The 54,355-nt window shown below is 72.9% G+C and carries 55 protein-coding genes, 2 tRNA genes and 2 pseudogenes (2 of these 59 running past the window's edge); 26 read left to right on the top strand and 33 right to left on the bottom strand.

Annotated elements, in window-relative coordinates:
- Positions 1-763: the 5' portion of a methyltransferase gene (locus ACTMS0_RS12290; RefSeq protein WP_441155268.1), read on the bottom strand. 245 nt of this gene lie to the left of the window's left edge; 763 of the gene's 1,008 nt are visible here — the first part of the coding sequence; the start codon lies at positions 761-763; its stop codon lies off the left edge, out of view.
- A gap of 177 nt (positions 764-940) precedes the next feature.
- Here ACTMS0_RS12290 and ACTMS0_RS12285 point away from each other — a divergent pair, with 177 nt between their 5' ends.
- A complete protein-coding gene (locus ACTMS0_RS12285; RefSeq protein WP_441155267.1) occupies positions 941-1,129 on the top strand; it encodes a ferredoxin in 189 nt (62 codons plus the stop codon).
- 127 nt (positions 1,130-1,256) lie between these two features.
- The gene (locus tag ACTMS0_RS12280; protein WP_441155266.1) at positions 1,257-2,837 is read left to right on the top strand and encodes a multicopper oxidase family protein; all 1,581 of its coding nucleotides are present in this window, start codon (positions 1,257-1,259) and stop codon (positions 2,835-2,837) included.
- 61 nt (positions 2,838-2,898) lie between these two features.
- On the opposite strand, the gene ACTMS0_RS12275 is transcribed toward ACTMS0_RS12280, so the two are convergent.
- The 5 genes and pseudogenes from ACTMS0_RS12275 to ACTMS0_RS12255 all read right to left on the bottom strand — a co-directional run bounded on the left by ACTMS0_RS12275 (position 2,899) and on the right by ACTMS0_RS12255 (position 5,516).
- On the bottom strand, positions 2,899-3,072 hold the full coding sequence (locus ACTMS0_RS12275; RefSeq protein WP_441155265.1) for a hypothetical protein: 174 nt from the start codon (positions 3,070-3,072) through the stop codon (positions 2,899-2,901).
- Complete coding sequence (locus ACTMS0_RS12270) at positions 3,069-3,287, bottom strand: hypothetical protein (protein WP_441155264.1); 219 nt, start codon at positions 3,285-3,287, stop codon at positions 3,069-3,071. Before ACTMS0_RS12270 ends, ACTMS0_RS12275 begins: the two co-directional genes overlap by 4 nt.
- A complete protein-coding gene (locus ACTMS0_RS12265) occupies positions 3,284-3,502 on the bottom strand; it encodes a hypothetical protein (RefSeq protein WP_441155263.1) in 219 nt (72 codons plus the stop codon). Before ACTMS0_RS12265 ends, ACTMS0_RS12270 begins: the two co-directional genes overlap by 4 nt.
- Before the next feature lie 128 nt (positions 3,503-3,630).
- Entirely contained in the window at positions 3,631-4,827 is a 1,197-nt protein-coding gene (locus tag ACTMS0_RS12260; protein WP_441155262.1) for a helix-turn-helix domain-containing protein, read from the bottom strand.
- A 121-nt stretch (positions 4,828-4,948) separates the two neighbouring features.
- Positions 4,949-5,516: pseudogene (locus ACTMS0_RS12255) on the bottom strand (NUDIX hydrolase).
- Between the two features lie 154 nt (positions 5,517-5,670).
- Here ACTMS0_RS12255 and ACTMS0_RS12250 point away from each other — a divergent pair.
- Positions 5,671-6,252: an HD domain-containing protein gene (locus ACTMS0_RS12250; protein WP_441155261.1), complete on the top strand. Its 582-nt coding sequence runs from the start codon at positions 5,671-5,673 to the stop codon at positions 6,250-6,252.
- 81 nt (positions 6,253-6,333) lie between these two features.
- Here ACTMS0_RS12250 and ACTMS0_RS12245 read toward each other — a convergent pair whose 3' ends face one another.
- On the bottom strand, positions 6,334-7,170 hold the full coding sequence (locus ACTMS0_RS12245; protein WP_441155260.1) for a hypothetical protein: 837 nt from the start codon (positions 7,168-7,170) through the stop codon (positions 6,334-6,336).
- 41 nt (positions 7,171-7,211) lie between these two features.
- Positions 7,212-7,502 carry a hypothetical protein gene (locus ACTMS0_RS12240; RefSeq protein ID WP_441155259.1) on the bottom strand — a complete coding sequence of 97 codons (291 nt, stop codon included), beginning with the start codon at positions 7,500-7,502 and terminating at the stop codon, positions 7,212-7,214.
- Between the two features lie 135 nt (positions 7,503-7,637).
- Between ACTMS0_RS12240 and asnB the strand changes: the two genes are divergently transcribed.
- From asnB to ACTMS0_RS12225, 3 genes are read left to right on the top strand one after another with little or no spacing between them, the layout of a single operon-like run.
- A complete protein-coding gene (asnB, locus tag ACTMS0_RS12235) occupies positions 7,638-9,497 on the top strand; it encodes an asparagine synthase (glutamine-hydrolyzing) (protein ID WP_441155258.1) in 1,860 nt (619 codons plus the stop codon).
- A 15-nt stretch (positions 9,498-9,512) separates the two neighbouring features.
- Positions 9,513-10,109 (top strand): nitroreductase family protein, encoded by a 597-nt coding sequence (locus ACTMS0_RS12230; RefSeq protein ID WP_441155257.1) that lies wholly within the window; start codon positions 9,513-9,515, stop codon positions 10,107-10,109.
- A gap of 28 nt (positions 10,110-10,137) precedes the next feature.
- Positions 10,138-11,496 (top strand): NAD(P)/FAD-dependent oxidoreductase, encoded by a 1,359-nt coding sequence (locus ACTMS0_RS12225; RefSeq protein ID WP_441155256.1) that lies wholly within the window; start codon positions 10,138-10,140, stop codon positions 11,494-11,496.
- A 102-nt stretch (positions 11,497-11,598) separates the two neighbouring features.
- Here ACTMS0_RS12225 and ACTMS0_RS12220 read toward each other — a convergent pair whose 3' ends face one another.
- From ACTMS0_RS12220 to ACTMS0_RS12205, 4 genes are read right to left on the bottom strand one after another with little or no spacing between them, the layout of a single operon-like run.
- Positions 11,599-12,381, bottom strand: a complete 783-nt coding sequence (locus tag ACTMS0_RS12220) for an SDR family NAD(P)-dependent oxidoreductase (RefSeq protein ID WP_441155255.1) — start codon at positions 12,379-12,381, stop codon at positions 11,599-11,601.
- Between the two features lie 51 nt (positions 12,382-12,432).
- On the bottom strand, positions 12,433-13,110 hold the full coding sequence (locus ACTMS0_RS12215) for an SDR family NAD(P)-dependent oxidoreductase (RefSeq protein ID WP_441155254.1): 678 nt from the start codon (positions 13,108-13,110) through the stop codon (positions 12,433-12,435).
- Complete coding sequence (locus ACTMS0_RS12210) at positions 13,107-14,309, bottom strand: cytochrome P450 (RefSeq protein WP_441155253.1); 1,203 nt, start codon at positions 14,307-14,309, stop codon at positions 13,107-13,109. Before ACTMS0_RS12210 ends, ACTMS0_RS12215 begins: the two co-directional genes overlap by 4 nt.
- Entirely contained in the window at positions 14,306-15,022 is a 717-nt protein-coding gene (locus tag ACTMS0_RS12205; protein ID WP_441155252.1) for a TenA family protein, read from the bottom strand. Before ACTMS0_RS12205 ends, ACTMS0_RS12210 begins: the two co-directional genes overlap by 4 nt.
- Positions 15,023-15,201: 179 nt before the next feature.
- Between ACTMS0_RS12205 and ACTMS0_RS12200 the strand changes: the two genes are divergently transcribed.
- Positions 15,202-15,954, top strand: coding sequence for an SDR family NAD(P)-dependent oxidoreductase (locus ACTMS0_RS12200; RefSeq protein WP_366597737.1), 753 nt, complete (start codon positions 15,202-15,204; stop codon positions 15,952-15,954).
- 304 nt (positions 15,955-16,258) lie between these two features.
- Here ACTMS0_RS12200 and ACTMS0_RS12195 read toward each other — a convergent pair whose 3' ends face one another.
- Entirely contained in the window at positions 16,259-18,094 is a 1,836-nt protein-coding gene (locus ACTMS0_RS12195) for a BTAD domain-containing putative transcriptional regulator (RefSeq protein ID WP_441155251.1), read from the bottom strand.
- Positions 18,095-18,653: 559 nt separating this feature from the next.
- On the opposite strand from ACTMS0_RS12195, the gene ACTMS0_RS12190 reads away from it, so the two are divergent.
- Positions 18,654-19,025 (top strand): antibiotic biosynthesis monooxygenase family protein, encoded by a 372-nt coding sequence (locus ACTMS0_RS12190; RefSeq protein ID WP_441155250.1) that lies wholly within the window; start codon positions 18,654-18,656, stop codon positions 19,023-19,025.
- A gap of 75 nt (positions 19,026-19,100) precedes the next feature.
- Here the strand turns inward: ACTMS0_RS12190 and ACTMS0_RS12185 are convergent, their stop codons facing one another.
- Entirely contained in the window at positions 19,101-20,723 is a 1,623-nt protein-coding gene (locus ACTMS0_RS12185; RefSeq protein WP_441155249.1) for an FAD-dependent monooxygenase, read from the bottom strand.
- A 180-nt stretch (positions 20,724-20,903) separates the two neighbouring features.
- Here ACTMS0_RS12185 and ACTMS0_RS12180 point away from each other — a divergent pair, with 180 nt between their 5' ends.
- From ACTMS0_RS12180 to ACTMS0_RS12170, 3 genes are read left to right on the top strand one after another with little or no spacing between them, the layout of a single operon-like run.
- A complete protein-coding gene (locus tag ACTMS0_RS12180) occupies positions 20,904-22,577 on the top strand; it encodes an acetyl-CoA carboxylase carboxyltransferase subunit alpha (RefSeq protein ID WP_441155248.1) in 1,674 nt (557 codons plus the stop codon).
- Positions 22,574-23,068 carry an acetyl-CoA carboxylase biotin carboxyl carrier protein gene (locus ACTMS0_RS12175; protein ID WP_441155575.1) on the top strand — a complete coding sequence of 165 codons (495 nt, stop codon included), beginning with the start codon at positions 22,574-22,576 and terminating at the stop codon, positions 23,066-23,068. The genes ACTMS0_RS12180 and ACTMS0_RS12175 overlap by 4 nt, the downstream gene beginning before the upstream one ends.
- Positions 23,069-23,090: 22 nt before the next feature.
- Entirely contained in the window at positions 23,091-24,467 is a 1,377-nt protein-coding gene (locus ACTMS0_RS12170; protein ID WP_441155247.1) for an acetyl-CoA carboxylase biotin carboxylase subunit, read from the top strand.
- Between the two features lie 94 nt (positions 24,468-24,561).
- Here the strand turns inward: ACTMS0_RS12170 and ACTMS0_RS12165 are convergent, their stop codons facing one another.
- From ACTMS0_RS12165 to ACTMS0_RS12135, 7 genes are all read right to left on the bottom strand, one after another.
- Positions 24,562-24,948 carry a SchA/CurD-like domain-containing protein gene (locus ACTMS0_RS12165; RefSeq protein ID WP_441155246.1) on the bottom strand — a complete coding sequence of 129 codons (387 nt, stop codon included), beginning with the start codon at positions 24,946-24,948 and terminating at the stop codon, positions 24,562-24,564.
- Complete coding sequence (locus tag ACTMS0_RS12160) at positions 24,948-25,682, bottom strand: SDR family NAD(P)-dependent oxidoreductase (protein WP_441155245.1); 735 nt, start codon at positions 25,680-25,682, stop codon at positions 24,948-24,950. The genes ACTMS0_RS12165 and ACTMS0_RS12160 overlap by 1 nt, the downstream gene beginning before the upstream one ends.
- Before the next feature lie 43 nt (positions 25,683-25,725).
- Positions 25,726-26,061 (bottom strand): antibiotic biosynthesis monooxygenase family protein, encoded by a 336-nt coding sequence (locus ACTMS0_RS12155; protein WP_441155244.1) that lies wholly within the window; start codon positions 26,059-26,061, stop codon positions 25,726-25,728.
- A complete protein-coding gene (locus ACTMS0_RS12150) occupies positions 26,061-26,786 on the bottom strand; it encodes an SDR family NAD(P)-dependent oxidoreductase (RefSeq protein WP_441155243.1) in 726 nt (241 codons plus the stop codon). The genes ACTMS0_RS12155 and ACTMS0_RS12150 overlap by 1 nt, the downstream gene beginning before the upstream one ends.
- A 20-nt stretch (positions 26,787-26,806) precedes the next feature.
- On the bottom strand, positions 26,807-27,286 hold the full coding sequence (locus ACTMS0_RS12145; RefSeq protein WP_441155242.1) for an anthrone oxygenase family protein: 480 nt from the start codon (positions 27,284-27,286) through the stop codon (positions 26,807-26,809).
- Between the two features lie 43 nt (positions 27,287-27,329).
- Entirely contained in the window at positions 27,330-27,584 is a 255-nt protein-coding gene (locus ACTMS0_RS12140; RefSeq protein ID WP_441155241.1) for an acyl carrier protein, read from the bottom strand.
- Positions 27,585-27,679: 95 nt separating this feature from the next.
- Positions 27,680-29,233 (bottom strand): peptide MFS transporter, encoded by a 1,554-nt coding sequence (locus ACTMS0_RS12135; protein ID WP_441155240.1) that lies wholly within the window; start codon positions 29,231-29,233, stop codon positions 27,680-27,682.
- 296 nt (positions 29,234-29,529) lie between these two features.
- Between ACTMS0_RS12135 and ACTMS0_RS12130 the strand changes: the two genes are divergently transcribed.
- The 4 genes from ACTMS0_RS12130 (at position 29,530) to ACTMS0_RS12115 (ending at position 32,993) form a co-directional block, all read left to right on the top strand.
- Positions 29,530-30,126, top strand: a complete 597-nt coding sequence (locus ACTMS0_RS12130) for a PadR family transcriptional regulator (protein ID WP_441155239.1) — start codon at positions 29,530-29,532, stop codon at positions 30,124-30,126.
- 162 nt (positions 30,127-30,288) lie between these two features.
- Positions 30,289-31,512, top strand: a complete 1,224-nt coding sequence (locus ACTMS0_RS12125) for an FAD-dependent monooxygenase (protein ID WP_441155238.1) — start codon at positions 30,289-30,291, stop codon at positions 31,510-31,512.
- Between the two features lie 124 nt (positions 31,513-31,636).
- A complete protein-coding gene (locus ACTMS0_RS12120) occupies positions 31,637-32,110 on the top strand; it encodes a toxin-antitoxin system HicB family antitoxin (RefSeq protein WP_441155237.1) in 474 nt (157 codons plus the stop codon).
- 67 nt (positions 32,111-32,177) lie between these two features.
- Positions 32,178-32,993, top strand: coding sequence for a DUF4097 family beta strand repeat-containing protein (locus ACTMS0_RS12115; RefSeq protein ID WP_441155236.1), 816 nt, complete (start codon positions 32,178-32,180; stop codon positions 32,991-32,993).
- A gap of 83 nt (positions 32,994-33,076) precedes the next feature.
- Here ACTMS0_RS12115 and ACTMS0_RS12110 read toward each other — a convergent pair whose 3' ends face one another.
- On the bottom strand, positions 33,077-33,319 hold the full coding sequence (locus ACTMS0_RS12110; protein WP_441155235.1) for a DUF6458 family protein: 243 nt from the start codon (positions 33,317-33,319) through the stop codon (positions 33,077-33,079).
- 150 nt (positions 33,320-33,469) lie between these two features.
- Here ACTMS0_RS12110 and ACTMS0_RS12105 point away from each other — a divergent pair.
- Positions 33,470-33,542 (top strand) — tRNA-Gly (locus tag ACTMS0_RS12105).
- 44 nt (positions 33,543-33,586) lie between these two features.
- Positions 33,587-33,661, top strand: a tRNA-Val gene (locus ACTMS0_RS12100).
- Positions 33,662-33,696: 35 nt separating this feature from the next.
- Here ACTMS0_RS12100 and ACTMS0_RS12095 read toward each other — a convergent pair.
- Positions 33,697-36,381 carry a helix-turn-helix transcriptional regulator gene (locus ACTMS0_RS12095; RefSeq protein ID WP_441155234.1) on the bottom strand — a complete coding sequence of 895 codons (2,685 nt, stop codon included), beginning with the start codon at positions 36,379-36,381 and terminating at the stop codon, positions 33,697-33,699.
- A gap of 98 nt (positions 36,382-36,479) precedes the next feature.
- Between ACTMS0_RS12095 and ACTMS0_RS12090 the strand changes: the two genes are divergently transcribed.
- The gene (locus tag ACTMS0_RS12090) at positions 36,480-36,887 is read left to right on the top strand and encodes a hypothetical protein (RefSeq protein WP_441155233.1); all 408 of its coding nucleotides are present in this window, start codon (positions 36,480-36,482) and stop codon (positions 36,885-36,887) included.
- A 90-nt stretch (positions 36,888-36,977) separates the two neighbouring features.
- Here ACTMS0_RS12090 and ACTMS0_RS12085 read toward each other — a convergent pair whose 3' ends face one another.
- Complete coding sequence (locus tag ACTMS0_RS12085) at positions 36,978-38,387, bottom strand: hypothetical protein (protein ID WP_441155232.1); 1,410 nt, start codon at positions 38,385-38,387, stop codon at positions 36,978-36,980.
- Between the two features lie 208 nt (positions 38,388-38,595).
- On the opposite strand from ACTMS0_RS12085, the gene ACTMS0_RS12080 reads away from it, so the two are divergent.
- On the top strand, positions 38,596-39,588 hold the full coding sequence (locus ACTMS0_RS12080) for an NAD-dependent epimerase/dehydratase family protein (RefSeq protein ID WP_441155231.1): 993 nt from the start codon (positions 38,596-38,598) through the stop codon (positions 39,586-39,588).
- Between the two features lie 41 nt (positions 39,589-39,629).
- Here the strand turns inward: ACTMS0_RS12080 and ACTMS0_RS12075 are convergent.
- From ACTMS0_RS12075 to ACTMS0_RS12050, 6 genes and pseudogenes are all read right to left on the bottom strand, one after another.
- Positions 39,630-39,820 (bottom strand): annotated as a pseudogene (locus ACTMS0_RS12075) (Acg family FMN-binding oxidoreductase); the annotation flags it as partial.
- Positions 39,821-39,882: 62 nt separating this feature from the next.
- On the bottom strand, positions 39,883-40,788 hold the full coding sequence (locus tag ACTMS0_RS12070; protein WP_441155230.1) for a universal stress protein: 906 nt from the start codon (positions 40,786-40,788) through the stop codon (positions 39,883-39,885).
- Entirely contained in the window at positions 40,740-43,142 is a 2,403-nt protein-coding gene (locus ACTMS0_RS12065) for a phosphoketolase family protein (RefSeq protein ID WP_441155229.1), read from the bottom strand. Before ACTMS0_RS12065 ends, ACTMS0_RS12070 begins: the two co-directional genes overlap by 49 nt.
- Before the next feature lie 86 nt (positions 43,143-43,228).
- Entirely contained in the window at positions 43,229-44,071 is an 843-nt protein-coding gene (locus tag ACTMS0_RS12060; protein ID WP_441155228.1) for a universal stress protein, read from the bottom strand.
- A 207-nt stretch (positions 44,072-44,278) separates the two neighbouring features.
- A complete protein-coding gene (locus ACTMS0_RS12055; RefSeq protein ID WP_441155227.1) occupies positions 44,279-45,103 on the bottom strand; it encodes an oxidoreductase in 825 nt (274 codons plus the stop codon).
- On the bottom strand, positions 45,100-45,663 hold the full coding sequence (locus ACTMS0_RS12050; RefSeq protein WP_441155226.1) for a TetR/AcrR family transcriptional regulator: 564 nt from the start codon (positions 45,661-45,663) through the stop codon (positions 45,100-45,102). Before ACTMS0_RS12050 ends, ACTMS0_RS12055 begins: the two co-directional genes overlap by 4 nt.
- Positions 45,664-46,231: 568 nt before the next feature.
- Here ACTMS0_RS12050 and ACTMS0_RS12045 point away from each other — a divergent pair.
- Positions 46,232-46,825: a hypothetical protein gene (locus ACTMS0_RS12045; RefSeq protein ID WP_441155225.1), complete on the top strand. Its 594-nt coding sequence runs from the start codon at positions 46,232-46,234 to the stop codon at positions 46,823-46,825.
- Positions 46,826-46,979: 154 nt separating this feature from the next.
- Here the strand turns inward: ACTMS0_RS12045 and ACTMS0_RS12040 are convergent, their stop codons facing one another.
- Complete coding sequence (locus tag ACTMS0_RS12040; protein WP_441155224.1) at positions 46,980-47,741, bottom strand: PP2C family protein-serine/threonine phosphatase; 762 nt, start codon at positions 47,739-47,741, stop codon at positions 46,980-46,982.
- Between the two features lie 67 nt (positions 47,742-47,808).
- Here ACTMS0_RS12040 and ACTMS0_RS12035 point away from each other — a divergent pair, with 67 nt between their 5' ends.
- The 6 genes from ACTMS0_RS12035 (at position 47,809) to ACTMS0_RS12010 (ending at position 53,179) form a co-directional block, all read left to right on the top strand.
- Entirely contained in the window at positions 47,809-48,045 is a 237-nt protein-coding gene (locus ACTMS0_RS12035; protein ID WP_155333268.1) for an HTH domain-containing protein, read from the top strand.
- On the top strand, positions 48,045-48,623 hold the full coding sequence (locus ACTMS0_RS12030) for a Clp protease N-terminal domain-containing protein (protein WP_441155223.1): 579 nt from the start codon (positions 48,045-48,047) through the stop codon (positions 48,621-48,623). The genes ACTMS0_RS12035 and ACTMS0_RS12030 overlap by 1 nt, the downstream gene beginning before the upstream one ends.
- Before the next feature lie 209 nt (positions 48,624-48,832).
- A complete protein-coding gene (locus ACTMS0_RS12025) occupies positions 48,833-49,819 on the top strand; it encodes a diacylglycerol/lipid kinase family protein (protein WP_441155222.1) in 987 nt (328 codons plus the stop codon).
- Positions 49,812-50,813, top strand: coding sequence for a YihY/virulence factor BrkB family protein (locus tag ACTMS0_RS12020; protein ID WP_441155221.1), 1,002 nt, complete (start codon positions 49,812-49,814; stop codon positions 50,811-50,813). The genes ACTMS0_RS12025 and ACTMS0_RS12020 overlap by 8 nt, the downstream gene beginning before the upstream one ends.
- Before the next feature lie 70 nt (positions 50,814-50,883).
- Positions 50,884-52,374 (top strand): phosphatase PAP2 family protein, encoded by a 1,491-nt coding sequence (locus tag ACTMS0_RS12015; protein ID WP_441155220.1) that lies wholly within the window; start codon positions 50,884-50,886, stop codon positions 52,372-52,374.
- Between the two features lie 7 nt (positions 52,375-52,381).
- A complete protein-coding gene (locus ACTMS0_RS12010) occupies positions 52,382-53,179 on the top strand; it encodes an endonuclease/exonuclease/phosphatase family protein (protein ID WP_441155219.1) in 798 nt (265 codons plus the stop codon).
- Between the two features lie 306 nt (positions 53,180-53,485).
- Here the strand turns inward: ACTMS0_RS12010 and ACTMS0_RS12005 are convergent, their stop codons facing one another.
- Together ACTMS0_RS12005 and ACTMS0_RS12000 are read right to left on the bottom strand one after the other, a co-directional pair.
- Entirely contained in the window at positions 53,486-54,343 is an 858-nt protein-coding gene (locus ACTMS0_RS12005) for an alpha/beta fold hydrolase (RefSeq protein ID WP_441155218.1), read from the bottom strand.
- Positions 54,340-54,355, bottom strand: the final stretch of a protein-coding gene (locus ACTMS0_RS12000) for a TIGR03557 family F420-dependent LLM class oxidoreductase (RefSeq protein WP_441155217.1). It continues 947 nt past the right edge of the window; only the last 16 of its 963 coding nucleotides appear in the window; its start codon lies beyond the right edge, outside the window; the stop codon is at positions 54,340-54,342. Before ACTMS0_RS12000 ends, ACTMS0_RS12005 begins: the two co-directional genes overlap by 4 nt.

Raw genomic sequence — 54,355 nt, 5'->3', positions numbered from 1 at the left:
AGACCAGCTCCTCGCGCTGCCAGGGCCGCCAGTTGTGCAGGATGTGGCCGAACACGACCACGTCGGCGGGCGGCAGCGGGTCGGCGAAGAAGTCGCCGGCGTGGAAGGTCACCCGGTCGGCGGTGCCCAGCTCGGCCATGTGCTCGGCGAGGACCGGGCCGAGCTGCGGCAGGTCGAACACGTGCCCGGCCAGGTGCGGGTGGGCCAGGACGAGCTGACCGACCAGGCTGCCCCGGCAGCCGCCCACGTCCAGCACCGAGCCGTACGCCGTCCAGTCGATCGCGGCCAGGAGCCGCGGGATCAGCGGGCGCAGCACGCCGTCCATCATGTGCGCGTACCGCCGGACCCCGGCCGGGTCGGCGAGCATGCCGGCGAAGTCCTCCGCCGGGGTGCGCGGCCGGCCGGTGCGCAGCGTCTCGGTCAGCCCGTTCCACACCGGATAGAGGTTGGCCTTCGCGCCGCGAAGGAACCCGGTCACGTCCTCCGGCCCCCGGCCGGTCAGGAAGCGGTCGACGTCGTCGGCGTTGCGGTAACGGCCGTCCTCGACGTACAGCAGGTCGAGCGCCACCAGCAGGTTCAGGAAGTCGTCCAGCCCGCGCCCGTGCAGCCCCAGGCGGTCGCGGATCTCCCCGCCGGTGGCGGGCGCGTCCCGCAGCGTACGAAACAGGTCCAGCTCGACCGCCGTCAGCAGCGCCTGCGACTCGCAGAAGGCGTTGCCGAGGCGGAGCAGGCGAGCGGGGGACGCGGTGACCGTACCCGTCATCGGGCGGCTCCCTTCGGGGCGCGGACGGAGGACGTCCCCGATCGTGCCGGCCCGCCTTGGAACGCCGCTCGACGCGCGGCTGTACCGGCTCTCGAGTCTCCTGTCCGACGATCGGGCGCGCGCGGCGGCGGATGCCCGCCGCCGACGGACCGGACGACACGGCGATCGGTGGTCATCATGCGTGTGATTGCGACCAAGGAGACCTGCGCGGTGAGCAGCCTCTGCGTCTACCAGGCGCCGGAGGTCTTCGACCAGGACGAGGAGGGCCAGGTCGAGGTGCTCGACCCCGAGCCGCCGGCCGAACTTCACGAGGACGTACGGATCGCGGTACGTGGATGCCCCACCCGATCCATTCGCGTCGAGTAATCTGAGCCGCACGTAGCGTACGGGCCGCGGCATGCCCGGGCCGGCTGGTAGCCGGCGGGGTGTGCCGCGGTCCGCGCCCGTCCGGCCCTGTCACCGGCCCCTCGGCCGCTTCACGATGGAGACACCGTTGCTGGCGAGTTCCCCGCAGGACACCCCCGCCCAGGCGACCCCACCGGCCGAGACCGCCGGCCGCCGCCGGTCCACCCGGCGCCGCATCCTGAAGGCGGGCCTGATCGGCGTGCCGGCGGTGCTGGCCGTCGCCGGTGGCGGCTTCGGCATCTGGTACGCGGTCAGCGACGTCGACACCGTCGGCGACGTCGACTTCCTCAACGAGCTGGCCATCCCACCGCTGCTCACCGGCCGCCAGGAGGGCGGGCGGCGCGTGTTCGACCTGACCGCCGGCGCCGGTGAGCGCCAGTTCCTATCCGGCCGGGCGACCAGCACGTGGGGCTTCGACAACGGGCACCTCGGCCCGACCCTGCGGGCGACCCGAGGCGAGACGGTGCTCGTCAACGTCCGCAACGACCTGCCCGAGACGACCACCGTCCACTGGCACGGCATGCACCTGCCGGCCGCGATGGACGGCGGCCCGCACCAGCCCATCCGCGCGGGCGCCACCTGGTCGCCGACCTGGAAGATCGACCAGCCGGCCGCGACGCTCTGGTACCACCCGCACCCGCACGGCCGCACCGCCCACCACGTCTACCGGGGCATGGCCGGCCTGTTCATCGTGGACGAGCCGGCGGCGTCGGCGGCCCGGCTGCCCACCCGGTACGGCGTCGACGACGTCCCGGTCATCGTGCAGGACGTCAACCTCGGCGACTTCAACCAGCTCGACGAGGGATACTCGCGGATCGCCGACGTCGGCATCCTCGGCGACACGCTGCTGGTCAACGGCACCGTCGGGCCGTACCACAAGGTCACCACCGAGCGGGTCCGGCTGCGCCTGGTCAACGCCTCACCGGCCCGCGTCTACAACTTCGGGCTCTCCGGCGACCGGCCGTTCACGCTGGTCGGCACCGACGGCGGCCTGCTGCCCGCCCCGCACACCACCGAGCGCGTCCAGCTCTCCCCGGGCGAGCGCGCCGAGATCGTCGTCACCGTACGCCCGGGGGAGCGGATCGTGCTGCGCAGCTACCCGCCGGAGCTCGGCCTCGACCCGATCAACAGCCGGATCACCGGCGGCGACGACCGGTTCGACGTCCTCGAACTCCGCGCGGCCGACCAGCTCACCCCGTCACCCGAGCCGGCCGCCACCCTCGCCGACCCGCCCCGCCTCGGCGTGGACGCCGCCGCGCCGGCCGCCCGCCGCTTCGAGCTGGCCGGTACGAGCCAGATCAACGGCCTGGGGATGGACATGAACCGCATCGACTTCGGGGTCACGAAGGGCACGACCGAGGTGTGGGAGGTCATCAGCCCCTTCCCGAAGCCGCACAACTTCCACGTGCACGGCACGCAGTTCCAGGTGCTCTCGGTCAACGGCGCGGCGCCGCCGCCGGAGCTGGCGGGCTGGAAGGACACCGTCTACACGACGCCTGAGGTGCCGATGCGGCTGGCGGTGCGGTTCAGCGAGTACGCCGACCGCGACGTCCCCTTCATGTACCACTGCCACCTGCTGCTGCACGAGGACAAGGGCATGATGGGCCAGTTCGTCGTCACCGAGCCCGGCCAGGCCCCCGGCACCCCGCCGCACATCGACCACGACTGACGGCACGACCAGCGGGCCCGACACCGGTGCGATCCGGTAACGGGCCTGCTGTCTGCTGGCGTCAGAGGGGACGCTGGATGCGTACCTTCGGACGCTCGTTCCTCAGGTGACCCTGCTTGTGCTGGCGGACCTGCTCGTTCCAGACCTCCTGGTCGTAGTCCGGGTCGGGCGGGATCCACCGGTGAGACCCGTCGCTGTAGTGGAACTTCTCGTCCCCCGGTCGCAGGATGCTCACCGCAGCCAGCCGAGGAACCGCCGGTGCAGCGTGCCGGCAGGCGCCCAGGTCAGGTCCTCGGTGGCGCGGACGAGTTGCGCGCCCATGTACAGGGCCAGGGACACCGGAGCGTCCGCGTACTCGGCACGCAGCTCCCGCCGTCGAGTCGGGCACGGCCACGGGGCGCCGCAGCCGCCGCAGCTCCAGACCGGCAACACCGGTCCGTGGGTGGTCACTCGCCCCGCTCCACCGACCGTGCCGTTGGCATGCGATCAGCCGGCTCGCCATCAGCCCCGGACTGTCGCGCCGCAGCGCGTGCCTGTCCCAGCAGCCGCTGTCGGGCTGCCTCCTGCTCACCTGCCTGGATGCGCTGTCCGGTGCCGGATGCAACTGGTGCCAACGGAGAGAGCCGCCTGGCGAGCCGGCGCAGCAGTCCGATGATCGCCTTCACGGTTCCGCTCCCTCCGTTCGGAAGGCGCGGATCCGCTGCCGACGGATTGCATCCTGCGTCCCGCACCCTCGTCCAAGGAGGACAGCGTCACCCCGCAGCGGGGCGTCGATCCAGAGGGTGACTGTCCGCTAACTGGCTGTCCCGTCCGCTGTTGGCTGACGGCGTGGCGCGTACTCGGTGCACAGCTCGCGTAGGGCCGCTGCCTCCGGCACCCCCGCCTGTTCCACCTTCGCCAACAGCTCGGCCGCCCGCCACCAGTTCGAGGGCACGACCCGCCCGGACGCGACAGCCTCCGCGCCCAGAGCGGTCGCCTCGTCGAGCTGCCCCGCGGCGACCAGGGCAAGGCCCAGGTCCAGGCGCGCCGACGCGGACCGGCGGGGTCGTGCCCCACCGTCGCCATCCGGGTCCAGATCGGCGAGTACGGCCCGAGCGACCTGCTCGGCGCCGGGATCGCCCGCCCACGCCAACGTCGTCGCCGTGTAGGCGGCGGCCTTTGCCGGGTCGTAGCGATAGTGGTGTTCGGCCCGCTCGGGGACCGGCAGGTTCGCGGTCAGCCGCTCCACCCGCTCGAGGGCGTGCCGGGTCGAACGAACGTCACCCATCCGCGCCCACGCGCGCGCCTCCTGGGCGGTGGCCTGGACATGGGCGGAGCTGCCCTTCGGGGCGACCTGTTGGGCCTGAAGGGAGAGGTCGAGCGCCTTGCGATAGTCGCCCTGGGTGAGCACGTCCCAAGCCCGCGTCTCCAGGCACCATCCCCGGATCTCAGCGTGTTCGGCGTGATTGGCGAGGTCAAGAGCAGCCTTCAGATGTGCCTTCGCCGCTGATCGTTGCTGGAGGTCGATGTGAACGGTGGCCCGTAGCACCGCCAGCCAGCCGCCGGCGACCAGGAGGCGGCGCTGCTGGGCGAGTGTGACGCGCCCGTCGAGCAGACGCACCACGTAGGCGAGCTGCCGTCGTACCAGCGGCAGCAGGTCGGCCGGTGCCACAGTCGGGTAGGCGCTGGCGAGGTCGTCAACGCCCTGCTCGATGCGGTCGAGCACGTCCCTGCTGACATCACTTGCGGCGACTCTCAAACTCAGCTCGGCGGCCTCGGCGGCGTGGTCGACCGGCACCTCAACAAGGCGAGCGAGCGAACCGCCCGCGTCGAGCACCTGGTCCAGGTGGCGAGCGGTGTCGAGGGTCGGAGCCTTGAGTCCCGTCTCCAACTCATGCAGGTGGCTCTTGCTCCGGTGAGCAAGCTGGCCCAGGGAGCGCAGAGACAATCCGTGTCGTTCACGAAGCTCGCGTAGCGCTACGCCGAAGCGGGGATCCACCGATGGGGCCATCGCACTGCTCCCAGGTAGGTGTCTGGGCCGCGGCCTCCGCCGACGTCTGTGCGGCGGTCACCGCAATTGACCGTACCGCTCCTTAGCCCTGGATCGATGCCGACTGCGCGACGGACGTGGCCTACAGGTCGCCGAGCGCCCGCCGGGTGACCAGTTCCAGTACGGCGATCACAGTCCCCGCACCGACGATCTCGCCGGTCGTGATCAGTTGCCGCGCCTCGTTCAGTGGGATCCAGGCGACCTGCTCGGCCTCATTCACATCCACTGGAGCGCCGGTGTGGTCCGCGGACCTCGCCAGGAATACCATGTTCTCGGCGTCGGCGGTACCCACCCACGGCTGGAACGTCAGCAACGGCTCCACCGCGCCTGGCCGCCAGCCTGTCTCCTCCTCGACCTCGCGGACCGCGCACACCGCCGGCTCCTCGACGTCATCGACGTAGCCGCCGGGCAGCTCCCACACCCATCGGTCGAAGACGAAGCGGTGACGCCGCATCAGCAGCAGCCGGTGCTGGCCATCCAGGACGGCGACCATCGCCGAGCGAGGCGCGCGGATCACGTACTGCTCGAAGCGCACCCCCGTCAGGCAACTCCACCTCGGCGATGCTCAACCGCGCCCGCCGCGTGTCGTCCACGATCCGCTCGCCGTGGATCGTCCAGCGGGTCAATTCCGTCGAAGGCTGCTCCACCACCCGGCAAGTATCGACCGTCGCCGGTAGTGGGAGCGGGACTCGTCCTCGCTATCCGACGTCGCCTTCCTGGGGCGACCGCGTCTCGTCGCAGTCCGGGAGCAACTAACGTCTAGCGTCTACAGCCTTCGCGTAGATGGATCACCAGGACGGGCAGATGAGTGACGACCAGGACGCCGCCGGCGCGATGAGCTTCATCTTCGAGGCGGGAGTCCTCAAACGCGCGGCCCGCACCGGCTGGTGGTTCGCCGGCGTCAAGCAGCCCGAGTCGATCGCCGAGCACTCCTTCCGCACCGCGCTCATCGGGATGATGCTCGCCGCCATGGAGGGCGCCGACCCCGCCCGCGTCTCCATGCTCTGCGTCCTGCACGACACCCAGGAAACCCGGATCACCGACATACCCCACGTCGCCAAGCGCTACCTCACCGCCGTACCCAACACGGCCGTCACCGCCGACCAGGTCGCTGCCTGCCCACCGGCCGTCGCCGACGTCATCACGGCCGCCGTCGCCGAGTACGAGGCCGGCGAGACCCGGGAAGCCGTCGTCGCCCGCGACGCCGACAAGCTGGAGTGCCTGGTCCAAGCCGTCGAGTACCGTCACCAGGGCGTCGACAACGTTCAGCGCTGGATCGACAGCTCCTGCGCCGCGCTCAAGACCACATCCGCCCGGCGCCTGGCAGACGCCGCTCTCAACGGCCAACCCCTCGCCTGGCTGATCCCACCTGCTCAGGGCGGGTAGCCCTACGATCTCCGGGAAGACGGTCCTTACCTCGGCGTTCCGACCCTCGCTCGCTGGCATGCGCGTCCCGCTTGAAGCACGTCAGGGGCAAGCTGGTTCGGGCTCGGCGACGAGCTTGCCCATCTGCGCGCGGTAGGTCTCCGAGGTGAGTTGTTCGGTGAGACGCTTCGCGTTCTCGAAATGTTGGTGCGCCTCGGTGCAGGCGCGGGCCTTCCGTTCCCAGTCCGCCCAGAAGACCTCGTTGTACGCGCGGTTGTACACGCGCTCTTCTTCCGGAGCGGATGGCGACGAGTCGATGGCCCCCCGCATCGCCCGGCGGCCCTCTTCCAGGTAGCCGTCGGCGAAGGAGGACCCGGCTTCCACCCTGTAGAGCGCGGGGTGGGTGATCCCGTCGACCCTCTTCGACGTTCCGATCCTGGCGATCTCCCGGCTTTCGGCGAATCTCTTCGACTCGTAGAAGGCCTGCGCGACGAGATAGCACTCGTGCGCCGACACCTCATCCGGCATCCGTCGGATGATGTCCGCGGCCTGCTGGGCCAGCGCCACCCTCTCGTTGTCGACCCGGGCCGGAGGCTGCCGGACGACGGCCTGCCCCTCCTCGTCCTCCGCCTTGGCCACGCTGTCCCGTGAAAGGTCTGATATCCGCTGGATGAGCTGCCCGAGTTCCGCCCTCGACTCCTGTGACTTCTGCTCGACGCCCTGCCGGTACGTGAGGTAGACCGAGACGAGGGACAGGACGAGCGCCAGGATCGCGACCAGGACGCTGGGCTCCCGGTACCAGGAGGCCCGTCGCCGTGTATCGCGCTGGAGCTCGGCGATCCTCGACTCCAGCAGGGACAGCCGCTCATCCGTCGCCGCTGCTGCCGGCCCTGGCTCTACCGCTGGCCCGGATGCTCTCCGACGTCGACTCCTGCCCACCTGTCACCTCCCCGTCGGCGACCTCTTGCACGGCCGAGGTGCTATCCGATGGCCCCGATGTCGCTATCGTCGGCCGGTACGAGGCCCAGGCCACGGGGCTGGAGTCGGATGAACTCGCGCCACCCGGCGTCCGTCTCCTCGGTGGCCATCTGCTCGAACATCGTGACGAGCGACGCCCGGTCGGCGTCAGACAGGTTCAGCAGCGGATACGCCGCGTTCTCCAAGGCACGCATCGCAGAGTCAGGATCGACGGTGTCACTGTCGCTGTGCTCCAGGAAGGCCAGGCATCCCAGCAAGCTCTCGAGCAACGCCTTGTGGATCTCGTCCGGCACAGGGTGAGGCTACCTACGTCCCGTGGTGCTGGCCATCGATCACCGGTGCGCCTCCCGTCGAGTCGCCTTCGAGGTCGCCTGGAACGGTGCCCGGCAGGCTGCGCGTAGTCGGACGCGAGGCGAGGGGTGATGCGCATGTGCGGCATCGTCGGCTGGGTGGACTTCGGGCGTGACCTGGCGGGGGAGCGCGCGACACTGCGGGCGATGACGGACACCCTGACCAACCGCGGGGTGGACGACTCCGGGGTGTGGATCCGGGGGCACGCCGCCCTCGGGCACACCCGTACGGCCATCATCGACGTGGCCGGCGGCGCGCAGCCGCTGACCGTCGAGCAGGACGGCCGCCAGGTCGCCACGATCGTCTACAACGGCGAGGTCTACAACTTCAAGCAGCTCCGTACCGAACTGCGGGCCCGCGGGCACGAGTTCCGTACGCGCAGCGACACCGAGGTGGTGCTGCGGGCGTACCTGGAGTGGGGCGTGGAGTGCGCCTCCCGGCTGGAGGGGATCTTCGCGTTCGCGATCTGGGACCTGCGCCGCCAGGAGCTGGTGCTGGTCCGCGACCGGCTCGGCGTGAAGCCGCTCTTCTACGCCCGCCGTCCGGAGGGCGTGCTGTTCGGCTCCGAACCGAAGGCGCTGCTGGCCAACCCGCTCGTGAAGCCGGTGGTGGGGCTCGACAACCTCCAGGAGCTGTTCGCCACCGCCAAGCGGCCCGGCATGTCGGTCTTCCGGGACCTGCGCGCGGTGCTGCCCGGCACCACGCTGACGATCGGCCGCGCCGGGATGGCGCAGCGGCGGTACTGGGCCCTGGAGGCCCGGCCGCACACCGACGACCTGGACGGCACCGTCGGCCACATCCGGGAGCTGCTGCACGACATCGTGCTCCGGGAGCTGGAGTCGGAGGTGCCGCTCTGCACGGCGCTCTCCGGCGGGGTCGACTCCAGTGCCGTGTCGGCGATCGCCGCGTACTGGCGCTGGAAGCTCGACGGGGAGCGCATCCGTACCTTCGTGACCACGTTCGACGACTACGCCAAGGCCTTCCAGCCGGATGACGTCCGGTTCGCGCCGGACGAGGTGTACGCCGACGAGGTCGCCCGGCACCTCAAGGCCGACCACGTCCGCATCCAGCTCAGCACCCGCGACCTGATGGACCGGGCCGCCCGCGACGCCGTTCTCTACGCGCAGGACATGCCCACCACGCTGGGCGACATGGACACGTCGAACTACCTGACCGCCCGCCGCATCAAGGAACACTCGACGGTCGCGCTGAGCGGTGAGGTCGCCGACGAGATCTTCGGCGGCTACAGCTGGATGTACCACCAGCAGCTCCTCGCCGCCGACATGTTCCCCTGGGTCGCCAAGGAGTACCTCATGCCCGGGTCGCCGCGCGGTCAGGGCCGCGGCCTGTTCGACCCGGGCTTCATGGCCAAGCTGGACCTGGGCTCGTACTACCGGGACCAGTACCGGACGGCCCTCGCGGCGGCGCCGCTGGCCGGCGACGAGGACGACACCGAGCGGCTCATGCGCGGCATCACCCACGTCACCCTCACCTGGTGGCTGCCGATGCTGCTGGACCGTGACGACCGGCTCGCCATGGCCAACGCGCTCGAACTGCGGGTGCCCTACGGCGACCACCGCCTGGTCGAGTACCTCTACAACACCCCGTGGCGGCTCAAGACCTTCGACGGCCGCGAGAAGAGCCTGCTCCGCGCGGCCGTCCGCGACCTGGTGCCCCACTCGGTGCTCGACCGCGCCAAGAGCCCGTGGCCGGTCACCCAGGATCCGGCGTACGCGGAAATGCTCCGCGACGAACTGTCGGCGCTGGTGAACGACCGGTCCTCGCCGTCGCTGCCGCTGCTCGACCTCCCCGCGGTCCGGGCCACGCTGGACCGGCCCTCGGAGATCGCCCACCAGTGGGTGAGCCGGATGAACATCGAGATGGTGCTGCAGTTCGACGCGTGGCTGCGGCGGTACGACGTGCAGCTCGCGATCTGACCCGAGGGAGTTTCCATGGACTTTCCCGACGTGCTGCGCCGCCGCCAGATGGTGCGCAGCTACACCGACCAGCCCGTCGCCGACGAGGCCCTCGACCGGATCGTGGCGGCCGTACGGCGGGCCCCGAGCGCCGGCTTCAGCCAGGGGTACCGCCTCGTCGTGGTCACCGACCCGGGGCTGCGGCAGAAGGCCGCCGACATCGCCGAGGCCCGCTACGTCGAGCTGGGCTTCCCCCGCTGGATCGCGTCGGCCCCGGTGCACATCTACGTCGCCACCCGGGAGGCGTCCTACCACGAGCGGTACGGCGGCGAGGACGTCCGGCCGGGTTGGTCGGAGATCCCCTGGCCGGTGCCGTTCTGGTGGTTCGACTGCGGAGCGCTGTTCATGCTGCTCCAGCTCGCGGCCATCAACGAGGGCCTCGGCACCGGGTTCGTCAGCTCCGTCTACACCGACGAGCTGAGCGCGCTCGCCAACGTGGTGGACCTGCCGGCCGACGTGTCCCTGACCGGCATCATCACCCTCGGCCACGAGGACCGCAGCAAGCGGATGCCGGTGCCGCCGAACGCGGCGCGCCGCAAGCCGCTCGACGACGTCGTGCAGTGGCGCCGGTGACCGCGCGTACGGGAAGGCGGGAGGGCTGATGAGCCAGCGCGTCCTCGTCCTCGGCGGCGGCATCGCCGGCACGTCCGCCGCGATCGCGCTCGCCCGGCGCGGCCACCCGGTGACCGTGGTGGAACGCGACCCGCCGCCGGCCGACCCCACCGCGGACCCGTTCCTGCACTGGCCGCGCCGCGGGGTGCCGCAGTTCCGGCTGCCGCACGGCTTCTCCGCCCGCGCCCGCAACCTGCTGCTGCGGCACGCGCCCGACGTCCTGGCCCGGCTGCGGGCGAGCGGCGTCGAGGAGATGAACCTGTTCAAGCGGCTCATCCCGGAGGACCAGTGGGTCCCCGCCGACGACACGTTCACCAACGTGTGGGCCCGACGGGCGGTCTTCGAGCTGGCGCTGCGGCTCACCGCCGAGGAGGAGCCGGGCGTCGAGTTCCGCTGCCCGGCGGTCGCGAACGGCCTGTGCTTCGACTGGACGAGCGCCGGCCCCCGGGTGACCTCGGTACGCCTCGCCGACGGCGACCAGCTCACCGCCGACGTCGTGCTGGACTGCCTGGGCCAGCGGTCTCCGGTGTCCCGCTGGCTTGCGGCCGAGGGGATCCGCGTGCCCACCGAGGTGCAGGACTGCGAGACCGTCTACTACAGCCGCTACTTCCGCTTCACCGACACCTGCGAGCTGCCCCGGACCTCGGTGTCCACGCTGCGTGGCGAGTTCGCCGACGGCTGGTTCATCGGCTTCCCCGGCGACCACGACACGTACGCGTTCTCCTTCGAGTGCCATCCGGACAACCGCAACGCCCGCGCGCTGCGGCACACCTCCATCTGGGAGGCGGTGGCGCGAGGCATCCCGGCGCTGGCGCCCTGGGTGGACCCGGCCAACGGCACTCCCCTCGAAGGCGTCCAGGTGATGGCGGGCAACCGCAGCCTGCGCCGGCGGTACGTGGTCGACGGCCAGCCCGTCGTCCTCGGCCTGCTCTCGGCCGGCGACTCCCTCTGCGCGAGCAATCCGGCGTACGGCTGGGGTTCGGCGATGGCGCTCACGTACGCGTTCGCCGCCGCCGAGGCGGTGGACGTCGGCGGCGGTGACCCGGTCGCGACGGCCCTGGCGTACGACGCGGCGACCGCCCGGGAGGCTGACGCGGTCTACCGGGAGTCGGCGGCGATGGACCGCGCCCGCATCTACCGGATCACCGGCCAGCCGGTGCCGGACGAGGACAAGGCGGAGATGGCCCGCCAGGACCTGATCGCGGAGGCCCTCTCCGGCGGCGTGCTGCACGACCTCGAACTGGGCCGGGCGTTCTGCCGGCGGGTCAACCTGGTCGGCCCGGCCGAGACGGTACTCGACGGCACCGACCTGGTCCGCCACGCCGAACGCCTCCGCGCGCCGGCCTGACGTGTAAGGAAGGGGCCCTTCTTAACGCCTGCGGTAGAAGAAGGGCCCCCTACTAACGGCCCCCGGCGCGAGCGGCGCCGGGGGCCGGGTCGTGAGCGAAGGTCAGTTGGGGCGCTGGTAGCGCGACGGGGGTGCCATGCCGGCGTCGATCGGCAGGTCGACCCCGGTGACGCTGCGGATCCGCCCGGAGGCGAACAGGACGACCAGCGCGGCGATCTCCTCCGGCTCGATCATCTCGCCGGTGGCGAGGCCGGCCATCTTCGGCACCATCGCCACGAACTCGTCCGGCGTCATCCCGGCCTTCTCCGCGATGTGCGGGTTGGTCCACAGCCGGGTCTTCACCGGACCGGGGGAGATGGTGTTGACCCGTACGCCCTGGGCGGCGAACTCCGCCGACAGCGCCTTGCCGATGTTGGCGACGGCGGCCTTGGCGGCCGAGTAGTGCGCGAGCCGGGGGTCGGCCATCGTGCCGTTCATCGATCCGATGTTGACGATCGTGCCCTTGCGCTCGACGAGGCTCGGCAGCGCGGCCCGGGTCGCCCGGATCGTCGTCATGACGTTCAGCTCGAAGGTCTGCCGCCACACGTCGTCGGTGATGTCCCGGAAGCCGGGGGCGAGCATGACGCCGCCGCCGACGTTGTTGACCAGGATGTCGATGCCGCCGAACTCGGTGAGCGCCCGCTCCACCAGCAGCTGCGGCCCCTCCTCGGTGACCAGGTCCACGGTGAGGGTGTGCGGCGTGGCCTCCTTCAGCTCGGGGCTGACGGTCCGGGCGCCGCCGTAGACGTCGGCGCCCGCGGCGGCGAGCGCCCGCACCACGGCGAGCCCGATGCCGGCGCCGGCCCCGGTGACCACCGCCTTCTTGCCGGACAGGTCGATCTGCATGGTCGGTCTCCTGTTGGTCGAAGGGTCCCGCTCGGTGGAAGGCGTCCCGCCCTACCGCGGGACGTGTCGCTCGGTGAGGAACTGTCCGGTCGGCCCGTCGTCGGGGAGGGTGGCCGCGTCGGCGATGAACCGGGCCGGCACCTCCGGCGGGGTCGTCATGCGCGGCATCATCCGGGTCCGGACCCGCCCGGGGTTGACCGCGTTGACCAGCACCCCGGTGCCGGCGGTCTGCCCGGCGACCAGGGTGGTGAGCCCGTTCAGGGCGCTCTTGGACAGCGAGTAGCCGGGGGCGCCGCCGAAGAGGGCTCCGCCGAACTCGGCGGTGGTGCCGCTGGAGACCACCACCACCCGCCCCCAGCCCCGCTCGACCATGGCCGGCACGAACGCCTGGAGCATCCGCCAGGTGCCCAGGAGGTTGACCCGCAGCGTCTCCTCGACCAGGTCGACGGGGGCGGTGAGCGGGTCGGTGCCGGCGTCGAGCAGCACGCCGGCGTTGCAGACCAGGATGTCGACCGGCCCGACCGCGGCGGCCGCCTTGCCGACGCTGCCGGGGTCGGTCACGTCGAGCTGCTGCCCGCGTACGCCGGAACCCAGCTCGGCCGCCGTGCCGGCGGCGGCCGACGCGTCGCGGGCGGTCACCGTGAGCGCCAGCCCGCGGGCGTGCAGCTCGGCGGCGACCGCCCGGCCGATGCCCCGGTTGGCGCCGGTGACCAGCGCGTGGCGGTTCACCAGGTCACCGGGACCTCGCTGAAGCCCTCCATGAAGCCGCCGAGGGCGCGGGGGAGCCGGGCAGCCGGCACGGCCAGCCGGATGTCCGGGAACCGGCGCAGCAGCGTCTCCGTGGCGACCTGGAGCTCCATCCGGGCCAGCGCCGCGCCGACGCAGTAGTGGATGCCCGCTCCGAAGGTCATGTGGTGGTTCTCCGGGCGGCGGATGTCCAGCGTGAACGGGTCGGTGAAGACCTCCTCGTCCATGTTGGCCGACTCCTCGGAGAGCAGCACGCTGGACCCCTTCTTGAGGATCGTGCCGTCGGACAGCTCGATGTCCTCCAGCGCGTACCGCAGGGTGCCGATCGAGGAGCCCATGATCTGCGTACGCAGCAGCTCCTCCACCGCCGACGGGACCAACGAGTAGTCCGCCCGGATCTCCTTGACCAGGTCCTGCCGGTGCAGCAGCACGGCGGTGCCGGTGCCGATCTGGCTGGCCGTGGTGACGTACCCGGCGATGAGCAGGCTCCGCGTCCAGTGGTGCAGCTCGTACTCGGACAGCCGGTTGTCGTCCTCGTCGCGGACCTTGATCAGGCTGGTGATGAGGTCGTCCTCGCCGGGGTTGGCCCGCTTGTACTCGATCAGCTCGACCAGGTACTGCCACAGCTCGCTGCGGCACCGCTCCACCTCGTCCGGCGGCAGCTTGGTGACCGACAGGAAGCCGTCGACCAGCGAGCGGAACCGGTTGCGGTCCTCGGGCGGGATGCCGAGCAGCTTGCAGATCACCAGGATCGGCAGCGGGAAGGCGAGCGCCTCGTTCAGGTCGGTCGGCTTCGGGCCGGCCGCCAACGCGTCCAGCAGCTCGTCGGTGACCTCCTGGGCGTACGGGCGGAGCAGCTCGATCCGGCGGGCGGTGAACGCCCGGGTGACCAGCCCCCGCATCCGGGTGTGGTGGGGCGGGTCGCCGTCGATCTTCGGGTCGACGAACAGCTCGTTGTCGGCGGCGATGCGGGCGACGTCCGGGCGGGCGACGTTCTTGCTCAGCCGGGGGTCGGCGAAGAGGCTGCGGACGTCGGCGTAGCGGGTCACCATCACGGCGGTGTCGCCGCTGGGCAGGCGCACCTCGACGAGGGCCTGCTCCCGCAGGCCGCGCAGCGCCTCCGGGACCTCCATCGGCGGGGTCCACGGGAAGGGGTAGGGGATCGGGGCCTGGGCAGTCATCTCGTGCCCTCTCTCGTTGACTCCTCGAACGGCAGCCGCCGGTCCCCGTCGTCGGAGAGGGACGCGGTGCAGGACTCGGCGAATGCCCATTCGTAACGGATGCTGATGGAGAACCGCTCGATGAGTTCGGCCCGCTGCCGGGCCGTACCGTTCTTGCCGACGTCGTCGGCCATGTCCAGGAAGGCCTGCACCGCGTACCGGTAGGACTCCCCGGGGTGGTAGGCCTCCACCCACGGCCGGTAGCGCGATCCGGGCACGGTGTCGCGCAGCAGCCGGTCGGAGACCTCGGCGTTGAACCACACCATCGGCAGCAGGGCGCCCACCCCGCCGGCGAAGGAGTCGGCCGTCGCGGCGGTGAGGAACGCGGTGTGCGCCCGGGTGACCGGGTCGATCGGTGGCTCGCCGAGGGTCTCCGGCAGGCCGGTCGTCGCGGCCAGGGCGGAGCTGTTGGCGCGCAGCCGGTCGCGCGCGTCCAGGGTCCCGGCCACCGACTGGCCGAGCAGCAGGGTGTGCGCGTCGTCGTCGGCCGCCGCCGCGCAGCGGGCCAACGCCCGGGCGTACGTCGGGAGCAGGTACCCGGTGTCCTGCGCGAGGAAGTGGGCCAGCGCCGCCGGTGGCAGTGACCCGTCCCGGATCCCCGACCAGAAGGGGTGGTCCTGCACCTTGCGCAGCACCGGATCGCGGATCTCCCGCAGTTCGTCGTGCAGCGGCATCGGCCGTCCTTAAGTCCAGGCGGGATGGTCGCGGCGGACGCTATCGGGGGCGGCTTGACCCCGGCTGGAGCAGACGCCGGCCCTGGTGGCGCCGTCCCGAGCCGGCGTCGAGCCCGGCGGCGGAGATTGACCCCCTGGCACGGCCGTGCCGGTCAGCGACATCGTGTGAGGGGTACGCCATGGATCTCGGCCTGACGGACAAGCGGGTGCTGGTGACCGGGGCGACCCGGGGCATCGGCCGGGCCACCGCACGGGCCTTCGCCGACGAGGGCGCCCGGGTCGCCGTCACGTACCACACCTCGGAGGCGGCCGCCGAGCAGGTGGTCAAGGAGCTCGGCGGGGAGGAGCGGGCGCTCGCGGTGCCGTACGACCTCGCCGATCCCGCCTCGGTACGGGCGGCGGTGCGCCGGGTGGAGGAGCGCTGGGGCGGGGTCGACGTCCTGGTGGCCAACGCCCAGACCTGGGTGTGGATCAACCCGGAGGACCTCCCGGCGTACGAGGACCTGCCGCTGGAGGAGTGGCTGGGGCGGTTCCGGGAGAACGTCGAGGGCCACCTGTGGACGGTGCGCGAGGTGCTCGGCGGGATGCGCCGGCGCGGGTGGGGCCGCGTGGTCCTGCTCTCCTCGGTCACCGCCCTGCACGGCAACCCGGGATCGGAGGTCTACGGGGCCGCCAAGGCGGCGCTGCACGGCTTCGTCCGGGGGCTGATGTGGACGCGGGACGGCGTGCTGGCCAACGTGGTCGCCCCCGGCGGGACGCTGACCGAGAGCCTCGACAACGTCGACCCGGAGCTGGTCGCGCAGGCCGCCCGGGACACCCCCAGCGGCCGCCTCAGCACGGCGGAGGACGTGGCCCGGCTGGTGGTCTTCCTCGGGTCGGCCGCGAACGGCAACGTCAACGGCGAGATCGTCCGGACCGCCGGCGGGCGGTGACCGCCCGGCGGTCACCGCCCGTGGCCCCGCGCCAGTGTGCGACCCGGCGGCACCCTGACCGTCGTCCTGTCGAGCTGCCCTCATGGATGGGGCGGTCCTATGCGTGGGGCAGCTCGACAGCGGCTGAGACGGCAGCCCACGCCGCACGGGTTGACGGGCGGTGACCCGGTCCGGCGGTCCGGTGGCGGGCGGTGGCCGCCGCAGCGGGACGGCCGGGCGGCGGGACGGGACGGGCGGGTGACGGTGCCACACCGGCGGGACGGCCGGTCGGTGGTGCGTCTGACTCCGGCACCCGTCCGCGGTCTCAGGCGTTCGAACCGAGCCGTGGCTCGATGAACTCGTGGTTGAGGCGTTCCCGCGCGTACAGGCGGGTCAGCCGGTGCAGCTGGTAGCGGACCACACCCTCGTCCGCCCGCGCCTCCAGGAGGTTGCAGGCGACCAGGCGGCCGAGCTGCGTCTCCACGGCGTCGGCGGCGCTGCCGAGCAGGTTGGCCGCGGTGGCGGCGGTGAAGTGCGGTGGCGGCAGCAGACTGAGCAGGCGCAGGGCGCTGCGGTCGTGCGGCTCCAGCCCGTAGTAGGTCTCGTCGTAGTTGTTGCGGACGTCGAATTCGGCGAACCGCAGCTGGTCCAACGCGGCCGGCCCGGACTCGATCAGGCTGGCCATCTTCCGCAGCGACCACGTCGGTGCCGCGGCGAGCCGGGCGCCGACGCAGCGCAGCGCCAGCGGCAGGTGGCCGCACCGGTCGGCGATCCGCTCGGCCTCCTCGAGCTCGGCGTTCACCCGAGACGTGCCCACCATGGCCCGCAGCAGGGCCACGGCCTCGCCGGTGGTCATCACGTCGAGCTTGGTGACCTTGACGCCGGGCAGGACCTGCAAGCCCCACCGGCTGGTCACCACGACCGCGCTCTCCGGCGTCGCCGGCACGAGCGGGGCGATCTGGGAGGCGGAGGCCGCGTCGTCGAGGACCACCAGGAGTCGCCGGCCGTTGCTCCAGGTGCGGTAGAGGCTGCTGCGCTCCTCCACGGTCGGCGGGATCTGCTGCTCCGGCACGCCGAGCGCCCGCAGGAACGCGGCGAGGACGTCCAGCTGTGAGGTCGGGTTGCGGGACGATCCCCGCAGGTCGGCGAAGAGCTGCCCGTGCGGGTACCGGGCCTTCTCCAGGTGCCCGACGTGCAGCGCCAGGGTCGTCTTGCCGACACCGGTCAACCCGCAGATGGAGACGGCGGCGGGCGCGGTGCGGTGTTCCTGCGCGGCGGCGAGGACGGCACGGACCTGCCGCACCACGGCCTCCCGGCCGGTGAAGTCGGGTACGTCCGGTGGCAGCTGCGCGGGCACCGCCGTACGGGCCGGGGCACGCTCGGCGGACGCCGCCGGGCGGGGTGTCGGCCGGTTCTCGGTCGGCTCGGCGTTGAGCAGGGACCGGTGCAGCCGCTGGACGGCCGGGGACGGTTCCAGCCCGAGTTCGTCGATGAGCAGTTCCCGCAGCCGCCGGTAGACCTCGAAGGCCTCGTACCGCCGGCCCGACCGGTCCAGCGCGGTCATCAGGTTGGCGTGGAACCGCTCGTGCAGCGGATAGCTGCGGACCAGTTCCTTCAGTTCGCTGATCAGTTCCTCGTACCGGCCGAGCTGCATGTCCGCTTCGATGCGCATGCCGAGCACCCGGAGCTTGTTCTCCTCCAGGCGGGTCATGTGGGCGGAGAGGATCTCGCCGGCGTTGACCCCGAGCAGAGCGGGGGCCCGCCAGAGGGCCAGCGCTTCGGTGAGCAGGTCGCTGGCGCGTTGCGCGTCACCGCGCTCCCGTTCGAGTCGGCCCTGCTGGGCGAGCCGCTCGAAGTGACATACGTCGATGTCATCGTCGTTGACGTCCAGCAGGTAGCCGCAGGACTGGGTGTGTAGCCGCGCCAGCCCGGACGGGTCCAGCACGTCCTTGCGCAGCTTGTAGATGTACGTCTGGAGAGTTGTCATCGCGCTGTCCGGGGGATTGTCCCCCCATAATTCGTCAACGAATTCGCTGACCTGCACGACTTGGTTACGGCGCACCAGAAGAAAAGCCAAGACCTGGCGAACCTTCGGTGCGGTCGGGGTGATATCCCGGTCCTCGTGAGTAACGGACAGTGGGCCAAGAATGCGGAACACCATTCAGCTCCCCCAGGAAATGGTGCGCGTTAACGCTGGTCCGAAAAGCGGGACATCGACGGGCAATTGTGGTGGTGGAACAACCCCCAGACACTTTGTCCCGCCTTTCGGCGGCATGATCGACATGCTCCGTGGCGCAACTGCTACAGACTGTAAGTTGCGACCCCAGCACGGTCAAGGTTTCGTGGGTCAACTGTCCGACGTTTCCTGCGGGTAGGTTCCGTGCTAATCGCGCGCGGCGCGGAGGGGTCGACAAAATGTCGCTTAGCGTCCAGTGGGATCGGGTGAGTGGCAACTAATCCGTAGTTCCAGCGGCACTCTGGACAAAAACCGTCATCTATGTTGTCCTTTTTGCGCCGCTCGGCGGGAATGATGCTGACGCCTCCTATTTCCGCCCGTGCCGGCGTCCGGCGGATGTCGAGTCCGCCTCGAGAACCGGCCGGCCGGGGCCCGGAGACCCAGCCCGGCTTCAGCCGCGCCCCAGCGGGTCGGGGTGTGCTGTGGACGCGATCCCGGGCGGGACCGCCGCCACGTCGTGGCGCGCGAGGGAGGGGTGGCCCGCATGTCCGACCAGGTGGCACGGCCGACGTCCGACGAGGCCGGACCGGATGAGGCCGCACCGGCCGGACCGCACCGGGTCCGGGTCCTGGTCTACGCCGCCGCGCCCTCCGGCGAGCCGGACGCGGTGGCGACCGCGTACCACCGCATCAGCCGCGACCTGGCCGGCACGCCCGGCCTGCTGCGCAACGAGCTGCTCCGCGCGGCCGACGACGACCGCGCGTTCGTCGTGATGAGCGAGTGGGTCAGCCTGGACGCCTTCCGCGCCTGGGAGGCCGGCGCGGCGCATCGGGACACCACCGCGCCCCTGCGCGACTACCAGCGCGTGCCCGGCCCCCGCCCGTTCGGCATCTACGAGGTCACCGCCACGTACTGATCCGGTGGGCGCTCGGGATCGCCCACCGGATCGAACGCACCGCGCGCGGTCCACACCGGACCGCGCGCTTCCGCGTCAGCCGCTCCGGCCGAGCACCGTACGCAGGGCCTCGCGCAGCGCGGCGGCGGGATCGACCACCGCGTCGCCGCAACACCAGGCCACGTGGCCGTCCGGGCGCAGCAGCGTCGCCCCGCCGGCGTCGTACCGGGCCGCGAAGACGCCCTCGACGTCGACCAGGTCCGCGCCGGCCGCCGCCGACCCGATCCGGTACGCCCGCAGCGGCACCGAAAGCTCCCGCGCCACGAGCGACCCGACCCCGTCCCAGCGGACCGCCGCGCTCCCGGTCAGCAGCACGAACGCGTCGTGGCAGAGGTCGTGCACCGAGATGCGCCGCCCGCCGCGGTCCAGCCACAGGTGCGGCGCCCGCTGGCCGGGCTCGGCGCGCGCGGTCAGCTCCCGCCCGTACACCGTGTCGTGCGCCGCGCCGACCGTCGCGGTCGACCGGTACCGCTGCCCGAGGGTGCAGAGCACGTCGTCGACGTCCTCGGTCCCCGGGTCCTCGCCGAAGCGGGCCCGCTGCCGCGCGACGGTGATGTCGGCCAGGGCGAGCGCGACCGGCCGGCGCTCCGCCTCGTACGTGTCGAGCAGGCCCTCGCCCGCCCACCCGCCGAGCACGCCGGCGAGCTTCCAGGCCAGGTTGTGGGCGTCCTGGACGGCCGCGTTGGCGCCCATCGCACCGGCCGGCGGCCAGACGTGCGCGCTGTCGCCGACGAGGAACACCCGCCCGGCCCGGAACCGGTCGGCGACCCCGACCGCCTCCTCCCAGGCGGCGACGTCGAGCACCTCCACCGGCCGGTCGGTCCCGAGGAACGACCGGGCCAGCTCCCGGCAGCGGTCGGGGGTGAACGACGCCGCCGGGGTCTGCGCCGGGTCGAAGCTCACGCTCATCGCCCACTGGTCCGGGACCGAGGTGGTCAGGAACGACCCCAGCCCGAGCTCGTCGTTCACCACGATCCAGAACATCGCCCGCTGGCGGACGATCCCGGTGAGGTCGGCCCGTACCAGGAACGTCACCCAGTGCTGCGTGACGCCCGGACCGGCGCGGTCGATCCCGACCGCCTCCCGGACCCGGCCCCGGAAGCCGTCCGCGGCGACCAGGTAGCGGGACCGGACCGTCCGGCGGTCGCCGCTCGCGACGTCCTCGATCACCGCGGTCACGCCGTCGTCGTCGGCCTCCACCGACACGCAGCGGGTGCCGAAGCGGATGTCCGCCCCGCGCTCGCGGGCCGCGTCGACCAGGATCGGCTCCACACTGCGCTGGTCCGCCATCACGAACTCGGCCGGCGTCAGCTCGGGCAGCGGCTTGCGCGTGTCGTCGGCCAGCAGCCAGGTCCACTCCCCGCTGAGCGTCTCGCAGCGGACCACGCCCGCCTCGTCGTCGAACGGCCGGCCGGCCCGCCGGATCCGGTCCTCGACACCGAGCGGCCGGTAGAGCTCCATCGTCCGCTGGTTGATCCCCCGCGCCCGGCCCTGCACCGAGATGCCCGGGTGCCGGTCCACCAGCACCGACGCCACCCCGTGATGGGCGAGGAACAGCGCCGACGCGAGGCCGGCGTAGCCACCACCGACCACCAGGACGGAGGTCGTCTCGTCGTACGTGTCGGTGGGCTCCCGGCCCACCGCCCGGTCGCTCGGCATCCGCGTCCTCCCTCTCCGGCGGCGGCGTGCCGCCCGTGCGCCGGACCGGCCGGACCGGCCGCGCCCGCACAGCAGGATCACGGCCGGCCCTCGAGAGCCGGTGGACGTCGGCGCCGGTGGCGGGGCCCCGGTTCAGCCCGCGTCCAACACGCCTTGAGGTGGCGGGGTCAGGCTGCCGGTGTGACCGTCTCCACACTGCCCCCACCCGCGCCGGAGTGGGTCAGCTGCGGCACCTGCCGGGGCCTGACCTACGGCCCGCGCTTCGACCGGGACCTGCGGGTGTGTCCCGGCTGTGGCCACCACAGCCGACTCACCGCCGGTCAACGCATCGAGCAACTGCTGGACCCGGGATCCGTCCAGCCGCTGGAACCGCCGGCGGTGAGCGAGGATCCGCTCGGCTTCGTGGACTCCCACCCCTACCCCGACCGGCTCCGCGCCGCGCGCGGCACCACCGGCCTGGCCGAGGCGGTCACGTGCGTGACCGGGACCCTGATGGGCCACCCGCTGGTCGCCGCCGTGATGGACTTCCGGTTCCTCGGCGGCAGCCTCGGCGTCGGAGTCGGCGCGGCCATCACGGCCGCCGCCGAGACCGCGCGCGACACCCGCCGCCCGCTGCTGCTGGTCACCGCCTCCGGCGGGGCGCGCATGCAGGAGGGCGCGCTCGCCCTGATGCAGATGGCGAAGACCAGCCAGGCGATGGCCGAGCTGGACGAGGCGGGCATCCTGACGATCTGCCTGGTCACCGACCCGACGTACGGCGGGGTGGCGGCCTCCTTCGCGACGCTCGGCGACGTCGTCATCGCCGAGCCCGGCGCCCGCATCGGCTTCGCCGGGCGGCGGGTGATCGAGCAGACGATCGGCCACGAACTCCCGGAGGGCTTCCAGACCGCCGAGTTCCTGCTGGCCCGTGGCCTGCTCGACGCGGTGGTCGCGCGCTCGGCGCTGCGCCCGACCCTCGCCCGGCTGCTGGCCGCCGCCGCGCCGGGCACCCCGGCGGCCACGGCGCCGTCCCGGGTACGCCTCGTCCGCGACCCCGCCGAGTTGCCCGTCCGCGAGGCCGCCGACGTGGTGGCGGCCGCGCGGCACCCCCAGCGCCCCACCACCCTCGACCACGTCGCCCAGGTCTTCGACGACTTCCTGGAACTGCGCGGCGATCGCTGCTCGGGCGACTGCCCGGCGATCGTCGGCGGGATCGGGCGGCTCGACGGCCGGCCGGTGATCGTGATCGGCACCCAGAAGGGCCGGGACACGGCCGAGCGCATCCAGCGCAACTTCGGCATGGCGCTGCCGGAGGGCTACCGCAAGGCGGCCCGGCTCATGCGGCTCGCCGCCAAGCTGGGCCTGCCGGTTGTCACCCTGGTGGACACCCCGGGAGCCCATCCCGGCGTGGACGCCGAGGAGCGTGGGCAGGCGTGGGCGATCGCCGAGACGATCCGCCTGATGTCCGGGCTGCCGGTGCCGGTCGTCGCGGTGGTGACCGGCGAGGGCGGCAGTGGCGGCGCGCTGGCGCTGGCCGTCGCCGACCGCGTGCTCGCCTGCGCCGGGGCCATGTACTCCGTGATCAGCCCGGAGGGGTGCGCCGCGATCCTCTGGAAGGATCCGGCCGCCGCGCCCCGGGCCGCGGCGGCGTTGCAGATCGGTTCCCGGGACCTGCTGCGTCACGGCATCGTCGACGCGGTGGTGCCCGAACCGCCCGACGGCGCGCACGAGGACCCGGTCACCGCGGCGGACCTGCTGCGGGCCGCGCTGATCGAGTCCCTTCAGGAGATCGCCGCCGTCGCGGCGACGGATCTGGTGGCCCGCCGCCGGCGACGGTTCCGGCGGTTCGGCACCGAGGAGTCGAGGTGGAGATGACCAACGAGGTGACCGACACGACCTCACACGGCATCGACGAGCTGTGCCGGCACGCGACGCAGCTCGCGCGTACCGCCCCGGCGCCGTTGCGCAGCGTCCGGGTGCAGGCCGGTGAGCTGCTGGTGGCGCTGGAGTGGCCGGATACGCCGGCCGGCGGGCCGGTCGTGGTGGCGGCGCCCGCCGCGCCGCCGGCCGCCGCCGGCGGCCCGGGGGAGGCGCCCCCGGCGGACGGCACGTTCACCATCTCGGCGCCGCTGGTGGGCACCTTCTACCGGGCCCCCGGGCCCGGGGCACCCCCGTTCGTCGAGGTGGGCCAGGACGTGGCGGCGGGCCAGCAGGTCGCGATCGTCGAGGCCATGAAGCTCATGAACCCGGTGGACGCCGACCGGCCCGGCCGCGTGGTCGAGGTGTGCGTGGCCGACGGCACCCCGGTCGAGTACGGCGAGGTGCTTTTCGTACTTGCGCCGCCCCCGGAGGCGGACGCGCCGTGACGCGGACCAGGAGGTAAGACACGTGTTCTCCACCGTGCTGATCGCGAACCGGGGCGAGATCGCGCTCCGGGTCGCGCGGACCTGCCGGGAGATGGGCATCCGGACCGTCGCGGTCTGCTCCGACAGCGACCGCGACTCGGCCATCACCCGGTACGCGGACAAGACCGTCCGGATCGGACCGTCGGCGGCCCGGCTCAGCTACCTGAACCCTGCCGCCATCGTCACCGCGGCCCTGCAGAGCGGCGCCGAGGCGGTGCACCCCGGCTACGGGTTCCTCTCCGAGGACCCGGACTTCGCGGAGATCTGCGAGGCCAACGGGCTCACCTTCGTCGGCCCGCCGGCCGCGCTGCTGCGCCGCCTCGGCGACAAGGCGCAGGCCCGCGAGATCGCCCGCGCGGCCGGCCTGCCGGTGCTGCCCGGCAGCTCCCGCTCGCCCGCCTCGCTTGAGGAGGCCCGGGAGGTCGCCGCGCTCATCGGCTACCCGGTCATCATCAAGGCGACGGCGGGCGGCGGTGGCCGGGGGATGACCGTCGTACGGGACCCGCGCGAGTTCGGCCGCTCCTGGGCCCGGCTGCGGGCGGTGGCCCAGGCCACCTTCAACGACCCGCGCCTCTACCTGGAGAAGTTCCTGGAGAACGCCCGCCACGTCGAGGTGCAGGTGCTCGGGGACGGCAACGGTGATGTCATCCACCTGGGGGAGCGCGACTGTTCGGTGCAGCGGCGCCGCCAGAAGCTCGTCGAGGAGACACCCGCGCCGGGCCTGCCCGGCGAGCTGGCCGAGCGGATCCGCGCGGCGGCGGTGCACGCGGCCCGGGAGGTGCGCTACGCCGGCGCCGGCACGTACGAGTTCCTGGTCGGCGACGACGGCGACTTCGTCTTCATGGAGGTCAACTGCCGGATCCAGGTCGAGCATCCGGTCACCGAGCAGGTGACCGGCATCGACCTGGTCCGCGAGCAGCTGCGGGTCGCCGCCGGGTACGGGCTGTCGGTCACCCAGGAGGACGTGCAGCCGCGGGGCGTGGCCATCGAGGTGCGGGTCAACGCCGAGGACCCGGAGCGGGGCTTCCTGCCCACGCCCGGGGTGCTCGACGAGTTCCTGCCGCCGAGCGGGCCGTTCGTCCGGGTGGACACCCACGGCTTCCCGGGCTTCCGGGTCACCGCCGACTACGACCCGCTGCTCGCCAAGGTCACCGTCTGGGCGCCGGACCGGCGCCAGGCCATCGAACGGGTCGACCGGGCCCTGGCCGAGTTCCGGGTGACCGGTCGTGGGGTGCACACCACCCGCGACTTCCTCCGCCGGGTGGTGGCGAACCCGGTCTTCCGGGCCGCGAAGCACACCACCGGCCTGGTCGACGAGATGGCCGTCGAGGACGCCGAGCGGCTGCGGCTGGCCGGCTGACGACGAGAACGAAGGCCCCGTCCGCGGCGGACGGGGCCTTCGTCGTACATAGGGGAAGCGGCGGACCGGGATCGGTCCGCCGCTTCCGCCGTGGTCAGTTCGGCTGCGGGGGCACGTACTCCTCGCGCGACAGCTGCGAGATGCACCGCATGGTGGCGTTGCGGAAGTACGTCTGGAAGCCCTCGGTCGACTTCGTGTCCCGCTGCTCGGCGAGGTACGGGGCGAGCTTGCTCTCCAGCGTGTGCACGCCCTGCTGCTTCGCCATGTGCCGGCCGATGGCGGCGAAGTCCCCCTGGTAGTGGATGACCCGCACCATCAGGTCGTCCCGGATGAACACCGCGGTGCCGAGCAGTTCGCCGACCTCGGTGCCGTCCTCGTCGCGCAGCACCGGCGAGTCCACCCGCCGGAAGTTCGCGAAGATCTCCGCGATCTCGTCCTCGTGACCGGGCTTCACCTGGTAGGTGATGGCGGCGTACGGCATCAGATTCCTCCGTCCACGTGCAGGATGCTCCCGCTGACGTAGCGGGACTCGTCACCGACGAGGAAGAGCACGGGGCCCGCCACCTCGTCGGGTTCGCCCAGCCGGCGCAGCGCGGTCATCCCCTTGATGAGTTCCGCGACCGGTGGCGGTGGTCCGCCGCCGGGTTCGGTGACGATGACCCCCGGGGCCACCGTGTTGACCCGGACGCCCCGGTCGCCGACCTCCCGGGCCACCGAGCGGGTAAGTCCGACCAGCGCCGACTTCGACGCCGCGTAGTGCGCGCTGTGCGGCCGCCCGCGCAGCGCGGCCGACGCGCCGACGAGGACGACCGAGCCACCGTCGACGATCAGCGGCAGCGCCGCCTTCGTCACCAGGAACGCGGCGGTCAGGTTGATGTCGACGACCCGCGTCCACTCCTCGGGCGTCAGCTCCTCCAGGGAGGCCCGCCCGTCGACGCCGGCGTTGTTCACCACGGCGTCCAGGCCGCCGAGCGTCTCCCGGCAGACCTCCAGCAGGCGCGTCACGTCCTGCTCGTCGGTGACGTCGGCCTGGACGACCCGGTGGCCCGCGCCCTCCTTCTCCAGCTCCCGGGCGAACTCCTCGGCGTGCTCGCGGTCGTGGCCGTAGCAGACCACCAGGCGGGCGCCGGCCCGTGCGGCGGCGAGCGCGGTGGTCCGGCCGATGCCGCGCGTACCGCCGGTGATCAGGATCCGTTTCGCGGCGAGCGAACCCACGTCGGTGCCTCCCTTCGTCGTGCCGTGGTGGGGACGGCCCGGGTCACCGGGCCGCCGCGCCGGTCATCCCGTACACGACGCGCATGGTCGTCATCGACCCGCCGGACCGGTACGGGTGCAGCTTGGTGCGGTGCTCCACGTGCGCGTCGCTGTGCTCGAACTCGCGGAAGCGCGGCTCGTCGACCCAGTCGCTGACCACGTAGTAGACGGACTCCTCCTCGGTGCTGCGGGACAGCCAGTGACCGAGGTTCGCGGGGTGCTGGACGATCGTGCTGCCGACCTTGTGCCAGGTCTGCTCGAACTCCCGCTCCATGCCGGGGTGGATGTTCATCCGCAGCATGACGCGGAAGGCCACCGACCGGTCCTCGTCGGCGGCCATCAGATGCCCCCGTCGACGTTGATGGTCTCGCCGTTGACGAAGCTCGCGCTGTCGCTGGCCAGGAAGCGGACCACCGAGGCGATCTCGTCGGCCTCGCCGAGGCGGCCCAGTGGGATCAGGTTCTTGTAGCGCTCCAGCACCGCCGGCGGCGTCTCGGCCTCGGTCTGCACCGGGCCGGGGGCCACCACGTTGACCCGGATGCCCTGCGGGCCCAGCTCCTTGGCGAGCGAGCGGGTGAGCCCGATCAGGCCGGACTTCGCGGCGGTGTAGTGGGCGCGCAGCGGGATGCCGACGGTGGCCACCCGGGAGCCGACGTTGACCACCGATGAGCCCGCGCCGAGCAGCGGCAGCGCCGCCTGGATCACCCGGGCGGCGGCGGTCAGGTTGCTGTCGACGACCGACCGGAACTCCTCCAGCGGGAGCTTGGCGAACGGTACGTGGCTGATCACGCCCGCGTTGTTGACCACCGCGTCGAGGCGCCCGAACCGCAGCCGGGCCTCCTCGATCAGCGCGGCGACGTCCTCGGCGTTGGTGACGTCGGCCCGGACCACCTGGTGGGTGCCGGGGGTGGCCTTGAGTTCCTCGACGAGGCTGCCGACCGCCTCGCTCTCCGTCCGGTAGCAGGTCACGACGTCGGCTCCGGCGCGGGCGAAGGACAGCACGATCGCCCGCCCGATGCCCCGGCTGCCGCCGGTCACCAGTACTTTCTTCCCGGCAACGTCCACGGTGTCTCCTTTCCGAAGGTTCAAGGACTCGCCGTGGCGCCGAGCAGCACCGCCACGGCGCTCACGTTCACGACGAACGCCAGCACGGCCAGCGCCGTGCGCAGCAGGTTCCAGTTCCGCCAGCGGACCCGCGGGTCCGCCCGCGCCCAGTCGGCGGGCGGGCGCTGCGGGTCCAGCGACATGACGTACCGGTTGATCGGCACGTTCTTGACCACCGAGATCACCATCACCACCACCAGCAGGGCGCCGGCGGTGCCGAACAGCGCCCGGGCGGTGGCGTCGTCGAAGGTGGCGACGAGCACCAGGTCCAGGACGCAGGCCGTCGCGTTCAGCGCCGGCATGAGCGGGTCGTACCGCTTCCAGAGGAACTGCACGGTCCCGACGTACGTCTGGTACGGCACGGCCAGCGTCATCGGCGCCAGGCCGATGACCGTGGAGACCATGACCCCCACCGCCACGCCGTTGGCCACCAGGGCCACCGCCACCAGCAGGGGTGTCATGTCGACCCGCCCGGTCCAGGGCCGACCGGCCGTACGGTCACCGTCACGGCACCACCGCGTGCCGGTTGACGTAGTCGACGAGGCGGGCCGGGGTGGTCAGGTCCGTCACGTCGTCCTCGCGGACCTTCACCCCGTACTCCTGCTCGATGCGGGCGGTCAGCTCCAGCACCGCGAGCGAGTCGTACCCCAGGTCCTGGAACTCCAGGTCCCCGACGTCGCCGTCGAGGTCGACCGACTCGTCCACGCCGGCGCTCTCGCGCAGCAGACGCCGTACGTCATCGAGGTTGATCTTCGTCACCACTGACCCCTTCCGTGCCCGGCCGGCCCGGTCCGGGCCGGCTCCAAGGTTTTCGGCTGGACGTCGAGACTCCGTGGAGGCCCGCTGGGGCGCCGTCACTGCTGGCCCGCGGGGCGGGCGGCGCGGGGCGCGGGCGCCGGCGTGGCGGGGCGGGTTGCGTCGTCGACGAACGGCGCGCCCAGGCGGCGGCGGAACGCCACGAACAGGGCGCCGACCGCGAGCGACACCACGGCGAGCGAGAGGTAGTACACCGGCCCGGAGAGCACGTCGATCAGCGCGGCCACCTGGCTGCTCAGGCCGCCGCCCAGCGCGGCGAACAGCCAGTAGACCCCGATCGCCTGCCCCAGGAAGGCCCGCGGGACGAGGTCGGCGATGGCGCTGATGCTCACCGCGGCCACCACGATCTCGCCCAGCGCGTGCAGCAGGTAGACGGTGAGCAGCCAGAGCGGCGACACGCGGTCGCCGTCGGCCGCGAGCGCCGCCGCCGCGGTCATCACCAGGAAGCTGACGCCGGCGAGCAGGAGACCGAAGGCGAACTTGTCCGGTACGGCGGCCCGCGCGCCGAGCCGGGTGAGCTGCCAGGCGATCAGCGGGGCGAGCAGCAGCATGAACAGCGGGGTGGCGCCCTGCAGCCAGCTCGCCGGGACGGTGAAGCCGAAGACGGTGCGGTCGGTGGAGTCCTTGGCGAACAGCGTCAGCACCGAGCCGTCCTGCCCGGCCAGCAGCCAGAAGATGGTGGCGGCCAGCATCAGCCGCAGCATCACCGACAGCCGCCAGCGGTCGTCCGCGGTCAGCTCCGGGTTGCGGCGCAGCCGCCGGTACGCGCCCCACGGCGCGGCGATGAGCAGCAGCCCGACGATGCCGAGCGCGGCCTGCGGCGGGACCACCCCGGCGCTCAGGCCGATGACCAGCAGCAGCACGAGCACGCCGACGACCGGGAGCAGGCGGTGCAGCAGGGTTCGGCGTTCGGCCGGCGCCAGCGGGCGGGCCCGCTGCGCCCCGGCGGTGCCGAGGGCGCGCCGCCCCGCGGCCGTGGTCAGTACGCCGACCGCGACGACGGCGCCGATCGTGGCGAAGGCGAGCCGCCAGCTCACCCGCTCGCCGATCGCGCCGATCACCAGCGGCGCCAGCAGGCCGATCGCCTGGATGCCGACGAAGAACGCGGCCAGGGTGGCCTCGCGCCGTCCCGGGGTGCCGGCGAGCATGTTGACCAGCGCCTGGTGGTTCGGCTTGAACAGCCCGAAGCCGGCGGAGATGAAGAGCAGTCCGAACAGGGTCAGCGGGGACGGCGGCAGCGCGAGGGTGAAGCAGCCGAGGGAGATCAGGGCGAGCCCGGCCACCATCGCGCGCTGCTGGCCGAGCACCCGGTCGGCGAGCCAGCCGCCGGGCAGCGCGAACATGAACGTGATGCCGATGAAGGCGCCGAACAGGGCGGCGCCGCTTCCCGCGCTCAGGCCGAGCCCGCCCTGGTCGGTGGGGGCGACGGCGTACAGCACCAGGATGGCCTGCATGCCGTAGAAGCCGAACCGTTCCCAGAGCTCCGCCACGAACAGGCTGCGGAACCACCCGCTGGTGAACAGCCGGTCGGTCGGATCGATGCGGGGCGGCGCGACGGCCGCCGCGGCGGGGGACCTGGTCGTGTCCACCATGGGGAGGTCACCTCCGGCTGGGGGGGCGAATGGGGCCAAGGGCCGGTGTCGAGGGCCCGGCGCGGCCGGGCTGTGACTTCGATACCGGCGCCAGCGTCGAGCAGCGGTGTCGTGCCCCGATCGAGTGCCGCTGGACCCGGGCTCGCGGGTCGTCGCCGCTTCCCGGAGGCGCGTCGAGCCGCCGTCGGCCGGCGCGCTCCACACTCTTGATCACTGTCCGCATCCTGGCGACCGCAAATGGTTGACATCGAATGGTCGATCCTGGATAGTCGATGTCGACCTATGAGGAGTGTCGAGTGGAGCGACGTCGTCGAGTGCCGAACCCGTTGGCGCTGGCCGTGCTCGCCTGGCTGCTCATGGAGCCGCTGCACCCCTACGAGCTGGGGCGCCGGCTCCAGCAGAGTGGCAAGGACCGCCACATCAAGTACACGCGGAGTTCGCTCTACATGGTGGTCGAGCAGCTCACGAGGGCGGGCTTCATCGTCGAGCGGGAGACCGTGCGTGACGGCCAGCGGCCGGAACGCACGGTCTACGGGATCACCGACGAGGGGCGTCGCGAGTTCCACGACTGGCTGCGCGCACTGCTGGCGCAGCCGCGGGAGGAGTACCCGCACTTCGCGGTCGCGCTGTCGCTTCTGAGCCTGCTCCCGCCCGACGATGCGGTCGAGGTGTTGCGGAAGCGGCTGACGGCGCTGGCCGTCAAGATCGACGAGGGTCGCGCCGCCACCAGCGAGGCCCTTGCCCGGGGCGTCGACTGGTACTTCCTCATCGAGGAGCGGTACGCGCTCGCGGTGATGGAGGCGGAGAGCGCGTTCGTCACGGAACTGATCCAGTCGCTCGCAGAGCCCGGCTACGTGAAGTCCTGGCAGGAAGCCATGGGAAGCCGTACGTGACAGCCGCAACGACGCTGGGGTCGTCACTCTGACATCACTTTGACGTCAAAATCTGCTTGACTGACGTCACAAATGACGTCAATATGGAGTCACGGAACTTGATCCAGTCGCTCACAGCCCGGGCTACGTGAAGTCCTGGCAGGAGACCATGGGGAGTCGCACATGACAGCCGCAAAGAGGGCGCTGGTCATCGGGGGCGGCGTCGCCGGCCCGGTGGCCGCGATGGCGCTGCGCAAGGCCGGCATCGAGGCAACGGTCTACGAGGCGTACCCCTCGGTGGCCGACGGCATCGGTGTCACCCTGACGCTCGCCCCCAACGGGGTGGAGGCGATGCGCCTGGTGGACGCCGACGACGCCGTCCGGTCCATCGGCCTGCCGATGAACCGCACCGTGGTCAGCGACGGCTACGGGGTGCGCATCGGCGAGTTTCCGCACGTCTCGGTCCAGCCGACGACGCTCGGTCTCTGGCGTGACGAGCTGTCCCGGGTGCTGCACGAGCGGGCGGAGGCGCAGGGCGTGCGCGTCGAGTACGGCAAGCGCCTGGTCGACGCCGAGGAGACCGCGGACGGGGTCATCGCCCGATTCGAGGACGGCACCACCGCCACCGGCGACGTCCTGGTCGGCTGCGACGGCGTGCGCTCGCGGGTGCGGACGCTGATCGACCCGAACGCGCCGCGCCCCCAGGTGATGCCGCTGCTCAACTTCGGTGCCGCCGCCGACTACGCGGTGCCGGACGCCGACCCGGACTCGATGTACTTCGTCTTCGGCAAGAAGGCCTTCTTCGGCTACTGGGCGCAGCCCGACGGCCGCACGGCCTGGTTCGCCAACGTGCCGGACAAGCGCCCGATGTCGTACGCCAAGGCCAACGAGATCGCGGCGTCGCAGTGGCTGCGCGAGCTGCGCGCCACCTTCGCCGACGACGTGCCGGCCCGCCAGGTGGTCGAGCACACCAACCCGGAGGCCCTGGTCTCGATCGGGTCGATCGAGAGCATGCCGTCGGTCCCGCACTGGTACCGGGGCCGCATGGTGCTGGTCGGCGACGCGGTCCACGCGCCGTCGCCCAGCTCCGGTCAGGGCGCGTCGATGGCCACCGAGAGTGCCATCCAGGTGGCCCGCTGCCTGCGGGACTTCGACGACCTGCCGAGCGCCTTCGCCGCGTACGAGAAGCTGCGCCGGGAGCGGGTCGAGAAGATCATCCTGCGGGGCAAGCGCACCACGAACAGCAAGACGGTCGGCTCGTTCGCCAAGACCATGATGCGGATCATGATGCCGCTGGCGCTGAAGACCTTCCTCAACCCGGAGAAGACCCTCGGCCCCGAGCAGCGCTACCGCATCGACTGGGACGCCCCGGTGACGTCGGAGGTGCAGGTGCCCGTACGGGCCTGAGCACGGCGGGGAAGCGGGGCGGTCGGACCGGCGGCGGTCCGACCGCCCCGTCCGTCTCGCATCTGACGTCATTTTGACGTCAGATGCGCTTGACTGACGTCACTTATGACGTCATGATGGTGTCATGAACCTGGCACCGTACCTCGCCGACCTCGACGCCGCCCTCGCCCGCACGGCGGCCGCCGGGGACGACGAGACCCGCCGCACCGCCGCCCTGCTGGCCGCCGCGCTCGAACCCGCGGCCCGGCTGGCGCTGCTCACCGCCCTGTCCGACCTCGCCGCCGAGGTCACCGACCGGCTGGCGGGACCGGTCGTGGAGGTCCGGCTCGACGGCCGCGACGTCGCGGTCGTCGTCAGCGACCTGCCCGAGGCGGAGGAGGCCGCCCCCGAGCCGCCGGCGCTCGAGGCGTCGGGGGAGACCAGCCGCGTCACCCTCCGGCTGCCGGAGGAACTGAAGGTGCGGGCGGAGGAGACCGCCGGCGCGCAGGGCGTCTCACTCAACACCTGGCTCGTGCGGTCCGTGCAGGAGTCGCTGGAGCGGCGCGGCCGTCGATCCGGCCTCGTCCGCAGCCGGATCAGCGGCTGGGTCGTCGGCTGACGCAGATCACCGTTCCACCCGACCACGCGGTGCACCGGCGCCGTACCGACCGAAGGAAGGGTCCGCCATGGCTGACATCGACTCCACCGTCCGCATCGAATCGTTCAACTGCCCCGAGCCGGCCGACATCCAGGTCCACCTGAGCACCGGCGAGGTTCTGGTCGAGCTGGTGGAGACCGACGCCGTCACCGTCGCGGTGTCGCCGGCGTCCGGTGACACCCCGGCCGACGCGATCGCCGACGTGCTGCGTGGCACGACGGTCCACTTCACCCGCGGCCGGCTGGTCGTGCAGCCACCCCGCCGGCGCCTGCGGCCGGTGCCGGTGCGGGTGGTCGTCCGGGCCCGCCCGGGCTCGAAGATCCAGCTGACCGGCAGCGACGCCCAGTTCACCGTCAGCGGGCGGGCCGGCTCGCTCGAGCTCCAGTCGAGCGCCGGCGGCCTCACCGCCGACCGGGTCGACGGCAAGTGCAAGATCCGGAACGGGGACGGGTCGCTGCGGCTCGCCGAGAGCGGCGGCCAGCTCGACGCCCGCATCGGGCAGGGGCACGTCGAGATCGGCCGCGTCAGCGGTGGCGGCGCCCGGCTCACCACCGGCAGCGGCACGGTGAGCATCGGCACCGTCGAGGCCGACCTGTCCCTCACCACCGGCGCCAACCGCATCGCCATCGCCGAGGCGGTCACCGGCCGGATTCAGGTCCGCACCGGGCCGGGCTCCATCCGGGTCGGTGTCCGCTCGGGCGTCACCGCCCGCGTCGAGCTGTCCAGCCGCAGCGGTACGGCCCGCAGCGACCTGCCGGTCAGCCAGACCGCGAGCGGTAACGCTGCCCTGCGGATCGAGGCGGCCAGCACCAGCGGCGACGTCCTCGTGACCACCGCATCCTGACGGCCCCACCGTTCCCGTCCCGGGCCACGGACGTGCCGGCCACCGTCGCAGGTGGCCGGCACGTCGCGCGTGGCGGGGGCGGATCAGAGCGGCGGGGTGACGTCGCGACGCTCCTCCACCCGGCGGTACTCGACCGGCTGGTCGGTGGTGCTGACGACCGTCCGCCGCCGGCCCCAGACCAGAGTCGTCATGATCAGGCCGAGCACGCCGGCGGCCATCAGGATCCAGCCGACCACGTCGAGGTCGATGCCGCCGAGCGTGGCGTCCAGGGCGAAGGTCAGGATCGCGCCGAGCGCGAGCAGGAAGATGCTGGTGCCGATACCCACGACAGCCTCCTTCTTCGGGATGTGGTGTGCTGTCGATGTGCTCTGTACCCAGCGCCCGACCTGCGCAACCATGCGGGAACGGGGTGGCCGTCGCGCGATCTTGGCGGTCGGGTAGACTGAAGCCCGTCGCCGGGGCGATCCCGGCGGCACGCGGACGTAGCGCAGCTGGTAGCGCATCACCTTGCCAAGGTGAGGGTCGCGGGTTCGAATCCCGTCGTCCGCTCGCGAACCGCCCGCCCCGGGAACCGGGTCGAAGCGGGTCACCACGGGCGATTGGCGCAGTGGGAGCGCGCTTCCTTGACACGGAAGAGGTCACTGGTTCAAACCCAGTATCGCCCACCAGGATCACGTCGTGGCCGGGTCGCACGCGGCCGTCATCATTCGACGCAGGCGGCCCGGGCGATGGCTGCCAGCTGGGATCGGGACGTGATGCCCAGCTTGGGGAACGCCTTGTAGAGGTGGTAGCCGACCGTCCGCGGGCTGAGGAAGAGCTGCGCGGCGATGTCGCGGTTGGAGGCGCCACCCGCCGCCAGCCGTACGACCTCGCGTTCCTGAGGCGTGAGCACACTGAGCGGGTCACCGGCCCGGCGGGGCGCGGCCGGCACATCCCCGGTCGCGCGCAGCTCGGCACGCGCCCGTCGGGCCCACAACTCCGCACCGAGTCGATCGAACGTCTCCAGCGCGCCGCGGAGCTGCGTGCGGGCGTCCGCCCGCCGCCGGGCCCGGCGCAACCACTCGCCGTAGGCGAGCCGCGTCCTCGCCTGTTCGTACGGATTGTCGGCGCTCTCGTGCAGACGGACGGACTCCGCGAAGTGCGCCTCGTCCTGGTCGACGAGGGCCCGGCAGCGCAGGGCGATCGCGTCCACGGCCGGTTGACGGACGTGGCGCGCCCAGGTCACATAGCGCTCGAGTGGCTGCCGGGCCCGGTCCGGTCGGCCACTGCGGACGGCCGCCTCGACCTCGTCGGCGGCGCAGAGAACGCCGAACCCGGTCGGCGGGACGGCCGCCAACTGCTCCAGGGCGGCGTCGGCGTCACCCAGGCTGAGTTCGAGCCGGCCGAGCGCCCAACGCCCGATGGTCGCGGCGAGAACCAGCCCCCGGTCGTCGGCCCGCCGGACACCGTCCTCGGCCCGCTCGCGACTTCCCGCCACGTCGCCCTGGTGGGCGAGCACCCAGGCGAGGCAGCAGGTGAGGTGGGTGACCCGGTGCTCGTGACCCAGGTCCGTCGCCAGCCGCAGCCCCGCGTCGAGCGTCGCCGTCGCCTCGCCGTACCGGCCCAGCAGCCCCTGTGCGAACCCCTGGTCCTGCAACGCGAACGCCAACCAGCCGATCATGCCGCTGGCCCGGCAGTCCGCCACGATCCGTCGGGTGATCTCCTCGCAGAGCGCCGCGCGGCCCGCCGGGAGGCAGGCACCGGCGGTGAAGGTCAGCCCCGGTACGCCCAGCCCGGCGAGCGCCGGTACGTCGAGTACCGGGCTGATGCGTTCCATTCCACCGGCGGTGTCACCGCTCAACAACCGGGTCAGCCCGACCGCCTGGCTGACCAACGGCGAATCGATCCCGGGCAGCTCCCGAAGCGTCTCGGCCGCCTGCTCCGCCAGCGGCGCGTCACCGGCGAACCAGGCACAGCGGACGGCCTCCACCAGTAGCCAGGTGGCCTGCTCGGCGGCGTGTGCCGTCACGCGGGGGACGGCGTCCAGGATGATCCGGCCCGCCGCCAGCGGGGTGCCCGACTCGACCTCGCGGTGGGCACGGACCTGCGTCAGCGCCACGATCATCGCCGGGTCGTCCAGGTCGGGAGTGGCCCGGTCGGCGAGTGCGGCGGCGCGGCCCATCAGGCCGGCGTCGCTCGCGGCCAGTGCGGCGGCGGCCAGCCGCGCAGACCGGCGTACCGGATCGGCGGTGAGCTCGGCGGCCCGCTCATAGGCGGCCGCCATGGCGGCGTGGCCGCCGCGGGTACGGGCTCGGCCGGCCGCCTCCTCCAACCGATGGGCGACGTCCTCGTCCGGACCGAGTGCGGCGGCGGCCAGATGCCACGTCCGCCGGTCGGTGGCATCCAGCGAGGCCGAGTTGGTCAGCGCGTCGGCGAGAGCCCGGTGCACGGCGAGGCGTCGGGTGACGGGGGCACTCTGGTAGGCGGCAGCCCTGATCAGGGGATGACGGAAGCCGACGGCTGACCCTCTGATCTCGATGAGCCGGCTCCGCTCGGCTGCGTCGAGCCCGTCGAGGGAGGCGCCGGCGGCGACCAGCGTCGCGAGCTCACCGGAGCCGTCCGCCGCCGCGATCAGGAGCGCGGTGCGCGCGGGCTCGGGAAGCGCGGCCACCTGCGCGTGGAACGCCTCCTGGACCCGGTCGGCCACCGGCATCGCGCCCACCGGCGACAGTCGCCCCGCCCGCTGTTCCGGACTGAGCGCGGCAGGCAACTCGATGAGCGCCAGCGGGTTGCCGTCCGACTCCTGGACGAGCCGATCCCGGACCTGAGGTGGAAGATCGGCGGGAAGCAGGGCGGCGGCTGCGGTGCCGTCCAGGCCGCCCAGCCGGCGCTCCGGCAGGCCGCTGACCGGAAAGTCCGGGCGGGCGGCGAAGACCATGACGACGCCGTCCGCTTCGAGTCGGCGCGCGGCGAACACCAGGGCGTCGACGGACGCCTGGTCGAACCACTGCGCGTCGTCGACGAGACAGAGCAGCCCGCCGTCCCCAGCGAGCTCGGACAGGAGGCTCAGCGTGGCCAGTCCGACCAGGAACCGGCTGTCCGGCGGGGCGCCACGCAGCCCCAGCGCACCGTTGAGCGCGGTCGCCTGCGGGCCGGGCAGCGCCTGGATCCGGTCGAGCCCGGTGCGCAGGAGCAGGTGCAGTGCGGCGAACGGCAGTGCCGCCTCCGACTCGATTCCGACACCGCGCAACACCCGCATGCCGGCCGCCCGCTCGGCGGCGTACGCCAGGAGCGCCGACTTGCCGATCCCCGCCGGGCCGCGCAGGACCAGGGCGCCGCTCCGGCCGTCCCGGGCGCCCTCCAACAGCCGGTCGATCTCCGCCTGTTCCTCGGCCCGTCCGTGCAGCACGACTGGCAACCTACCGTCACGATGACTGATTCGGCATGGCCGCGATCTCCGTAGCTTCGTGACCAGACGCACGTCAGCACCACGAAGGGACCTCCGAGATGGCCACCATCGCCAGCACCGTCCAGACCGCCGACGACGCCAGGCTGCTTCGCTTCGCCCTCAAGCAGGACGCGATCGGCTCGGGCGCCAACGGGGTCGTCTACCTCGCCGCCGCGGCGATCTTCGGCGAGATGTTCGGCCTGCCCGCCGCCTTCCTCTACCCGATCGGTGCGTTTCTGATCGCCTTCGCTGCCGGTCTGCTCTTCCTCGCGTCGCGGCCGGGTGTGAGCCGGCCCGCGGTGGCTGTCGTGATCGCCGTCAACGTCGCGTGGGTGGTCGCGAGCGTCGAGCTGCTCGCCGCCGGCTGGTTCCCGTTGACCGGTCTCGGCACCGCGCTCGTGATCGCACAGGCGGTCGTGGTTGCCGGGTTCGCCGCTCTCCAGGTCGCCGGCCTCCGCAAGGCCTGAACCCGCTGCGCCTCCGGTGCCCGCTCCATCCGGAGCGGGCACCGAGCGTCGGCGACCGCGGGGCGCGTCCGCAGTCCCGGCCTCGTCGGGTCAGCGCGCGGCGGACCGCAGGTGCTCGGCCCAGCCGGCCTCGAAGTCCGCGTACGAGACGCCGAGCACGTCGCGCGTCACGTCGCCGATCGGCGTACCCCGGTAGTGCTCGGTGACGAGCTGGAACACCTTCTGCTCCCCGTGGCGCTCCGCGATGTAGCTCATCGCCGAGTGGCCGAGCCAGTAGTGGTAGCTCAACCGTCCCTCCATCTTCCAGGCCGCGTTGCCCGGCAGGTCCTGGCGGTAGTCGTACGAGCGGAGGATCTTCGTCGACTCGGCGGTGCGGTCGCTGGTGGTGAACGGCTTCCGGCCGTGGGCCAGGTACTCGGCGAACCCCTCGACGACCCAGTTCTCCGGCCCGTCCAGCGCCGTCGCGCCCGGACCACGCTTCAGGAGGACGTTCACGATCGCGTGGGCCAGCTCGTGCCGGAAGATCTCCAGCTCCCGGTCGCCCTTGGTGAAGTGGTACTCGTCGGCCACGTCGATCACCACGCGGCTGGTGCCCACCTCCGGCGCGGACGCGTCCTCACCGTCGATCGCCCCGGCCGGTGGCACCGGGATCGCCACACCGGACTCGGCGGGCGTCTCCTTCGTCGTCCGGTACAGCGAGCCCAGTTCCTTCTTGCCCTTCACCAGGGAGATGACGAAGCCCTGCGGCACCGTCGCGTCGACACCGCCGGCCCGCCAGGCGGCCAGGTCCTCCGTGGCGGCGCGCTCGGCGAGCGGCGCGTACCGCTGCGCCTCGGCCCTCAGCGACTCGTCGGCGATGACCACGGTGTGCGGGGTCTTCTCCACGTGGAGGGGGCGGCCGGTGTCCCACGGGGCCGGGTAGTAGGTGGTCATGTCGCGGGCGGGACCGTCGACCAGGGCACCACCGACGGCGGTGACCTTGAACGGGGCGTCCGCGCCGGCGCGGCTGACCGTCCACTTGTACAGTTCCTCGACCGGGGTCGGGTCCATGCCCTCGAACCGGTGCACGAACGACACCCGGACGTCGAAGGTGGCCTCGGTGTCCGTGGTCGCGCCGAACTCCTCGTACCGGGCCTCGGCCAGCGGCAGCTTGGTGAGGTTGTGGAACAGGGTGGTCTGCCGGGCGACCAGTTCCTTGTCGGCCGGGTCGAACGGCGCCAGGTACGCCGCGAGGTCCCGCTCCTTCAGCGCGCGGGTGTGCTCAGCCAGCAGGGCGTCGATCTCGTCGGACCCGGCGGCGGTGCTGGAGGAGGAGCGGTCCAGGTAGACCGAGACGGCGACCACCGAGCCGACGAGCAGCACCAGCAGGGCCACTCCGACGGCGCCCAACGCGATCCACAGGCCGCGCCCGGACTTGCGGGGTGGTGGCGGCACGGGGGCGGGTGGCTGGGCCCAGGGCGGGGCGGGCGGGCTCGGGACGGAGGGGTGGCCCTCGGTCATGGCGGATCCTCGCTCGGGTCGGTCGGGCCGGGGGCGGCTCCACGAGCGACGGTCCCCCGGACGGGCTCGCGTCATTATTCCTGCCGCCGCCGTCACCGTCCGTCCCGACCCGGCGACGGAGGTCGCGGCGCGGTGTTCTGCCGTGGGCAGATCCGCTGACGGTGAACGTGGGGCCGGGTGGCCGGTGGCGACCGGCACAGTGGAGCGCATGAGACTGCTGGTGCTGGGTGGTACGGGATTCGTGGGCGGGGCGACGGTCACCGAGGCGGTGCGCGGTGGCTGGTCGGTGACGGTGTTCAACCGGGGCCGGCACGGGACGGCGCCGGCCGGCGTGGAACGGCTGCGGGGCGACCGGACGGCACCCGGCGGCCTGGCCGCCCTCGCCGGCGGCGAGTGGGACGTGGTGGTCGACACCTGGGACGGGGTGCCGCGCGTCGCCGGGGAGTCGGCGCGCGCCCTGGTCGGGCGCGTCGGGCGGTACGTCTACGTCTCCAGCGGCTCCGTCTACGCCGAGCCCGTCGAACCCGGCTCGGCGGAGGACGCGCCCGTCGTCGACGCCGCGCCGGACGCGGACGAGGCGGACTACCCGTCCAACAAGGCCGGTGCCGAGCGCGCCGTGCGCGAGGTGTACGGGAAGAGCGCCGTGATCGCCCGCGCCGGCCTGATCCTCGGCCCCGGCGAGGACATCGGCCGGCTGCCGTGGTGGCTGCAGCGGGTGGCCCGGGGCGGCGACGTGCTGGCGCCGGGCCCCGCCGACCTGCCCCTGCAGTACATCGACGCGCGCGACCTCGCGGCCTTCCTGCTCGACCCGGTCGTGCCCGGCGGGACGTACAACGTGGTCAGCCGCACCGGACACGCCACGATGGGCGACCTGCTGGACGCCGCCGTCGAGGTGACCGGGGCCGATGCGCGGCTGCGCTGGACCGACCCCGAGGCGATCCTGGCCGCCGGCGTGGAACCGTGGAACGACCTGCCGATCTGGATCCCGGCCGGGCACCCGTACCGCTGGTTGCAGGAGCGCGACGTCAGCCGTGCGTACGCCGCCGGCCTGACCTGCCGTCCGGTCGCCGAGACCGTCGCCGACACCTGGACCTGGCTGCGGGCGGTCGGCGCCGTGCCGCCCCGGGCCGGGCGCCCGCAGCGCGCCCCGGTCGGCCTCGACCCGGCCCGGGAGGAGGCCGTCCTGGCCTCCGCGCCCTGACCGGGCTGCCGGCTGCGGCCCGGCCGGACCGTCGCGCAGGGCTGCCGGACCGGCAGGTCGAGCACCTCGTCGACCGGCCGGCGGGGGGTCGGCCAGCCGGGCTGGCCGTAACCCACGCGCATCACCATCTGCGGGGTGCCGAACCGCCCCAGCGACAGCCGCAGCTGCTCGCGGCGGTCGGCACCTCGACCGGCTGGGACAGCATCGACACCGCGAGCCCCGCGTCGGTGCTTCGGCCCGCCCCGATTCCCCGATGCGCCATCCGGCCCCTTCGCGGGGGGACGATCCGCAGGCTCAGCGTTCGCGGACGACCGCGACCGGGCAGTGCGCGTGATGCAGGAGCTGCTGGCTGACGGAGCCGAGCAACATCCCCGTCAGCCCGCCCCGGCCCCGGGTGCCGACCACCACGAGCTGGGCGGTGCGGCTCGCCGCCACCAGCAGGGCGGCGGCGCTGCCCTCCGCCACGTCCACCGTCACGTCGACGTCCGGGAACGTCCGCTCCCAGCGGGTCAGCGGCTCGTCCAGCTCGGCGCGGTCGGCCCGGATCGCCGCCAGGGACTCCGGGGTGGCCGGCGGGCGCTGCCCGGGCGGCACGTGCCAGGCGCGGAGCACGCGCAGCGGCACGTTGCGGGCGGCGGCCTGCTCGAACGCGAAGCCCAGCGCCAGGAGCGACTGCTCCGAGCCGTCCACGCCGACGACGACGTGCCGCGTGCGCCCTCCGGTGTTGCCGCGGACCACCACGACCGGGCAGTGCGCGTGGGCGGTGACCGACACCGCGGTGGACCCGGCGAGCAGGCCGCCGAACCCGCCGTGGCCCCGGGTGCCGAGCACCAGCAGACCGGCCTGCGCGGACCGTTCCTGGAGCACCAGGGCGGGCGGGCCGTCGTACACCTCGCCGGTGACGGTGAGCCCCGGGCGGGCGACGTCGGCCGCCGCCCGCTGGACCAGCTCCTCCACCTGCCGCCGGGCCGCCTCGTCGGGCCACACGCCCGGTGCCACACCGGGACCGATCCAGCCGGTCACGGTGAGCCACTCGAAGACGTACGCGAGCCGCACCGGCCGCCCGCTCCGTCCGGCCTCGTCCAGGGCCCAGTCCAGCGCCCGCGCGGCGTCCGGCGAGCCGTCGTAGCCGACCAGGATCTCGTCGCCGCTCACTGTTCGCCCCTGAGCTCGGGGTCGCTCTCCCGGATCCACCGCCACTCGGCCACCCGCGGGTCGTCCTCGCCGTACCGGCGGGTGTAGTCGCGGCAGGACTCGCGGGCGTCGACCATCTCCTGCCGCAGGTGGGCGGCCCGGTTGGCGAGCCCCGGAACCCGGTCGATCACGTCGATGACCAGATGGAACCGGTCCAGGTCGTTGAGCATCACCATGTCGAACGGCGTGGTGGTGGTGCCCTCCTCCTTGTACCCGCGGACGTGCAGGTTGTCGTGGTTGGTCCGCCGGTACGTCAGCCGGTGGATCAACCACGGGTAGCCGTGGTACGCGAAGATGACCGGCCGGTCCTGGGTGAAGATGGTGTCGAACTCCTTGTCCGACAGCCCGTGCGGATGCTCCGACGGTGGTTGCAGGCGCATCAGGTCGACCACGTTGACGACCCGCACCTTCAGGTCGGGCAGGTGCCGGCGCAGCAGGTCGGCTGCGGCCAGGGCCTCCAGGGTCGGCACGTCGCCGGCGCAGGCGAGCACCACGTCCGGTTCCTCGCCGGCGTCGGTGCTGGCCCAGTCCCAGATGCCGATGCCGCGCCGGCAGTGCATGACCGCCTCGTCCATCGTCAGCCAGTTCGGCGCGGGCTGCTTACCGGCGACCACCACGTTGATGTAGTGCCGGCTGCGCAGGCAGTGGTCCATGGTGGACAGCAGGGTGTTGGCGTCCGGCGGCAGGTAGACCCGGACGACCTCCGCCTTCTTGTTCATGACGTGGTCGATGAACCCCGGGTCCTGGTGCGAGAAGCCGTTGTGGTCCTGCCGCCACACGTGGCTGGAGAGCAGGTAGTTCAGCGAGGCCACCGGCTGCCGCCACGGGATGGCCCGGGTCACCTTCAGCCACTTCGCGTGCTGGTTGACCATCGAGTCGACGATGTGGATGAACGCCTCGTAGCTGGTGAAGATGCCGTGCCGGCCGGTCAGCAGGTACCCCTCCAGCCAGCCCTGGCACAGGTGCTCCGACAGCACCTCCATGACCCGCCCGTCGGGGGACAGGTGGTCGTCGCCGGGCACCGTGCCGGCCACCCAGGCCCGGCCGGTGACGTCGAACGCGGCACCGAGCCGGTTGGACTCAATCTCGTCCGGGCCGAAGAGCCGGAACGTCTGCGGATTCGCCGCGATCACGTCCCGGATCCACGGCCCCAACGCGCCGGTGGCGCCGCCGATCGTCGCGCCGGGGCGCGGCACGTCCACCCCGTACTCACGGAAATCCGGCAGCGTCAGGTCGCGCAGCACCAGCCCGCCGTTGGTGACCGGGTTGGCGCTCATCCGGCGGTCCCCCGTCGGGGGCAGCGCCGCCAGGTCGGCGACCGGGGCCCCGGTCGCGTCGAACAGCTCCTCCGGCCGGTAGCTGCGCAGCCAGCGCTCCAGCTCGGCCAGGTGCACCGGGTTGGTGCGCACCTCCGACAGCGGCACCTGGTGCGACCGGTACGTCCCCTCCACGTGCTTGCCGTCGACGTCGCGCGGCCCGGTCCAGCCCTTGGGCGTACGGAGGGCGATCATCGGCCAGCGCGGGCGCTCGACGGCACCGCCGGAGCGGGCCCGCCGCTGGATCGCGGCGATCTCGTCCAGCGCCCGGTCCAGCGTGGCGGCGAGCGTCTGGTGCACGGTCGCCGGGTCGTCGCCGGCGACCACGTACGGCTGGTAGCCGTACCCGCGCATCAGGTCCAGCAGGTCGGGCTCGGGGATGCGGTCGAGCACCGTCGGGCTGGCGATCTTGTAGCCGTTGAGGTGCAGGATGGGCAGCACCACCCCGTCCCGGGCCGGATTGAGGAACACGTTGGACAGCCAACTGCCGGCGAGCGGGCCGGTCTCGGCCTCGCCGTCACCGATGACGCAGGCGACCAGCAGGTCGGGGTTGTCGAACGCCGCGCCGTAGGCGTGGCTCAGCGCGTACCCCAGCTCGCCGCCCTCGTGGATCGAACCCGGCACCTCGGACGCGACGTGGCTCGGGACGCCGCCGGGGAAGGAGAACTGGCGGAACAGGCGGGCCATTCCGGCCTCGTCGCGGCCGGTGCCGTGGTAGAGCTCGCTCCACGTGCCCTCCAACCAGGTGTTCGCGACGAGGGCCGGGCCGCCGTGCCCCGGGCCGGTGATGAACATGGCGGAGAGGTCACGGGCGACGATGACGCGGTTGAGGTGCGCGTAGAGCAGGTTCAGGCCGGGGCTGGTGCCCCAGTGCCCGAGCAGCCGCGGCTTCACGTGCTCCGGCGCGAGCGGCTCCCGGAGCAGCGGATTGTCCAGCAGGTAGATCTGCCCGACGGTGAGGTAGTTCGTCGCCCGCCAGTACGCGTCCAGCCGGCGCAGCTCGTCTTCCGTCAGGGGCCTGTGCAGGTCGGTTGCGGTGTCCATACTGCCTGAGCCTCTCGCGGGTCGGGGAGTGGCGCATCCGGAAGGAGCGGTTCCGTCATCAGCGTCGCCGAATCGGCCGACGTGGATCAGGGCCCTTGGTCCCGTGCGTCCGGGCCGTCCGCCGGGGCGAGCCCGCGTACGACGATCACCGGCGCCGGCGAGTGGTAGAGCACCGACTGGCTCACGGAGCCGAGCATGCCCCTCCCGGGCTGGTTGCCCCGCGCGGCCACCACCGCGAGCTGGGCCGACCGCGACTGCTCGACGAGGACGGCACCCGGGTCGCCGCGGATGGTGTGGCACTCGACGGGCACGGTCGGGCGCCGTTCGCCGACCCGGGCCACGATCCCGGTGAGCACCGCCGGGTCGTCGTCCGCCCCCGGCTCCGCCACCCGGACGGCGACCAGCCGGACCTCTCGCCGGGCGGCGTACTCGAACGCCCACGCCAGAGCCTTCCGGGAGTCGATCGAGCCGTCCACGCCGACCAGCACCGGGCCCTCCGACGGTGGATCCCGGCGTCCCACCAGCACCGGGCACCCGGCCCGGGCGGCGATCCGCACCGCGGGGGCCTCGGCGGGCACACAGCTGCCGGGGTTGGTGCTCATGCCGCTGTCGCCGACGGCGACCAGGAAGCACGTCTCCGACCGGCGCACCAGCGCCTCCACCGCGGGTTCCTCGGAGATCTCGCCGCTGACCGGGAGGGTCTCGTCGACGTCCTTGGCGACCTCGGTGGCGCGGGCGAGGAGTTCCTCCGTCGCGTCGTGCTGCCCGGCCACCGACGGCGCCGTCAGGGCGGCCCCCCAGTCGAACGCGTGCAGGAGACGCAGCGGCCGCCCGTACGCGGCGGCCTCCCGCGCGGCCAGCCGGACCAGCGGCAGGTTGCGCTCCGAGCCGACACCGGCGAGCACCGGCGCATCGGTGACTGCGGCCATCCGGCATCACCTCCGCAGGCGTCGCGCCCGGCCCCCGTCCCGAGGCTAGTCGCGCCGGTGCAGCGGTGGGGCGGGATCGGCGCGCGACGTGCGCTCCGCTTCCGTGCCGGTGCGTTCGTCCGGTGCCGGCGGTTAGGTTCGTCCGGTGCGTTCGTCCGCTCGCGGCTCAGTTCGTCCGCTCCCGGTTTCAGTTCGTCCCGCGGCGGCTCAGCGGAACTGGAGGCGGTTGATCGCGTCGAACACGCGGGCGCCGAAGAGACGCCGCGTGTGCACCATCGCCCACGCCGCCGCCGTGACCAGATAGCGGGTGCGCGGCCGGCGGGCGGTCACCGCACGCTCGATCACCCGGGCCACCGCGTCGGGCGTGACGGCGAGCAGGCGGCTCTCGTACGAACGCGCCATCGTCTCGTCCACCGCGGCCACCATCCGCCGGTACGGCCCGGCCGGATCCGCCCCCTTGCCGAGCGATTCGGCCGCGACGGCACCGAAGCCGGTACGGATCAGGCCCGGCTCGACGATCGCCACGTCGACGCCGAACGGCCGCACCTCCTGGCGCAGCGCGTCGGAGATGGCCTCCACGGCGTACTTGCTCGCGTGGTAGTAGCCACCACCGGGGAACACGATCCGGCCACCCATCGAGCTGACGTTGACGATCCGGCCCCGGCCGGCCCGGCGCATGCCGGGCAGCACCAGCTGGGTGAGCCGGCTGAGCCCGAACACGTTCGTCTCGAACTGCGCCCGGACCCGATCCATCGGGGTCTCCTCGATCGGGCCGTACTCCCCGTAGCCGGCGTTGTTCACCAGGACGTCGACCTGGCCGTGCTCGGCCTCGATCGCGGCGACGGCGGCGGCCATCGACGCCTCGTCGGTGACGTCGAGGGGGAGCAGCCGGGCACCGGCCCCCGCCAGGTCGGCGATGGCCTCGACCTTGCGGGCGGTGGCGTAGACGGTCAGCTCGGGACGCCGGGCCAGGCGCGTGACGGTGGCCCGGCCGATGCCGGACGAGGTGCCGGTGACGAGGACGGTGGTCATGCGGGATCTCCAGGGGTGTCGAGGCCGGCGACGATCAGCGCGACACCGTCGCGCAGTCGCCGTCGGGGCAGGTCAGGATCGGTGAGGTCGGCCTCCAGGCCGCGGGTCAGCGCGACCAGCACGTCGGCCACCGCGCGGGCCCGGGACCCGGCACGGTCGGCGAGCGCGCCGGCCACCGCGTCGGTCAGCTCCCGGGTGTACGCCTCCACGAGGTCTCCGGTCAGCTTCGTGCTCTCGTCGAGCAGTTCGGCGGCGTGCCGGCTCTCCCGGTGCAGGGTCAGGGTGAGTTCCAGTTTGGCCCTGAGCACCGTGATGAGCCGCTCGACCGTGGAAGCCGTGGGGTCGGCGGCGGCCCGGCGCGCCTCGGCGAGGGAGCCGGTGAAGAGCCGCTCGGCAAGCCGTCGGTACGCGTCGTCCTTGTTGCGGACGTACTGGTAGACGGCCGGGCGGGACATGCCGGCGGCGGCCGCGATGTCGTCCATCGTCGTGCGGCGCACCCCGTGTCGGGTGAAGCACTCGTACGCCGCCGCGAGGATGGCCTCCAGCCTGTCGTTCGACATGCTGACAATCCTTGCATGATTTGTCAGACCGTCAAGGGCCGGCGTTCACACCCACGGGCAGATCTTGGAAGCAAACGGCCCCCAGAGGGGCCCAAATCTTCCAAGATCTCCGGGCACCCCTGCGCGCGGTGGGCGGTATGTCCGGCTCGGCTGTGCCGCCTCGGGGCCGGGTGTCCGGTTTCGGGGTGTGATCGGCGGCATCCCAGGGTCGGAATCGTGGCGGGGGCGGGGTCGTTACATCACCTGGACGATCGAGCAGCGCCTGCCTTCGTGGCTGGGTGCGGGGGCCCCGGAATGATGGCGGGCCGGCGGTCGTTACATCTGGACCCGGCACCACGAGAGCAGCCCGCCCCCCGGGGCGTGGCCTCCGGCTCCCGGTCAGCCCGCCCCCGCGGGCGTGGCCCCCGGTCGCCGGGTCTGATTCACCCCGTCGAGACGGTCCACCCCCTGGGCCCTGGCACCGACGGAAATCCCTCAAGTCTTCGGGCGCCTGATGGTGCTCGCGTCACCACGCCCGTTCCCCCCTTCTTGTGGCTGGTGGCGCCTTCCCCCGAATGGAGCTTCTCTGATGAACACGAAGCTGCTGCGGAAGAGCGTTCTGGGTATTGCTGGTCTGGCCTTCGCCGGTGGCATGGTCGCCGGCCCGGCCACCGCCAACGCCGCCCCGACCGTTGAGTCGGTCAAGCCGGTCGTCGCGACCGCGCAGGCGGACAAGGTGGACAAGGGCACGCTGATCCCGCATGGTGTGCAGGGCGAGCAGTCGCGCATCGACCTCACCGACGAGCAGGTCGCGAATGTGAAGGCGATCATCGCGGCGACGAAGAAGGCCGACATGGACGAGCGCGCCGCCGTGGTCGCGATCGCCACCGCGCTGCAGGAGTCGAAGCTGGAGAACCTGGGTCATCTGGGTGAGCGCAACGACCATGACTCGCAGGGCCTGTTCCAGCAGCGCCCCTCCAGCGGGTGGGGCACGGTGGAGCAGATCACCGACCCGGAGTACTCGACGATGGCGTTCCTGAAGGGCCTCAAGCAGGTCGACGGCTGGCAGGACATGCCGCTGACCAAGGCCGCCCAGACCGTGCAGGTCTCGGCCTACCCGTTCCACTACGCGCAGTGGGAGACCCAGGCCGCCGACCTCGTCGCCGAGCACTGGAACAGCTGAACTCACTGACCTTCCTCACAGGGGGAAACAAGTCGCTGGCCGGCACCCGACACGGGTGCCGGCCAGCGGCGTCTCCACATGATCCACCTGCCCGCCGGCCACCAATTTCAAGATCGACGGGCGAGTGCCGGCGTCTTGAGGCCCAGAGAGGGCCCTACGTCACGCGGATGAGGATGGCGGTGGCGTTGTCGGTGCCGCCGGCGGCGAGGGTGGCGTCGAGGAGGGCGCGGAGGGCCTGGCTCGGATCGGGGTCGGCCAGGAGTTCCCGCAGGCGGTGGTAGTCGACCTGGTCGCTGACGCCGTCGGTGCAGAGCAGCCAGGTGTCGCCGGGGCGCAGCGTCACCGCGAGCAGGTCCGCCTCCGGTTCGCCGGGGTGCCCGGCGTAGCGGGTGAGCTGGTAGCGCGCCCGGGCGGCGGCGGGGGAGTCGGCCGCGTACCAGCCGTGGACGACGCCGAGCCAGGCCGCCGTGTGGTCGACGGTCAGCAGTTCCAGGAGGCCGTCGCGCAGCCGGTACGCCCGGGAGTCACCGAGTTGCACCAGCCAGCCCGGTCCGCCGTCCGGCTCGACGAGCAGGGCGGTGAGGGTGCATCCGGTCAGGTCGGCGAGGTCGGCGCCGGCGGCGCGTACCGCGGACTGGACCCGGGCCACGGCGGTGCGCAACCGTCGGGCGTCCACCTCGGGCCACGCGGCTCGGACCTCCGCGACAAGCGTGTCCACCGCGGTGCTGCCGGCCCGCCGGCTGCCCTCACCGGCGCCCATGCCGTCGGCGACCACGGCGAGGGGCAGGTCGGGGTCGACGTGGAGGACGTCGAAGTTCGCCGGGTACCGGTGGCCGACGATGGTGCCGCCCACCAGTTGCAGGCGCAGGTGCCCGACCGACAGCAGGTGGGGATCGTCGAACGAACTCGCGGGCACGGCCGGACCCTAACAGGAGTGTCAACCGGGGTTGACAGAGCCCGTGTCGTCAACGTAAGTTGACAGGATGAGTCAGGCGACGGAACTCGCGGCGGCCGCCAGCAGCACCGACCCCCGGGTCGGGCTGCGCGCCGTCCGCGCACTGCGCCGGCTCCTCGAGCGGCTCGAGGTGGTCCAGGTCGACAACGCCCGGCGGCAGGGCTGGTCCTGGCAGGAGATCGCCGACGCGCTCGAGGTCAGCCGGCAGGCGGTCCACAAGAAGCACGCCGGGCGGCCGGCGGTCGATCGATCCTGGGAGGCGTGATGTTCGAGCGGTTCACCGACCGGGCCCGCACGGTGGTCAAGGGGGCGCGGGACGAGGCCCGTGCCGAGGGGCAACGCCCGGTCGGCACCGAGCACCTGCTGCTCGCGATGCTCGCCGACGGGGACAGCCTGGCGGTGCGGGTGCTGCGCGAGGCGGGCGTCAGCGCCGACGACCTGCGCGCCCGGATCCGGCGGCACACCGAGCGCGCCAGCACCGGCCTCGCCGACGCCGACGCCGCCGCGCTGCGCGAGATCGGCATCGACCTCGCGGCCATCGTCGCGCGCATCGAGGAGACGTTCGGCCCGGACGCGCTCCGCGAGGCGGCGCCGGCTCCGCGCCGCCGCTGGGGCCGTCGACGGTACGCGGGCGGCCCGTTCTCGGCGCGGGCGAAGAAGGTGCTGGAGCTGTCCCTGCGGGAGGCGCTGCGGCTGCGCCACTCGCACATCGGCACCGAGCACATCCTGCTCGGCCTGCTCCGCGAGGGCAACGGCCTCGCCGCGCTGGTGCTCACCGAGGCCGGTGTGAACCTCGACGACCTCCGCCGCCGCGTCGAGGCCGCTCTGCGCGCGACCGCCTGACCCTCGCCCGCCCGTCTCGGGCCCCGGCCTGGGCCCGGGCGAAGCGGGAGGACACCCGGCGGCGGCGGTGAGTGACGGAGACCGCGGAGCGGGCGGCCCGGGGTGGGCGGACGAACCGGTGGCGGCCGCGCTGAAACCTCCTTGTGGCGCTGCCGACCCCGCCCGCGCACGAACTCGCTGAACCCGCCGCCGTGCTGCACACTGGCGCCGTGGATGCTGCAGAGGGCAGGGGCGGCCTGCGGTCGGCCGTGGTGGTGAACCCGTCGAAGGTCGCTGACCTGGACGAACTCCGCCGTACGGTGGACGAAGCCCTCGCCGCCGCCGGCTGGCCCGAACCGCTCTGGTTCGAGACCACCGTCGAGGACCCGGGGCGGGGCCAGACCGAGGAGGCCGTACGGGCCGGCGTGGACGTGGTCTTCGCCTGCGGCGGCGACGGCACCGTCATGTCCTGCGTCAGCGCGCTCGTCGGCACCGAGGTGGCGCTCGCCGTGCTGCCGCATGGCACCGGCAACCTGCTGGCGGCCAACCTGGGCCTCTCCAACGACCTCGCCGCCGGCCTGGAGGTGGCGGTCGAGCAGGGCCGACGCCTGCTCGACGTCGGCCAGGTCGAGGAGCAGTACTTCACCGTGATGGCTGGCATGGGCTTCGACGCCCAGATGCTGGCCGCCACCTCGGAGACCACCAAGAGGCGGATCGGCTGGCCGGCGTACGTGATGGGGGCCGCCCGGCACCTGCGGGACCGGCCGATGAGGGTCTCCATCCGCATTGACGACCAGCAGCCGTTGCGGCGCCGGGCCCGGTCCGTCCTGGTCGCCAACGTCGGCCGGCTCCAGGGCGGCGTACGCCTGCTCACCGGTGCCGAGCCGGACGACGGCTATCTCGACGTCGCGGTGCTCACCCCGCGCACGCTGGGGCACTGGCTCGCGCTCGGCTGGGCGGTCCTTCGGCGGCAGGAAAGGGTGCCGCGGATGGAGGTGTTCCGCGGGCGCCGGGTGGAGATCACCAGCAACCGGCCGCAGCCCCGGGAGCTCGACGGGGACCTGATCGAGCCGGGTCGGACGCTCAAGGCGGAGATCCGGCGGCGGGCGCTGTGGCTGTGCGTACCGCAGCCGGAGGAGGCGCCGGACCTGGCGGTCGACGTCGACGCCGCCGCCGAGCGGGGCGAGCGGCTGGTCGAGGAGGCGGGCCGTGAGTAGCACCCGGATGGTGCCGGAGACCCGGCTGATGGCCGACGAGGAGCTGTCCGCCGACGACGCCTGGCACGCGCTGCGCCGGGAGGGCGGCTGGTGCCTGCTGCGGGACGCGTTCATCCGGTTCCGCTACGGCGACGGGTTCAGCCACTCCCGGGCGTTCGCGTTGCAGCTCTGCCTCGCCGTGGTGCCGTTCCTGATCGCGCTGACCGGTCTCATCTCCGAGCTGGGCGTCGAGGAGGGCGGGCAGGTCGTGGCCGACACCGTGCTGGCGCTCTCCCCGGGCGCCAGCGACGAGGTGGTGGGGGAGCTGCTCGGCGAGGGGGAGCGCACCGAGGAGGTGGGCGAGCTGGCCTTGACCCTCGGTCTGCTCACCGGGCTGGTCGCGCTCACCATGACCATGGCGCAGATCGAGCGGGGAGCCAACCGGATCTACGGCGTCGAGCGGGACCGCCCGGCGCTGTGGAAGTACGTCCGCGCCGCGGTCCTTGCGCTCACCGCCGGCCTGCCCGCGTTGACCGGGTTCCTCATCCTGGTGGCGGGCGGGGCGATCGGCGACTCGGTGCAGCGGCACTACGCGTGGGGTGAGGGCGCCGACGGCGTGTGGGACGTGGTGCGGTGGCCGCTCAGCCTGGGGCTGACCGTGCTGGCCGTCGCGGTGCTCTTCCGGCACGCGCCCCGGCGCAACCAGCCCGGCCTGTCCTGGCTCTTCTTCGGCGCCGGGATCGCGACGGCGCTGTGGTGGCTGACCAGCCTGCTGCTCGCGGCGTACGTCGCCTACAGCGACGACTTCAACCAGACGTACGGCGCGCTGACCGGCGTGATGGCGCTGCTGCTGTGGGCCAACCTCACCGGTATAGCGCTCTTCGGCGGGCTGGCCTTCGCCGCGCAGTTGGAGGCGGTGCGGATCGGCGTGCAGGAGCCGGCCCAGCCCGACCTGTGGGAGCCCGAGGCCGACCGGGTCGAGGTGCACGACACGGGCGAGATGACCGCGCTCTAGCCCCCGCCCCGGTGTACGCGAACTTCCGATCGGGTAAAGCGCCACGCCAGGAGCTGAGAGGGAGGCTGCCGTGAGCGCGGTCATCGACGTGTTGCGCCGACCCCTGGGGCACTTCACCGAGCGGACGCTCGCCGGCCTGGCGCTCGTGCTCGGCACCGGGGTGGGGTTCGGTCTGCTGCTGGTCCTGGTACGGGTCAATTGGACCCCGCTGTACGACGTCGACCATGGTGTCGCCGCCTGGCTCAACGACCTCGTCTCGCCGTACGGGCCGCTGGTGACCGTGCTCAACGCGCTCACCGACCTCGGCGGCCGGGCGGTGCTCATCTGGCTGATCTCGGTCGCCGTGGTCGGTCTGCTGATCCGCCGGCAGGGGCGCCTGGCGGTGTTCCTCATCGTCACCGGCGTCGGCGCGCTGATCCTGGACCCGGCGCTCAAGACGCTGGTCGACCGGCTGCGCCCCGAGGTGGAGGTGCCGATCGGGGCGTACGCGGGGCAGAGCTTCCCCTCCGGCCACGCGCTCGGGTCGTTCGTCGCGTACGGCGCGCTGCTGCTGGTCTTCCTCCCGGCGATGTCGCCGCGCTGGCGCAAGCCGGCCATCGGCCTGGTCGCCACGATCGTGGTGCTCATCGGGCTGACCCGGATCGCGCTGGGCGTGCACTTCGTCTCCGACGTGCTCGGCGCCTGGCTGCTGGGCGCGGCGTGGCTCGGCATCACCGCGTACGCCTTCCGCCTGTGGCGGCTGGAGCGCGGCCGGCCGGTGCCGGCGCTGACCGAGGGCCTGGAGCCGGAGGCCGCGCACGACGTGGCGCCCGCCCCCGACGAGGCGCACCTGCTGCCGCACCCCCGGGCCGCGGTCTTCGAGCTGATCGTCGGCTGGGTGCTGGTGCTCGGCGCCCTCTACGGCTTCGGGCTGTTCGTCAGCTATCACGCCGGCGGGACGTTCCTCGCCACCCTCGACACCGAGGTGCCGCGCTGGCTCGCCGAGCACCGCACCCCCGCCCGGGACGACTTCTCCTGGTGGTGGAGCAAGGCCGGCGACACCCACGCGATCCTGCTGATCTCGCTGGTCTTCTGCCCGCTGGTGCTGGCGGTCTGGCGGCGCTGGCGGCCGGTGCTGTTCGTCGCGCTGACCATGTTCGGCGAGCTGACCCTCTTCCTCGCATCGGCCGCCGCCGTGGACCGGCCCCGGCCGCCGGTCGGGAACCTGGACGGGCCGATGCCGACGTCCTCGTTCCCGTCCGGCCACATCGCGGCAACCCTGTGCGTCTGGGTCGCCATCGCGATCATCGTCTTCCCGCGCACCGACCGCTGGTGGCGGTGGGCGTTCGTGGCCCTGGCCGTGGTCATGCCGGTCGGGGTGGCGGTCTCCCGGATGTACCGGGGCATGCACCACCCGACCGACTTCATGGGCGCGATCATCCTGTGCACCCTCTGGGTGGGGCTGCTCTACTGGGTGGTCCGACCGAACGCGGACCTGCGCGAGGGCAACCGGCCCGCCATCGAGTCGGAGGACGTGCACACCCTCGACGACGAGCTGGCCAGGGCCGGCCAGGTGGAATGACGCGCCCATGCTGCGGGTGGCGACCTGGAACATCCGTACCGGCGGCCGGGACGCCGGCGGTGGCGACCGGCGGGACCTGATCGTCCGGGTCGTCACCGACCTGCGGCCGGACGTGCTCGCGGTGCAGGAGCTGCGCGGTTTCGACGACCGCGTCCTGGCGGCCTTCGCCGAGCGCCTGGGGATGCGGCCGCACCTGGCCCGGTCGTGGTTCGCCCAGCCGGTGGCGGTGCTGGTCCGCCCGCCGCTGCGGGTGCTCGCCGCCGGCCGGGTACGCCGGCCGTTCCACCACGCCGCCCAGCGCGTCACGGTGGCCACCGACGCCGGGCCACTGACCGTGTTCAGTACGCATCTCAACCCGTACTCGGGCGGCCGGCGGCTGATGGAGGCGGACTGGCTCGCGGCGGCCCTGCGCCGCACCGGCGGCGAGCTGGCCTTGGTCGCCGGTGACCTGAACACCCTCGACCCGTCCGTCGACCACACCGAGCGCCTGGCCGGGCTGCCGGACCGGTACCGCTGCCGGCACCTGCGCCGCGACGGCCGTACCGTCGACACCCGCGCGGTCGCCCGGCTCCTGGACGCGGGCCTGGTCGACCTGTGGCGGCACGGTTCACCGGAGCCGGAGGGGTGGACCGTACCGACCCGGCACGGCGGGGCGGAGTTCGTGCCGATGCGCCTGGACTACCTCCTGGCCACGCCGGCGGTCGCCGAGCTGACCCGGCAGGTGCGGGTGATCCGGAACGGCGACGCCGACCGCGGCTCCGACCACTATCCGCTGAGCGTCGACCTCGACCTGGCGCCGGCCTGACCGCCGCCTTTGCTCTGCACCCTCATCCGCACCGAGCACGCAGAGTGACCGGTGCGAATCCGGGTGCAGAGCAAAGGAGCGCGGAGGCGGCACCCCCGCGACGCAGGCGGCACCACGGCCACGCAGGCGGCGCCGCGGCCACGCGGCCACGCAAGGCGGCACCGCCGCTACCAGGCGGCGCTACAGCACCAGGTTGAGCAGCACGGTCAGGACGATCGAGGCGACCACCGAGAAGAGGATCATCAGCAGGCAGCCGAGGCCGCCACCGGCCGGCCGGATCTCCGTGTTGCCGATACGCATGAGGAATCACCTGTTCGTGAGCGAGGGAGCCAGCAGGAGCCGGACGGCGTCGGCGACCTGCGCCGGCGCGGTGGTGACGACGTTGTGCGCGGCACCGGGCACCACCACGTCCCGGGCGCGGGGCACGAGCCGGGCCGCCTGCGACCGCCACCCGGCCGGCACCACCGGATCCCGCGAACCGGTCACCACCACGGTCGGCGCGGCGATCCGCACCAGGTCCGCCTCGATCGCGTTGCGCACCGAGTGGGTGAGGGTCGCGGACACCCGCCAGGGCCGGGCGTCCCACACGTCGCGGAGCAGGATGGGCGCCTGCAGCGGCGCCTCCCGCAGCGCGTCGACCAGCCACCGTCCGATCTGGCCGCGCCGCGAACGCGCCGCCGGGTCGCTGGTCGGGCCGGCCAGCACCACCGCGCGGACCGTCCCGGGGTGGCGGGCGGCCAGCGCCGCGGCGACCTCCGCGCCGAACGAGTGGCCGAGCACGCAGACCGGCGGCATCCGGTACGCGGCCAGCCAGGCGGCGAGGTGGTCGGCGTGCCGGGGCACGTCGTACGCGGTGCCGGGGCGCTCGGTCAGGCCGAAGCCGGGCAGGTCCGGCGCGTACACCGGATGGGTGTCGGCGAGCGCCACCGCGAGCGGGGTGAGGTACCGGTGCGAGACGGCGAGGCCGTGCACGAGCACCACCGGCGGGGCACCGGTGCCCGGGTCGGCGCTGCGGCGGGTGTGCGTCCGGAGCCCGTCGACCAGTCGCCACTCGCTGGTCAGGCCGGCGGCGGGCCGGGGTGCGGCGAAAGCGAGGCGCAGTTCCGCCGGGCCGAAGCGTCCCGGTGCCGTCGGCCGGGGCCGCCGCAGCGGCGAGGCTCTCACAGCTCCCGCAGG

It is taken from the genome of Micromonospora sp. H33 (genome assembly GCF_052068455.1).
Taxonomy (GTDB): domain Bacteria; phylum Actinomycetota; class Actinomycetes; order Mycobacteriales; family Micromonosporaceae; genus Micromonospora.
This window is presented reverse-complemented; position numbering and strand designations above follow the sequence as displayed.

What these genes read in the sequence shown, in the direction of transcription:
- ACTMS0_RS12285 (WP_441155267.1), top strand. Translation starts at nt 941, where the DNA reads ATGCGTGTGATTGCGACCAAGGAGACCTGCGCGGTGAGCAGCCTCTGC.
- ACTMS0_RS12260 (WP_441155262.1), bottom strand. Translation starts at nt 4,827, where the DNA reads ATGGCCCCATCGGTGGATCCCCGCTTCGGCGTAGCGCTACGCGAGCTT.
- ACTMS0_RS12250 (WP_441155261.1), top strand. Translation starts at nt 5,671, where the DNA reads ATGAGTGACGACCAGGACGCCGCCGGCGCGATGAGCTTCATCTTCGAG.
- asnB (WP_441155258.1), top strand. Translation starts at nt 7,638, where the DNA reads ATGTGCGGCATCGTCGGCTGGGTGGACTTCGGGCGTGACCTGGCGGGG.
- ACTMS0_RS12230 (WP_441155257.1), top strand. Translation starts at nt 9,513, where the DNA reads ATGGACTTTCCCGACGTGCTGCGCCGCCGCCAGATGGTGCGCAGCTAC.
- ACTMS0_RS12225 (WP_441155256.1), top strand. Translation starts at nt 10,138, where the DNA reads ATGAGCCAGCGCGTCCTCGTCCTCGGCGGCGGCATCGCCGGCACGTCC.
- ACTMS0_RS12220 (WP_441155255.1), bottom strand. Translation starts at nt 12,381, where the DNA reads ATGCAGATCGACCTGTCCGGCAAGAAGGCGGTGGTCACCGGGGCCGGC.
- ACTMS0_RS12210 (WP_441155253.1), bottom strand. Translation starts at nt 14,309, where the DNA reads ATGACTGCCCAGGCCCCGATCCCCTACCCCTTCCCGTGGACCCCGCCG.
- ACTMS0_RS12205 (WP_441155252.1), bottom strand. Translation starts at nt 15,022, where the DNA reads ATGCCGCTGCACGACGAACTGCGGGAGATCCGCGATCCGGTGCTGCGC.
- ACTMS0_RS12200 (WP_366597737.1), top strand. Translation starts at nt 15,202, where the DNA reads ATGGATCTCGGCCTGACGGACAAGCGGGTGCTGGTGACCGGGGCGACC.
- ACTMS0_RS12195 (WP_441155251.1), bottom strand. Translation starts at nt 18,094, where the DNA reads ATGGTGTTCCGCATTCTTGGCCCACTGTCCGTTACTCACGAGGACCGG.
- ACTMS0_RS12190 (WP_441155250.1), top strand. Translation starts at nt 18,654, where the DNA reads ATGTCCGACCAGGTGGCACGGCCGACGTCCGACGAGGCCGGACCGGAT.
- ACTMS0_RS12185 (WP_441155249.1), bottom strand. Translation starts at nt 20,723, where the DNA reads ATGCCGAGCGACCGGGCGGTGGGCCGGGAGCCCACCGACACGTACGAC.
- ACTMS0_RS12175 (WP_441155575.1), top strand. Translation starts at nt 22,574, where the DNA reads ATGACCAACGAGGTGACCGACACGACCTCACACGGCATCGACGAGCTG.
- ACTMS0_RS12165 (WP_441155246.1), bottom strand. Translation starts at nt 24,948, where the DNA reads ATGCCGTACGCCGCCATCACCTACCAGGTGAAGCCCGGTCACGAGGAC.
- ACTMS0_RS12155 (WP_441155244.1), bottom strand. Translation starts at nt 26,061, where the DNA reads ATGGCCGCCGACGAGGACCGGTCGGTGGCCTTCCGCGTCATGCTGCGG.
- ACTMS0_RS12145 (WP_441155242.1), bottom strand. Translation starts at nt 27,286, where the DNA reads ATGACACCCCTGCTGGTGGCGGTGGCCCTGGTGGCCAACGGCGTGGCG.
- ACTMS0_RS12135 (WP_441155240.1), bottom strand. Translation starts at nt 29,233, where the DNA reads ATGGTGGACACGACCAGGTCCCCCGCCGCGGCGGCCGTCGCGCCGCCC.
- ACTMS0_RS12125 (WP_441155238.1), top strand. Translation starts at nt 30,289, where the DNA reads ATGACAGCCGCAAAGAGGGCGCTGGTCATCGGGGGCGGCGTCGCCGGC.
- ACTMS0_RS12120 (WP_441155237.1), top strand. Translation starts at nt 31,637, where the DNA reads ATGAACCTGGCACCGTACCTCGCCGACCTCGACGCCGCCCTCGCCCGC.
- ACTMS0_RS12115 (WP_441155236.1), top strand. Translation starts at nt 32,178, where the DNA reads ATGGCTGACATCGACTCCACCGTCCGCATCGAATCGTTCAACTGCCCC.
- ACTMS0_RS12090 (WP_441155233.1), top strand. Translation starts at nt 36,480, where the DNA reads ATGGCCACCATCGCCAGCACCGTCCAGACCGCCGACGACGCCAGGCTG.
- ACTMS0_RS12085 (WP_441155232.1), bottom strand. Translation starts at nt 38,387, where the DNA reads ATGACCGAGGGCCACCCCTCCGTCCCGAGCCCGCCCGCCCCGCCCTGG.
- ACTMS0_RS12080 (WP_441155231.1), top strand. Translation starts at nt 38,596, where the DNA reads ATGAGACTGCTGGTGCTGGGTGGTACGGGATTCGTGGGCGGGGCGACG.
- ACTMS0_RS12065 (WP_441155229.1), bottom strand. Translation starts at nt 43,142, where the DNA reads ATGGACACCGCAACCGACCTGCACAGGCCCCTGACGGAAGACGAGCTG.
- ACTMS0_RS12060 (WP_441155228.1), bottom strand. Translation starts at nt 44,071, where the DNA reads ATGGCCGCAGTCACCGATGCGCCGGTGCTCGCCGGTGTCGGCTCGGAG.
- ACTMS0_RS12055 (WP_441155227.1), bottom strand. Translation starts at nt 45,103, where the DNA reads ATGACCACCGTCCTCGTCACCGGCACCTCGTCCGGCATCGGCCGGGCC.
- ACTMS0_RS12050 (WP_441155226.1), bottom strand. Translation starts at nt 45,663, where the DNA reads ATGTCGAACGACAGGCTGGAGGCCATCCTCGCGGCGGCGTACGAGTGC.
- ACTMS0_RS12045 (WP_441155225.1), top strand. Translation starts at nt 46,232, where the DNA reads ATGAACACGAAGCTGCTGCGGAAGAGCGTTCTGGGTATTGCTGGTCTG.
- ACTMS0_RS12035 (WP_155333268.1), top strand. Translation starts at nt 47,809, where the DNA reads ATGAGTCAGGCGACGGAACTCGCGGCGGCCGCCAGCAGCACCGACCCC.
- ACTMS0_RS12030 (WP_441155223.1), top strand. Translation starts at nt 48,045, where the DNA reads ATGTTCGAGCGGTTCACCGACCGGGCCCGCACGGTGGTCAAGGGGGCG.
- ACTMS0_RS12010 (WP_441155219.1), top strand. Translation starts at nt 52,382, where the DNA reads ATGCTGCGGGTGGCGACCTGGAACATCCGTACCGGCGGCCGGGACGCC.